The organism is Paenibacillus sp. R-74696, from assembly GCF_055814915.1.
The window spans coordinates 173,015-230,685 of sequence record NZ_JBPULM010000026.1; the positions used below are offsets into that span (position 1 = coordinate 173,015).

The 57,671-nt window shown below is 46.8% G+C and carries 49 protein-coding genes and 2 pseudogenes (2 of these 51 running past the window's edge); 27 read left to right on the forward strand and 24 right to left on the reverse strand.

Going from position 1 to position 57,671, the window contains the following annotated elements:
* The 4 genes from ACSR9A_RS09640 to ACSR9A_RS09655 all read left to right on the forward strand — a co-directional run.
* Positions 1-609: the 3' end of an MFS transporter gene (locus ACSR9A_RS09640; RefSeq protein ID WP_473756952.1), read on the forward strand. It extends 780 nt beyond the left edge of the window; only the last 609 of its 1,389 coding nucleotides appear in the window; its start codon lies off the left edge, out of view; the stop codon is at positions 607-609.
* Positions 610-993: 384 nt separating this feature from the next.
* Positions 994-1,218, forward strand: coding sequence for a spore coat associated protein CotJA (locus ACSR9A_RS09645; RefSeq protein WP_341280595.1), 225 nt, complete (start codon positions 994-996; stop codon positions 1,216-1,218).
* A 2-nt stretch (positions 1,219-1,220) separates the two neighbouring features.
* Positions 1,221-1,493 carry a spore coat protein CotJB gene (locus ACSR9A_RS09650; RefSeq protein WP_473756953.1) on the forward strand — a complete coding sequence of 91 codons (273 nt, stop codon included), beginning with the start codon at positions 1,221-1,223 and terminating at the stop codon, positions 1,491-1,493.
* Positions 1,494-1,596: 103 nt separating this feature from the next.
* The gene (locus tag ACSR9A_RS09655; RefSeq protein ID WP_473756954.1) at positions 1,597-2,166 is read left to right on the forward strand and encodes a manganese catalase family protein; all 570 of its coding nucleotides are present in this window, start codon (positions 1,597-1,599) and stop codon (positions 2,164-2,166) included.
* A gap of 132 nt (positions 2,167-2,298) precedes the next feature.
* Here the strand turns inward: ACSR9A_RS09655 and ACSR9A_RS09660 are convergent, their stop codons facing one another.
* The 3 genes from ACSR9A_RS09660 to ACSR9A_RS09670 form a co-directional block, all read right to left on the reverse strand.
* A complete protein-coding gene (locus tag ACSR9A_RS09660) occupies positions 2,299-2,745 on the reverse strand; it encodes a MarR family transcriptional regulator (RefSeq protein WP_473756955.1) in 447 nt (148 codons plus the stop codon).
* 215 nt (positions 2,746-2,960) lie between these two features.
* Positions 2,961-3,662, reverse strand: coding sequence for an SDR family NAD(P)-dependent oxidoreductase (locus tag ACSR9A_RS09665; RefSeq protein WP_473756956.1), 702 nt, complete (start codon positions 3,660-3,662; stop codon positions 2,961-2,963).
* A gap of 314 nt (positions 3,663-3,976) precedes the next feature.
* The gene (locus ACSR9A_RS09670) at positions 3,977-4,912 is read right to left on the reverse strand and encodes a stalk domain-containing protein (protein WP_473756957.1); all 936 of its coding nucleotides are present in this window, start codon (positions 4,910-4,912) and stop codon (positions 3,977-3,979) included.
* Positions 4,913-5,204: 292 nt separating this feature from the next.
* Between ACSR9A_RS09670 and ACSR9A_RS09675 the strand changes: the two genes are divergently transcribed.
* Positions 5,205-5,963 (forward strand): spr1630 family ClpXP-sensitive toxin, encoded by a 759-nt coding sequence (locus ACSR9A_RS09675; RefSeq protein ID WP_473756959.1) that lies wholly within the window; start codon positions 5,205-5,207, stop codon positions 5,961-5,963.
* Between the two features lie 37 nt (positions 5,964-6,000).
* Positions 6,001-7,194 carry a spr1629 family repressor/antitoxin gene (locus ACSR9A_RS09680; RefSeq protein ID WP_473756960.1) on the forward strand — a complete coding sequence of 398 codons (1,194 nt, stop codon included), beginning with the start codon at positions 6,001-6,003 and terminating at the stop codon, positions 7,192-7,194.
* Between the two features lie 137 nt (positions 7,195-7,331).
* Here the strand turns inward: ACSR9A_RS09680 and ACSR9A_RS09685 are convergent, their stop codons facing one another.
* From ACSR9A_RS09685 to ACSR9A_RS09700, 4 genes and pseudogenes are all read right to left on the reverse strand, one after another.
* A complete protein-coding gene (locus ACSR9A_RS09685) occupies positions 7,332-8,405 on the reverse strand; it encodes a phosphotransferase enzyme family protein (RefSeq protein WP_473756961.1) in 1,074 nt (357 codons plus the stop codon).
* 92 nt (positions 8,406-8,497) lie between these two features.
* Positions 8,498-9,385: a helix-turn-helix domain-containing protein gene (locus ACSR9A_RS09690; RefSeq protein ID WP_473756962.1), complete on the reverse strand. Its 888-nt coding sequence runs from the start codon at positions 9,383-9,385 to the stop codon at positions 8,498-8,500.
* A gap of 67 nt (positions 9,386-9,452) precedes the next feature.
* On the reverse strand, positions 9,453-10,208 hold the full coding sequence (locus ACSR9A_RS09695; RefSeq protein WP_473756963.1) for a class I SAM-dependent methyltransferase: 756 nt from the start codon (positions 10,206-10,208) through the stop codon (positions 9,453-9,455).
* A 58-nt stretch (positions 10,209-10,266) separates the two neighbouring features.
* Positions 10,267-11,530 (reverse strand): annotated as a pseudogene (locus ACSR9A_RS09700) (IS4 family transposase).
* 378 nt (positions 11,531-11,908) lie between these two features.
* Between ACSR9A_RS09700 and ACSR9A_RS09705 the strand changes: the two are divergent.
* Entirely contained in the window at positions 11,909-12,328 is a 420-nt protein-coding gene (locus tag ACSR9A_RS09705) for a hypothetical protein (RefSeq protein ID WP_473756964.1), read from the forward strand.
* A gap of 50 nt (positions 12,329-12,378) precedes the next feature.
* On the opposite strand, the gene ACSR9A_RS09710 is transcribed toward ACSR9A_RS09705, so the two are convergent.
* The 4 genes from ACSR9A_RS09710 to ACSR9A_RS09725 form a co-directional block, all read right to left on the reverse strand.
* Complete coding sequence (locus ACSR9A_RS09710; RefSeq protein ID WP_473757078.1) at positions 12,379-13,818, reverse strand: S1 family peptidase; 1,440 nt, start codon at positions 13,816-13,818, stop codon at positions 12,379-12,381.
* A gap of 890 nt (positions 13,819-14,708) precedes the next feature.
* A complete protein-coding gene (gene araA, locus ACSR9A_RS09715) occupies positions 14,709-16,133 on the reverse strand; it encodes an L-arabinose isomerase (RefSeq protein WP_473756965.1) in 1,425 nt (474 codons plus the stop codon).
* A gap of 42 nt (positions 16,134-16,175) precedes the next feature.
* Complete coding sequence (locus tag ACSR9A_RS09720) at positions 16,176-16,871, reverse strand: L-ribulose-5-phosphate 4-epimerase (protein ID WP_430155079.1); 696 nt, start codon at positions 16,869-16,871, stop codon at positions 16,176-16,178.
* Positions 16,872-16,873: 2 nt separating this feature from the next.
* Positions 16,874-18,490 (reverse strand): xylulokinase, encoded by a 1,617-nt coding sequence (locus tag ACSR9A_RS09725; RefSeq protein WP_473756966.1) that lies wholly within the window; start codon positions 18,488-18,490, stop codon positions 16,874-16,876.
* A gap of 403 nt (positions 18,491-18,893) precedes the next feature.
* On the opposite strand from ACSR9A_RS09725, the gene ACSR9A_RS09730 reads away from it, so the two are divergent.
* Positions 18,894-19,985: a GntR family transcriptional regulator gene (locus ACSR9A_RS09730; protein WP_473756967.1), complete on the forward strand. Its 1,092-nt coding sequence runs from the start codon at positions 18,894-18,896 to the stop codon at positions 19,983-19,985.
* Between the two features lie 198 nt (positions 19,986-20,183).
* Here the strand turns inward: ACSR9A_RS09730 and ACSR9A_RS09735 are convergent, their stop codons facing one another.
* The gene (locus ACSR9A_RS09735) at positions 20,184-21,221 is read right to left on the reverse strand and encodes a ketopantoate reductase family protein (protein ID WP_473756968.1); all 1,038 of its coding nucleotides are present in this window, start codon (positions 21,219-21,221) and stop codon (positions 20,184-20,186) included.
* 194 nt (positions 21,222-21,415) lie between these two features.
* Between ACSR9A_RS09735 and ACSR9A_RS09740 the strand changes: the two genes are divergently transcribed.
* The 7 genes from ACSR9A_RS09740 to motB all read left to right on the forward strand — a co-directional run bounded on the left by ACSR9A_RS09740 (position 21,416) and on the right by motB (position 28,541).
* Entirely contained in the window at positions 21,416-21,964 is a 549-nt protein-coding gene (locus ACSR9A_RS09740) for a TetR/AcrR family transcriptional regulator (RefSeq protein WP_473756969.1), read from the forward strand.
* A 115-nt stretch (positions 21,965-22,079) separates the two neighbouring features.
* A complete protein-coding gene (locus ACSR9A_RS09745) occupies positions 22,080-22,655 on the forward strand; it encodes a LysE family translocator (protein WP_473756970.1) in 576 nt (191 codons plus the stop codon).
* A 25-nt stretch (positions 22,656-22,680) separates the two neighbouring features.
* A complete protein-coding gene (locus ACSR9A_RS09750; protein ID WP_473756971.1) occupies positions 22,681-23,481 on the forward strand; it encodes an AraC family ligand binding domain-containing protein in 801 nt (266 codons plus the stop codon).
* Positions 23,482-23,641: 160 nt separating this feature from the next.
* Entirely contained in the window at positions 23,642-24,580 is a 939-nt protein-coding gene (locus ACSR9A_RS09755) for an alpha/beta fold hydrolase (protein WP_473756972.1), read from the forward strand.
* Positions 24,581-24,784: 204 nt separating this feature from the next.
* Complete coding sequence (locus ACSR9A_RS09760) at positions 24,785-26,866, forward strand: serine hydrolase domain-containing protein (protein WP_473756973.1); 2,082 nt, start codon at positions 24,785-24,787, stop codon at positions 26,864-26,866.
* A 163-nt stretch (positions 26,867-27,029) separates the two neighbouring features.
* Positions 27,030-27,671 carry a TetR/AcrR family transcriptional regulator gene (locus ACSR9A_RS09765; RefSeq protein WP_473756974.1) on the forward strand — a complete coding sequence of 214 codons (642 nt, stop codon included), beginning with the start codon at positions 27,030-27,032 and terminating at the stop codon, positions 27,669-27,671.
* A gap of 117 nt (positions 27,672-27,788) precedes the next feature.
* A complete protein-coding gene (gene motB / locus ACSR9A_RS09770) occupies positions 27,789-28,541 on the forward strand; it encodes a flagellar motor protein MotB (RefSeq protein WP_473756975.1) in 753 nt (250 codons plus the stop codon).
* 43 nt (positions 28,542-28,584) lie between these two features.
* Here the strand turns inward: motB and ACSR9A_RS09775 are convergent, their stop codons facing one another.
* Complete coding sequence (locus tag ACSR9A_RS09775; RefSeq protein ID WP_473756976.1) at positions 28,585-29,961, reverse strand: aminotransferase-like domain-containing protein; 1,377 nt, start codon at positions 29,959-29,961, stop codon at positions 28,585-28,587.
* 195 nt (positions 29,962-30,156) lie between these two features.
* On the opposite strand from ACSR9A_RS09775, the pseudogene ACSR9A_RS09780 reads away from it, so the two are divergent.
* The 4 genes and pseudogenes from ACSR9A_RS09780 to ACSR9A_RS09795 all read left to right on the forward strand — a co-directional run bounded on the left by ACSR9A_RS09780 (position 30,157) and on the right by ACSR9A_RS09795 (position 33,969).
* Positions 30,157-31,017: pseudogene (locus ACSR9A_RS09780) on the forward strand (DMT family transporter).
* Positions 31,018-31,112: 95 nt separating this feature from the next.
* Positions 31,113-31,283 (forward strand): hypothetical protein, encoded by a 171-nt coding sequence (locus ACSR9A_RS09785; protein ID WP_473756977.1) that lies wholly within the window; start codon positions 31,113-31,115, stop codon positions 31,281-31,283.
* A 400-nt stretch (positions 31,284-31,683) separates the two neighbouring features.
* On the forward strand, positions 31,684-32,901 hold the full coding sequence (locus tag ACSR9A_RS09790) for an MFS transporter (protein ID WP_473756978.1): 1,218 nt from the start codon (positions 31,684-31,686) through the stop codon (positions 32,899-32,901).
* 27 nt (positions 32,902-32,928) lie between these two features.
* The gene (locus ACSR9A_RS09795) at positions 32,929-33,969 is read left to right on the forward strand and encodes an ROK family protein (RefSeq protein WP_473756979.1); all 1,041 of its coding nucleotides are present in this window, start codon (positions 32,929-32,931) and stop codon (positions 33,967-33,969) included.
* Positions 33,970-34,032: 63 nt separating this feature from the next.
* Here ACSR9A_RS09795 and ACSR9A_RS09800 read toward each other — a convergent pair whose 3' ends face one another.
* The 7 genes from ACSR9A_RS09800 to ACSR9A_RS09830 all read right to left on the reverse strand — a co-directional run bounded on the left by ACSR9A_RS09800 (position 34,033) and on the right by ACSR9A_RS09830 (position 44,338).
* A complete protein-coding gene (locus ACSR9A_RS09800) occupies positions 34,033-36,975 on the reverse strand; it encodes a family 78 glycoside hydrolase catalytic domain (protein ID WP_473756980.1) in 2,943 nt (980 codons plus the stop codon).
* 40 nt (positions 36,976-37,015) lie between these two features.
* On the reverse strand, positions 37,016-37,843 hold the full coding sequence (locus tag ACSR9A_RS09805) for a carbohydrate ABC transporter permease (protein WP_341280576.1): 828 nt from the start codon (positions 37,841-37,843) through the stop codon (positions 37,016-37,018).
* Positions 37,840-38,706: a carbohydrate ABC transporter permease gene (locus ACSR9A_RS09810; protein WP_056032240.1), complete on the reverse strand. Its 867-nt coding sequence runs from the start codon at positions 38,704-38,706 to the stop codon at positions 37,840-37,842. Before ACSR9A_RS09810 ends, ACSR9A_RS09805 begins: the two co-directional genes overlap by 4 nt.
* A gap of 103 nt (positions 38,707-38,809) precedes the next feature.
* Entirely contained in the window at positions 38,810-40,159 is a 1,350-nt protein-coding gene (locus ACSR9A_RS09815; RefSeq protein ID WP_473756981.1) for an ABC transporter substrate-binding protein, read from the reverse strand.
* A gap of 301 nt (positions 40,160-40,460) precedes the next feature.
* Positions 40,461-42,230 carry a cache domain-containing sensor histidine kinase gene (locus ACSR9A_RS09820; protein WP_473756982.1) on the reverse strand — a complete coding sequence of 590 codons (1,770 nt, stop codon included), beginning with the start codon at positions 42,228-42,230 and terminating at the stop codon, positions 40,461-40,463.
* A complete protein-coding gene (locus ACSR9A_RS09825; RefSeq protein WP_473756983.1) occupies positions 42,223-43,728 on the reverse strand; it encodes a response regulator transcription factor in 1,506 nt (501 codons plus the stop codon). Before ACSR9A_RS09825 ends, ACSR9A_RS09820 begins: the two co-directional genes overlap by 8 nt.
* Positions 43,729-44,020: 292 nt before the next feature.
* Positions 44,021-44,338 carry a thioredoxin family protein gene (locus ACSR9A_RS09830; protein ID WP_056032253.1) on the reverse strand — a complete coding sequence of 106 codons (318 nt, stop codon included), beginning with the start codon at positions 44,336-44,338 and terminating at the stop codon, positions 44,021-44,023.
* A gap of 153 nt (positions 44,339-44,491) precedes the next feature.
* On the opposite strand from ACSR9A_RS09830, the gene ACSR9A_RS09835 reads away from it, so the two are divergent.
* On the forward strand, positions 44,492-45,130 hold the full coding sequence (locus tag ACSR9A_RS09835) for a transmembrane-type terpene cyclase (RefSeq protein ID WP_473757080.1): 639 nt from the start codon (positions 44,492-44,494) through the stop codon (positions 45,128-45,130).
* Positions 45,131-45,145: 15 nt separating this feature from the next.
* Here the strand turns inward: ACSR9A_RS09835 and ACSR9A_RS09840 are convergent, their stop codons facing one another.
* Together ACSR9A_RS09840 and ACSR9A_RS09845 are read right to left on the reverse strand one after the other, a co-directional pair.
* Positions 45,146-46,138, reverse strand: coding sequence for an alpha/beta fold hydrolase (locus ACSR9A_RS09840; protein ID WP_473757082.1), 993 nt, complete (start codon positions 46,136-46,138; stop codon positions 45,146-45,148).
* A gap of 239 nt (positions 46,139-46,377) precedes the next feature.
* Positions 46,378-47,745 (reverse strand): sensor histidine kinase, encoded by a 1,368-nt coding sequence (locus tag ACSR9A_RS09845; RefSeq protein ID WP_473756984.1) that lies wholly within the window; start codon positions 47,743-47,745, stop codon positions 46,378-46,380.
* A gap of 177 nt (positions 47,746-47,922) precedes the next feature.
* Between ACSR9A_RS09845 and ACSR9A_RS09850 the strand changes: the two genes are divergently transcribed.
* The 5 genes from ACSR9A_RS09850 (at position 47,923) to ACSR9A_RS09870 (ending at position 54,330) form a co-directional block, all read left to right on the forward strand.
* On the forward strand, positions 47,923-48,207 hold the full coding sequence (locus ACSR9A_RS09850) for an AbrB/MazE/SpoVT family DNA-binding domain-containing protein (protein WP_473756985.1): 285 nt from the start codon (positions 47,923-47,925) through the stop codon (positions 48,205-48,207).
* A gap of 2 nt (positions 48,208-48,209) precedes the next feature.
* Positions 48,210-48,560, forward strand: coding sequence for a type II toxin-antitoxin system PemK/MazF family toxin (locus ACSR9A_RS09855; RefSeq protein WP_473757084.1), 351 nt, complete (start codon positions 48,210-48,212; stop codon positions 48,558-48,560).
* A gap of 505 nt (positions 48,561-49,065) precedes the next feature.
* On the forward strand, positions 49,066-50,298 hold the full coding sequence (locus ACSR9A_RS09860; RefSeq protein WP_473756986.1) for an SWIM zinc finger family protein: 1,233 nt from the start codon (positions 49,066-49,068) through the stop codon (positions 50,296-50,298).
* Positions 50,295-53,321: a DEAD/DEAH box helicase gene (locus ACSR9A_RS09865; protein WP_473756987.1), complete on the forward strand. Its 3,027-nt coding sequence runs from the start codon at positions 50,295-50,297 to the stop codon at positions 53,319-53,321. The genes ACSR9A_RS09860 and ACSR9A_RS09865 overlap by 4 nt, the downstream gene beginning before the upstream one ends.
* Positions 53,322-53,442: 121 nt before the next feature.
* Entirely contained in the window at positions 53,443-54,330 is an 888-nt protein-coding gene (locus ACSR9A_RS09870; protein WP_473757086.1) for a hypothetical protein, read from the forward strand.
* Positions 54,331-54,426: 96 nt separating this feature from the next.
* Here the strand turns inward: ACSR9A_RS09870 and ACSR9A_RS09875 are convergent, their stop codons facing one another.
* Positions 54,427-54,639, reverse strand: coding sequence for a TM2 domain-containing protein (locus ACSR9A_RS09875; protein ID WP_473756988.1), 213 nt, complete (start codon positions 54,637-54,639; stop codon positions 54,427-54,429).
* A gap of 208 nt (positions 54,640-54,847) precedes the next feature.
* On the opposite strand from ACSR9A_RS09875, the gene ACSR9A_RS09880 reads away from it, so the two are divergent.
* Together ACSR9A_RS09880 and ACSR9A_RS09885 are read left to right on the forward strand one after the other, a co-directional pair.
* Positions 54,848-55,459 carry a TetR/AcrR family transcriptional regulator gene (locus ACSR9A_RS09880; protein WP_473756990.1) on the forward strand — a complete coding sequence of 204 codons (612 nt, stop codon included), beginning with the start codon at positions 54,848-54,850 and terminating at the stop codon, positions 55,457-55,459.
* Between the two features lie 40 nt (positions 55,460-55,499).
* Positions 55,500-56,717, forward strand: a complete 1,218-nt coding sequence (locus ACSR9A_RS09885; protein WP_341280564.1) for an MFS transporter — start codon at positions 55,500-55,502, stop codon at positions 56,715-56,717.
* A 233-nt stretch (positions 56,718-56,950) separates the two neighbouring features.
* Here the strand turns inward: ACSR9A_RS09885 and ACSR9A_RS09890 are convergent, their stop codons facing one another.
* Positions 56,951-57,671, reverse strand: the 3' portion of a protein-coding gene (locus ACSR9A_RS09890) for an AraC family transcriptional regulator (RefSeq protein ID WP_473756992.1). Its footprint extends 134 nt past the window's final position; only the last 721 of its 855 coding nucleotides appear in the window; the start codon falls outside the window, past its right edge; the stop codon is at positions 56,951-56,953.

The window sequence follows — 57,671 nt, forward strand, 5'->3', positions numbered from 1 at the left end:
AAGGAGCCGTTCATTTCTTTAGCTTTATTTACAAAGGGGCCGTTCCGCTATGCCATTTTGGCTATGTTTCTGTCGTCCGTTGCTGGCTTCAGCATGATGCTTGTTATTCCTCTTATGCTGAAAGCGTCATTTGAGCTTGGAGCAGACAAAATTGGTCTAGTCTTGTTCCCGGCGGCAATCGCCGCGGCACTTATGGGACGAATCGGCGGGCGCTGGGCCGATCGTTTCGGCAGCATACCCATGCTCCTGATGGCCGCGCTCCTTATGATCTTAGGCTTCCTGCTGCTAGCTGGACTGTCATGGGCTGGAGCATGGGTAGTGGCGCTTGGTTTGATTTTGCCCAATATCGGCGTTGTATTTATTCAGTCTTCCATGTCTAAGCTTGTATCTATGCTGCTACCTACTGCGCAGCTCGGTGCAGGTATGGGCGTGTTCAGCATGACCAACTTTTTGTCTGGAGCAATCGGTGGAGCCCTAGCGACGACTGCGTTAGATTGGGGTGTTACCTTCTCGACGGTGCTGTTGGCGATGGCGTGCTCACTACTGTTACAGATGGTTATCGTTCAATTCATTTTGCGCGGCAAGCTAGTCACGGGAGCTGCTGCATAAATTTTAAGGACGCTGATAAGCAACCTGAATTAAGGCCTTTCCCCAAGTGTATGATGCGGGAGGCAAAGCTATTAAATAGTTGATTGCGCAAGAAACTTTTTACCAACACAAAAACTTCTAGAATGTGAACGGGCGCTGGTACTCTACTGGCGTCCGTTTATTTCATTTGCGTCTTAGTCAAATTTGACACGAATCGCCTCTTGTTCATCCCCGCTTCTTGCAGTTAATTCGTATAACAATCTCAATCGCAAGCTCAACATTATAAATTTTGAAGCAGACAGGCAATATAGCTGGGCGGTGCTCATACATATGAATATTGCTCCAGCCTGGATGCAGGACAGCGCGGGAAATTCTGCGGTTCTGGCTGGATGAAGGAGGCCGTTCATGAACAGCAATCCGCAAATTCGAAGATGGTACCCTTTCGTCGGGCCGCACGATCCGTGTGAGCCGATGATTGTGCGGACGTATGTCGTTCCGCCGAACCAATACATTCCTTTTCAGCCGACGAACCTTCCGCAGTTTTCGCTAGAGGAGGCGCTGCGGCTTGGAACATTGTGGCCGGCGCTATACAGCCCTTACGAATCGAAATGCGGAGGGGGGAGCTATTAGCCATGAGTGAGCAGCCTATCGTGTGCGATAAAGCCTACTATGCCAAGCTATTGGAGCTGCAGCAGCTGGATTTTGGCCTGCTCGAGCTGAACCTCTATCTCGATACCCATCCACATGACCATCAAGCCTTGCAGCAGTTCAATTATTTGGCCCAGCAGCGCCGGCTATGCGCCCAGCAGTTCGAGATGAAGTACGGGCCGCTGATGAACTACGGACACAGCTTCTCTGGTTTTCCTTTTCAGTGGCCGGATACGCCTTGGCCTTGGCAGGTGTAATAAGCCTGCCACACAGTCAATATGAAGCACAGCGGGCTGCCGCTCAATCGGGGCAGTGTAGGCTCGAAAAGCGGCGGCTTAGCATGTTGGAGGTGACAACGGCATGTGGGTTTATGAGAAAAAGCTCCAGTACCCTGTTCGGGTTAGCAAATGCGATCCCCGAATGGCGCGTTATCTCGCCGAGCAATATGGCGGCGCCGATGGTGAGCTGGCGGCAGCGCTGCGTTATTTGAATCAGAGGTATACGATTCCAAGCAAGGTCATTGGTCTGCTGACGGATATTGGAACAGAGGAATTCGCGCACCTTGAAATGATCGCCACGATGATTTACAAGCTTACCAAGGATGCAACGCCCGAGCAGCTTGAAGAGGCTGGGCTTGGTCCGCATTATGTGAGCCATGACAGCGCGCTATTTTACAACAATGCCTCAGGTGTTCCTTTCACCGCCGCCTACATACAAGCGAAAGGAGATCCACTTGCGGATTTATACGAGGATATTGCGGCTGAGGAGAAGGCGCGGGCGACCTACCAATGGCTCATCGATATGACCGACGATGTCGATTTGCAGGACAGCCTGAAGTTTCTGCGCGAGCGGGAGATCGTGCATGCGCTGCGCTTCAAGGAAGCGGTCGAAATTATTAAGGAGGATCGGGATCAGAAGAAGGTTTATTGAGGAAGCGACAAAAAAGGAGTAAAGCAGCCATCTTCCATTGGCTGCTTTACTCCTTTTTAATTCGGATTTGGAGAGATGCTCTAAAAGTGACTACTTCAAGAAATAAGCCGCTGAAATAAAGACCTGTTCTTACTAAGCATTTCCCTTCATTTTTTCAATATTTGTATTTAACTGAACTAATATTTTTCTTAGCATGGTAAGTTCTGTATCACTAATATCAGTTAATAGTTCCTTCGCAAAATGCTCTTTCTCCCTTTGTGAAGTTTCGATTAATCCTCTTCCGTAATCAGTCAATTTAACCAAAATCATACGGTTGTCCCCATCTTTTTTTCTTCTTGATACGATCTCGTTGTCTTCAAGCTGTTTGAGATGCCTAGCGACAGCTGCCTTATCAAGGGTTACTTTTTTTTGCAAGTCACTTTGACTGATTTCGATCTCTTGATATATCAATGCGAGTATTTCAAAGCGAGATTGGCTGATGCTGATGTAAGCATCGAATGTAGTATTTATGGCGTTGTTTACACGGTACATTTGGTATAACAACGTGGCCTCCTGTGACCAATCTTTACTCAAAACCATCCCAACTTTCTTGATAGTATATGATTGCTAAAGGCTTGCAATGTATTAGACAATATACAACTTAATGATTCTTTTTACAAGCAAGTCTGCCCATAGCCATAGCTTTTATAAGTAGAAGGCTTATCATCCAAACTTAAAAGCCCTCTCTCCAGTGGAGAAAGGGCTTTTATCGAAGAGGAAATAGATCAGAAGTTATAATTGAATCTTTTATTCAATTAGTATACTGCTAGAGTGCCATCGTAATTAATGACCTGTCCATTGTGATTTTCATCATCCAAAACAAAGGTAAGGATAAATTCCGCAGCTTGAGCAGTTGTTTTCACAAAATCTCCTGTCATATTACCATTCAGATCTGTTGAAACCGCCCCCGGCATCACTGCAAAAATCTGTACAGGTATATTGTTCTTCTCAAAGCTCATTCCCCAAGACTTTGTCATGACATTCAAAGGAGCCTTGGATGTTGCATAGGCAAATGCATTGAAGTAAGGCAACGGCTCAAGAGGGATACTGATATTTTGAATCATGCCTTTATTGGCAGTCAATAGGGGCAGCAAGCCTTTTGAAAGTGCATAAGGACCGATAAAGTTGACTTGATGAGTTGCCTGCAGCTCCTCAACTGCAAATTCCCATCCTGGTTTATGCATATCGCCTGGAATACCAGCATTGTTCACCAAAAGCGCCAACTCAGGGTAATTCTGCTTAATACTTGTCACTGCTTGATCAATACTTTGCAGGTCAGCAACGTCCAGCAATACCAAATGTGCATCACCAAATGCTCGGAGGGCAGTTACTGCCGTTTCTCCTCGCTCCTGATCGCGTGCCCCTACTAAAACACGATACCCCGCTTCTAACAACTGCTTTGCAATTTCAAATCCAATACCTTTATTCGCACCAGTTACTAATGCTGTCTTTGTCATGTTTTATTCTCCTTTTTCTACAGGCAATCTATATATTTCAAAAAAATAACCGTTGATATATCAACGGTTGATGTATCAACAGTTTATGACAAATTTTCTTTTAAGGCAAGCTATTTTTTTACACTGCTTATTCATCAGCATCTAATCGGTAATCGGACTATATTCTACTTATACCGATAAAACAAAAAAAGCCGCTAAAATAGCGACTTTCAATAAGACTATGTCTAGTAATTCGACATTTTAGGACGTATTAACTCATTTAGTTTGGGAGCCATTCAACCCGTTTGTCATATTCCGTAGTTCAATTAGAAAGGCTACCACAGTGCTATCTTTTGTTCAAAAGCGTGCTCGACCAACCAGACCGGCACCATAAGGTGCATGAAGTCGCCAATATGAGCGCCTATTGGGTCAGCAACGGACTCTCCGTTCAGAAACGCCTCATTTCCCCAGCTGCGAACGACCAAAGTCGTATCATCCCGGGTGAAGATCGCCTCGCTCTTCTGCTCGTTCCACTCAAGAGAGGCTCCGATTCGCTCTGCCATTTCCTGTGCGGGTATCCTCGTTGCATTGTAGGCTTCCACATCCGCTGCGGATGTGACAGCATTTAAGACGTCACCTGGAATCTCAAATACAGCGAAGCCACCTGTCTCCGAAAGCGGAAAACGGAAAACAAGGCTCCCCAGCACAAGTGACACGGATTCCCGAAGAGCCGCCACAGCGTGATACATATGATCCATATCGTTTGCTTCCATCGCCCTTTCCAAAGTAACTGCTAAATCGAAGGGCAGTTTTGTTGTCCCGTAATGCGGTACTTCCCCGCGAATCGACGCAAAATCATATTCACTGACCTTACAGCAGGAAAAATCGATACTCGCGTGGCGGGCGTACTCCGGCTGTATGGGACGCAGTAGTGTCTCCGCTTCTTTCATCGCCTGTATTTTCCAAAGAGTGGTCGCATAATCGTCCGTTAATCCGAGCTCTCGTTCCTCACTATGGTAGATATAAAACCGGAGCGATGGATCGGATTTGGGGTGTACAGTCGCTACTAGTGGTTCTATGTTATCCCATAAATAACGAACGCTCACAATCTTCATGTCTTCGGCATAGGTCTCCGCCAAATAATGCTCTGCCCGCTGCTCGAATCGAAACTTTTGGTAAAAACCGTAATTAAACTCTGTGAACAGCAGAATAGGTATGAGTATCGCAGCAACGATTCCCAGCACCACGATTTTTCCGGTATATGGTTTCATGGAAACGCTCCTTTTGCTTTGCTTATTCGAAATTAGTTATTAGAAAGTACAATAAATAGACGTGTGCATTCCATTCTTTGTTGCCATAAGTGGGTATGATCTAAGCAATCTACGAATAGCTTCAGGCAAGACAGTCAATAATTTAAACTGACCGTTCAAAAAACCAACCACTATAAAGAAAAAGCAAGATACAGCTTGAAACTTTAAGAAAAAAAGAAAAAATCATTTCAATACATCCCAACTTCGATTACAATATTAACTGTCTTCATATTATCGAACTGGGGTGTTTGATGTGGATAAATACAAGTTCAGTCCTGCACATAATAATATGATTGTTGATGCTATTGTTGAAGGTTATCGTGACTATGTTGATCATCGCAAAGACAGAAAATTAAAAATGAAAATCAGCTCTGCTTTTTCTTGGACTAAGGGTAACTTTATTGAGAGCAAACTCGCTGAAGAGTGCATCGCTCATGGATTTACATACAAGAAAGCAAAGGCTGGATTAACATGGGACTACCTCCAATTCGTTAATGGAGATTCCAACATTCTTTTTCTTATTAAAAATGCCGCTTATTTCAATGAAGATTGCTTTTCACAAGCTACACTTCCAGATGAGAGCGAAAGTAACGGGTCTCTTCGTACCTATCTTCATGAGCTTTCAAAAATAAATAAAAATTTGGTATTTTCCGCCTCAGAAAAATCGCCAAAAAGAGGGGCACGAACCGAGAGAGTCGAACAACTCTCCTTATTTATGTTAGAAAGTGCAGTCAAACCTGATCTGGATTATTTCAAATCTTCTTACAATGAGTTTCACATACTCACATATGCTATTGATGAAGCGTATCAAATTTCCGAGATCTTACACTATTTACCCAATCCAAATGATAACATTGCATACTTTGTCGAGGATCTGTCCGATTTCATCTCAGGAGCTACATTATCTGATGAGGACCGAGAAGTAGTCGCACCTGAATCAAATGATGAACGTATAGACCCAGCAGCATTTGATATCGGTATAATTGAAAAAGATAAAAAACAAGATATATAAAATGGCATGATGTTAATTTAACTAGGAGGCAGCAAGCATGTTTATTGGTAAGAACCTAACCAATTTACGAATCATGCACGGATATTCGCGTAAAGAGCTCTCCGAAAAGTTAGGCGTAACAGAACAAGCAGTCTGGCAATACGAGAATGCTTATACATCACCTAAAATGCAAATCGTAAATGAGTTAAAACGGATTTTCCAAGTAAAAAGTAAATATTTTTATACAGAAGACATGCTTGAAAAGAACATCACTTCATCTAATATCGACTTAACGAATATTGCCTATCGCTCAAAAGTGCTGAATGTCATTTCAAAAACACAAGCGGAGGCTAAGCATGTTGAATTTTTGAATGTATTTGTCAGCTATCTTACAACTAAAATTAGTTATCCTACCCTTAAAATGATTAAATTACGTGATGAAGTTATAGCGTATTTAAATCATACAGAGGACGATAGATCTGCTCAAATCAACCATGTTGCTCTTTTAGCACGACAAAGACTTGAGCTAGCAAAAACGAATAATGATGATCTTATGTTCCTAATTGAAAAGAGCGGTGTTTTCGTGTTTGAAAAGGCTATTGGTGAAGAAATTGATGCCTATAGCCTTTGGACTCTGGATGATCGGCCATATATTATTTTAGGCAATATGAAGCGTTCGGCTGTTCGTAGGAACTTTGATATCGCTCATGAATTAGGTCATTTATTACTTCATTATCGTATGGAGTTTACGAGCTTAGAACGAAAAGAACACAAACTTATTGAGAATGAAGCAAATATGTTTGCTGGCGCTTTATTATTACCCGAAGACGAATTCACCACCGATATGCAGGACGTGTCCCATCTTACCAATCCAGATGATTATTTAGATTTAAAAAAGAAATGGAAAACGTCGTTGCAGGTATTGGGGTATAGAGCAGCTAATCTTGGAATCATTCAGTCAAAGGATCATCGTAACTTCTATGCGGCCATGCATCGGAAAGGTTATCTGGAGTTCGAGCCCCTTGATAACGTAATTCCAATTCAGAAACCAATGAAAATTAAAACCATCATTGATTTCGTTTCAAAAAAAGGAGTTATCGACATTGGTCAAATGATTGAGAATGATTGGAAAGCAGAAATTTCTTTCTTCCATCAGCTCACAGGAATTGACTCAAGTTTTTTCAATAAATATATGACTCGAAGCCTCGACTTTGAACTCCGTGATATTTCTGAAATATCTATGCATAAGTGATATGATTAATGTTTCGTTGCATGCACAGAAGGCCGTCGAAGTACTCGCGGCCTAGTGTTGGCAATTCAACTATCGTTCCCCGATAACGTTAGTAAGTCATCGAGACTTTACTCTCGGACGTCTTCACGGAGCGCAAACTAAATATTTCGTTCCTCATATTCAAAAGGTTCTTTACAAGAGTAAATCTCATGGAAAAATCCCTTATGCGGGATATCATCTTCCAAACATTTTATGAGATACGACAGCTCCTCATCACATTTCGGCTCCTCACCGTTGTTTCGCATCACCTCGAATGCATCAACAATATTTTCCATGAGCGTTACTTTAATAAATAAGGGTAAATTATCCAGCATCGAATTTTCGATCTTGGTCTCGGTTCTGTATCCAGCGAGGACTGTTTCAAAATAATCATTCATAAACTTTTTACGTTTATCGGCGTCTGGTTCAAATTTTATCCAGCCCACTCCGTTTGTCCAGAGATCTGCCAGGTCATACATATACCAACAATAGCAAGAATTATCGAAATCATATACGGTTATTTGCCCGTTATCAAAATCTATTGAATAATTCCCATCGTTGTAATCAAAATGGATCATACCGAAAGTATCCTGGTTACTATCCAATTCTTTTAATGTCATAAGGAGCTCAACTAGTCTTTCCTTTAGCAGAGATAGGGAGCCGGGTATCAGTTTTTCAATATATTCAACCTTGTATTTGTCAAAAAAACTATACCGTTGATGGGTGGGCACATACCCTTTCGATATTTGGTGCAGTTTCCCCAAGACCTTACCGCAATTATAATAATATTCGGTAATTGGAGCCCCTTCCCGGTACCGATAATTATTTTCTACAAACATTTTCCCCTTAGCCTTTTCAAACAGGCAAACAAAAAAGGTATGGTTATTGTGGCTGATCTCCTCCAGTAAATTCCCCTTCCGGGAGCTGTTTACATTCGAGACACTGCCTCCATGCTCAAATAAATACCGAATATATTCCGTTTCCCCTAGGAAATCTTCCCGGCTCCTGTCGGGTAAGAATGCGATTCTGAGTATTTTTGAAGGGCTCCCTCCTTTCTCACAGTTATATACGACATTCCGCCCTCCGTCATGTGCCGGAATCCGCCTAATTTCATAGCCTTCTAATCCGAACAATTCCGTTACAGCTGAAATCAAATAGGTATTTCCGATTGAAACAGCCTCGTTATAATTCATTTTATCTCCTTTCACACAAACATCTATTTTTTGTTGCTATACAATAAAATCTACCATAATAGTTGCAAGCTCAATGGACTTTTTTGATCATTTTAAGTGTACCTCACTCTGATGGGCGTAAACCATTCCATTTGACAAAATTGCCCATCGTAGGCACTCGTGTCAATTTTCTCTAAGAAAAATTCGCTGTCCAGAAGCTCATATTTCCCGTTGTGCTCCTGTGCAAGCCTATCAATGGCTTTATATAGCGCCTCTGCGCGTAGTTCATTAATCTCCTCATAATGATGGTTCCCGATATATCGAAAGCCGACGCACAAGGAAGCAGGTACGGTGTCGCCTGTAAAGCCTTCCGGAATATCGCTCAGATTCTTTACGCGCATAGACGGTATGTAATATGTCCAACTAAGTGATGGGTCAGGTGTCCTCGTTAGACCGTAATAAATATCGGGTTCAACGGGATTAGGCACTTTATGCCGCTTGTTCCACCAAAACTGCTTGGCAGCTTCGGGTGCCTTTGTCGGTGCTTCGGCGATCTCGATTCGATACATTTGCCCGATTAAATGGAAGGCTGGAATCATGACCATTTCCGGCCCGTACACCACATTTCCGCCAACATTGTTTTTTGGAAACAAATGAAGAGGAGGTGTTACGTGGATGTTCTTGCTGGAATGCCTGCATTCGCCGGGCGTAAGCCCATACTCTCGTTTAAACGCTCGTATGAAGGTTTGCTCATGTTCATAACCGCATTCAATTGCAATGTCGAGAATCCGTTTCTCGGTTAGCATCAAATTCTCCAAGCTGATGGCCAGCTTTCGAGAACGGATATAGCTTTGCAGCGGCACGCCGAAAGCGAACTTGAAGAGCCGACGCAAATGAACAACGGAGATCGGGAGATCAGCCAAATAGTCTGTCTCCCTAGTACCAGAAACATCTTTTTCTATTCGTGCTAAAAGTTCAGATAGAACCTTGTATGGCTCCATAATTCATGCCACACTCCTAGAATATTTTTGTTCCTTACAATAAGCATGATGGCTCCCTAAGTGAATATTAAATCTCTCCCCAATATAACTCTGTCTCATATATAAAAGTTACTTTCCCGTTTTTCTCATATCGATTAAATAGCTTTTTTAATTCTTCCTTCATACGTCCATAGTTAGGATGTTCAGGCATAGGAGTATAGGAGGAAGACATTACTCTCCCACTTAGACCCTCAAAATCAAATAATTGTTGCATTTTAAAAACGGACTTCTCCATCGTATTTTCTTTAAAAAATAATTGCAATTCATCTTCCGAAATGTTTTTGTGATTCACTTCAGAGTAATCAATCCCATAGTTAAGCAATAAATGTTCTATCCCTTCTAAAAAAGGGGTTCCTTTTGTTTGACGTGTATTCCAAACTAAAATAACCTTACCACGGTCTTTTAGAATTCGTGTAAATTCCTTTTTTGTAACCGTACGATCGAACCAGTGGAACGCTTGTGCACAAACGATAAAGTCTACGGAATTGTCATGCAAACATGTGGATTCCGCTGAACCTGCCACAGCACGAAATTTGGATTCATGTCCAAGTATTTGTATACAAGCTTTTCGCATTTCCTGATTTGGTTCTACTGCGATAACATGAGTACCTCTTTCAACTAGTAATTCAGATAATTTCCCTGTTCCTGCCCCAATGTCAGCCACGGTCGAGTTCACATCAAGTTTTACAATATTATATAAATAATCTATTGCGTCACTAGGATAGGTTGGACGATATTTAACATAATCTTTCACTCGATTCGAAAATGATTGCTTTATGTCCATCACTATACTCCTCCAACCAGCTCTTCTTGTTACAAAGTTCGCCCTGTAGTTAAATAACTCAAACTTCGCAGCTTGAAATAGGCAGGTAAGCCTTAAGGTAACTAGGCAAACCGGAAATCCATTGCTGTAGTTGACTTTTAATTAATTTTGAAAGTTTTTTGCTTGCTGCTGCCGTTACTTCGTTGATCAAATCAAGCAGTTGCTGTAAAGCAACCACCCAATCCATGGTACCGACTTCATCGCAAAGCAAATAAAACAAACCACCCAGTGTTCGCTGGTCCGTGCTCTGACGATGTTGCCAAGCAAGTAGAATGTAACGAGAAAACACAATGGTCGTATGGCTAATGAGCAAGTCATAGGAGAGACCTTGAAACTCCTTTTGCAAGCGTAACATAGATTTTGCGCACTTAAAGAAGACCTCAATGTCCCAGCATACGGATGACTTCCGGGGCCATTAAGGCCAACTCTGTTCGAATGGCACGAAGAATATCTGACCGCTTTCCTTCAACTTTTGGAGCCGCTAGATACAATTCCTTTAGATCTAATCGATCACCATTTACCAGGTAGCGCTTGTTGTCATTTTTAATCATACCGATGACATGAAGCCCTCGATCAAGAACCTCTTTAATGAGCGGTGCATGGGTAAACCAACTGTCCATTAAGGTATAAGATGCAGAGGCACCAGCAGCTATAGCACAATCAATCATAGAGGCAATCACCTTTGGTGCTGGGAGTAGCGCTTCTTCTCGACGTTTATAGCCAATGGTACGCTTATCGATGCCATCTGAGGTGCCATTGATTTGAGACTTTGTTGAGCTAAGCAAAGCGAAATCCATGGGAATAAACGTATGGCTGTCGGACCAGCCCATCGTCAGCATACGGAAGCCTTTGTAGTAGGCACCGGTAGCGTGATCTTTGAATCTTGCGAGTAATTCTACCGCTTTGCTGCGGTTACGATCAAACATCGAATCGTCGAAAATGAATGCCGTCACACGTTTGTCGGAGGTAAGCGTCTCGACTTTCTGAATGGTCGCAGCACTGAGCGATAGGAGGAACTGCCGCCAAGCAAATTTCGTATGATTCAAAAACCGGTAAACGGTATCCTTGCCTGGAAACGACTCTGCTTTCTCACTTTCCAGCAGGCGAAACCCATTCCTCTGATGAAATAAAAGCACGAAAACAAGCTAAAAAAGATAGGCTGCGGGATACCCGAATTTCTTGTTGATTTTCGCATCTTTTAAATGCTTAATCACTTGGAGTTCTTTAAATGCGGGTTTCATTTCTTTTGGTAGTTGAATGCATGGCTCTTTTTGCTCTATCATATAGAGGACACCTCTTCTGTGTGATAGTGTATTGCTAGACACAATCACTATACCAAACAGAAGCGGTGTTTTCTATTTGCAAGAGATTAATTATAATACCGTTTCAGCTATATTCAACAAGGGTTTAAGACCAATTTTGCACTGCGAAGTTTGAGTTAAATAACATTAACTAAATCTGAGTCTATACTTATAAGACGATAAAAGTTCACCTGTTGTTTCACACTCCTGCTTAAACAAAATTTCCAGTTAGTTTAATGCATATTGCACCAAAATCACAGCTGTCATATCATTTCGAACCTTACTCATAGTACGTAGATCTGTTTGCAACCTTTTCTACAATCTAATCGTCTTATAGATATTATTAGGAGAGGTTAGGTGGTGAAGACATTGAAATATATATTGCTGTTCATGATTTCCATTATTGTAGTCACTGGTTGCAGCAGTAACGAAGAAGAAGCTGACCATTCAAAAAAACCTAAAGACTCACTCCGTACATCTGAAGCTTTCGTTCTTGCAAAACTGGATTTAGAAGGGCGAAAGAAAATTCTGCTTGCATTAGACATAGAGAATCCTGAGTTACAGTCAAAAATAGAAACGATAATTGGTCAAACAGCCGAGGACATTCTACGGGCTAATAAATATGATTTACAATGGCTGGATGTAAAGAACATTTCCTTAGAAGAATTTGATTTTGATGCTTTAAAAATCGGATCAAAAATTCGTTTTGTTACCGAAAATGAACATCTGGATACCCAACCCCCAACTTCAATTGCCAAAGAAGTAAATATAATTAACTAGAGCAAAAGAAAAAGCGATCCAATTAGATCGCTTTTTCTTTTGCTCTTTTATTACGATGCAGTATTCGATGTATATGGAGTCCAGTCTCCACCGTAAGCTTTTGCATTTGATATATGAGAGAATCTTGCATAAGAAGCGCTATCACCTGATCTGTGAATTCCAATCAATACTCCATTGTACCACCAAGTTCCTCCGCTATCGCCACCTAGGGAAACAACGTCAGCTTCCATATATCCACTATTCCCAAGTGAAGTAATATTTTTAGCTGTAACCGATCCACAGCTGAACCCGCTTGTTGCACCAGACAAACATACATTGTCTCCTACAGAGAGAGAACTTGTGCTAGTTTGATAAGATGTTATACTGCTGTCCGTCCAAGAATATTTATATACATAGTTGGAAATTTTTTTAGTAGAAGGTACTTTAATAACACCCACATCCGCATAGTTGCCATTATAAGAATAATGCTCCGCTCCCACCAATTCTCCACCTTGGTAGACGTTATTACTTGTCCAGGCTTCCAGACAGTGTGCAGCCGTGATAATAAACCGGTCACTATTTTTTGTTGCCAAAGTTCCAATTGTACAGTAGCCTTGTGATGATGTAGAATTTGTTGCGGTATCAGCGATAAGCAAGCCACCAGCCATCGTATTTAGTGTAGTAGTTCTTGCATCCAGTTTTTCATTCGACTTACCCGTCACTACTTTGAAAATATTAGGACTTTGCGTTTCTAACGTTTTTAAAGAGTTCACTCCCAGTAATTGGATTGCTTTTGCGCCATCTGCAAGTTGTACTTCAACCACATTTTCTTTAATTCTTACAGCCACCGTTTCAAAAGGGATTCCCAGTTGCTTACTTTCATTTATCACTGACTCATACGCGCTCACTAATTCAGCCTCTGAGAAATCCACCTTCTTGATCTCTAAATATTCTTCCGGGACAAGGGCTTCGATAGCTTTTCTAATTTGATTAGCTTTTTCATTCTCTACTGAGAAACCTACAACAAATTTCAATCCGCTATCCTTTTCTTGGTGAAAGGTTCCTACGTCGCTATATTTCTCAATGATGTCATTATTGGGGCCTTTGGTAAATATAACACCATTTTCTGAAAGCATATTGGAAATTTGTTTTCCATACTTGTCCATTAGCGCATCTCTCTCTTGAATGTAGCCTTCTTCTTCTTCAGTTAGAGCAATACTGTATTTAGGAATACTTTCCCTAGCATTGGGGGAGTTAAGAGCATTTAGGATAGCCTGATTTGAAAAATTAAGATTATTTGCCCTACGGTATCGCTGATTTTTTTGAATTACTTCCTCACTGTATTCGAGCTGTCGAGCCATTTCATCTTCCGGAAATGCAACCACCTCGTTATAAGATGGAGGCAAAAGCTGATTGTTGCTATTATTCTCAGCAGCAACAGAAGCGGAAAGAAGAGTAATTGAAATAGCGGTAGCAATGGACGTAAAAAATAATTTCCAGTTATTATTCATCAATGTATATCCTTCCTCCTTTTGTTTGGTAAAGTACGATTGTGATTATCGAATTTGAGTTCTAAACCCCGTCCTTCCATGTTTGTTATATTCGGTTTCAATTATCAAATTTTCAATTCCCACCCTATCCCCCTTTCATAAGACAAGATTATGCAGAGCTAAATGAGAATCCATATCGATATCTCATTCAAATAGACTCACAAAATCAGGATATGTTTCACTTTTTTTTGATAAAATCCCAAAAAAAAGATTCGAGTTTATAGATTGAAAATGTGAACAACGTTACTGAAAAAGCAGGAGTCCCATCTTATCGACTCCCGCTTTTTCTCCATTACCTATAATTATGGTTCATCTCTACGATAGAATCTCATAGAGCCTTAACAGCAATTCATCAGCAGTATAGCTTATCAATTAGTTCGAATCCTGAGCGCTTCAATATATGCCTGAATCCATCAGGGTTAAACATCGTCGGTAGAATCAATGTCTTTTGGCTTAATTCCCAATAAAATCAACTGCTTAGGGAAATTTATAATTCCATCATATACCTAGGCCATGATCTAATCCTCACCACTAGTGATCCTGTTTTCAGGGATATTATTTATGACCGACGACGTCAATTTGCAAGACAACCAGAAGTTTTTGCTTGAGCGAGAAATTGTCCATGCCCTGCGCTTAAAAAGAAGCAGTCGAGATCAGCAGGAGGTTTATTGAAGAAGCAGAATACTACGGAGTAAACAGAGTAAAGCCGCCGGTCTATCTTGGCGGCTTATTTAAAGTCAGACAAAAGCTATTTTTGGTACATTCTACAACATCCATAACGAGATGAAAAAAGCCGGAGGATCACCCCCGGCCTTAAGGAAAACGCTTATTTGCTTGAATGAATAGCGATGTTACTTGATAATAACGTACTCCAGGTTCACCAATTTAGCATAAGTCACGATTTGGTCTGTCGTCAGGTTCAAGGAAACGACCGTATGATGGCCACCGCCATTCTCAATCCAAGCTTTGACGCCATCCTGGAAGTTCGGCTTCACCTTCCACAGCACACGAGCTACAGGGAGCTTAGGAGCTGGAACTGTTGGCTCGAATGCGGAAACCTCGTTAATCAACAGTTTGTAATGTGTGCCGAAATCAGCCATGGAAACAACGACACCTTCACCAGCTTTGCCATCAAAAATGAGACGCGCTGGATCTTCGCGATCGCCAATACCCAATGGGGAAACGATGATGGTTGGTTTGTTGCTGGCCAAAGTCGGGTCTACCTCAAGCATATGAGATTGCAGGATAGCTTCTTGCCCAGCTGCCATCTCGTATGTGTAATCCTCCATAAAGCCTGTATTTTGGTTGTGGCTCATCACTTTCAGCAAGCGATCAAGCGCGGCCGTCTTCCAGTCGCCCTCGCCGGCAAAGCCGTAGCCTTGTGCCATCAGACGTTGGACAGCCAGACCCGGAAGCTGCTTCATGCCATGCAAATCCTCGAAGTTCGTAGTGAAGGCATTGTAGCCCTTCTCTTCAAAGAAGCGTTTCATGGCGATTTCATAGCTCGCTTGCACTCTTACGCTAGCTTCCCAAGACTCTTTGCTGCTCGTGCCATAATCAAATGTATATAGCTCCGCATACAGTCCCATCAGATCGTCGATTTCTTGCTCCGTAACGGCATTCACGTATTGTACGAGGTCGCCGATGCCGTAATAATCTACTGTCCAGCCGAACTGAATTTGGGCTTCGACTTTATCTCCATCCGTTACGGCTACGTTGCGCATATTGTCGCCAAAACGAGCCACCTTGATGTTAAAGCTTTCGTTATAGGCAACCGCTACATCCATCCAGTCGGCAATTTGCTGATGCACCTCAGGACGTTCCCAGTAGCCTACGACGATTTTATTTTGCTTCTTCAGACGGGCATTGATAAAGCCGTATTCGCGGTCACCATGAGCAGCCTGATTGAGGTTCATGAAGTCCATATCGATTGTGGACCAAGGAATGCTTTCGTTGTATTGCGTTGCCAGGTGAAGCAGCGGCTTTTGCAGCAATTTCGTTCCGCGAATCCACATTTTTGCAGGCGAGAACGTATGCATCCACGTAATGACGCCCGCCACTTCATCACGATAGTTAACCTCTTTCATCATGCTTGTGATTTTATCTGCGCTGATAGCCAGGTCCTGCAATACAAGCGGGTAAGGCAGCACACCACTTGCATTCAACGCATCCGTCATTCTCTGTGCGTCTGCTTTTACTTCGGCCAATGCTTCTGCCCCATACAGGTTTTGAGAACCTACGACAAACCAAAACTGTTTAGCTAATGTTACTGTCATTACAATCATCCTCTTTTCTAAATTTAATAGTGGATAAAATGATTACTTCTGCCCGTAGTAGGCGTCTTTCCCATGCTTGCGCAAATAGTGTTTGTCCAAAATGCCTTGCGGCAGCTCTTTGGCAAAATGATTCAATTGCCGCGCATACAAATTCATTTTGCAAACTTCCTCCAGCACAACGCTGTTCACAACTGCCGATTTCGCATCCTTGCCCCAAGTAAACGGTGCATGACCATGAAGCAGGACGGCCGGAATAGCCATCACATCCAGCCCACGCTGCTCAAACGTTTCAATGATGACTCGTCCCGTTTCAGCCTCGTAGCCCCGGTCAATCTCGCCTTGATTCAGGAAACGTGCACAAGGAACAGCTCCGTAAAAGGTGTCCGCATGCGTCGTTCCCATTACCGGTACATCAAGTCCTGCTTGTGCCCAGATTGTAGCCCAAGTGGAGTGAGTGTGCACGATGCCTCCGATCTCTGGGTAATGCTTATACAAGACGGCATGAGTCGCGGTATCGGAGGAAGGTCTTAGCTCTCCCTCAACTACATTGCCATCGAGATCGACAACGACCATATCGCTCGCTTTCATCTTGTCATAACTGACTCCGCTTGGTTTGATGACGAACAGACCGCTTTCCCGATCCATTGCGCTCACATTGCCCCATGTAAATTTTACGAGTCCATGCTTCGGCAATTCCAGATTCGCCTCATATACCTCTTCTTTCAGCTGTTCTAACATCGTTAGTCCCTCCCGTTCTCCAGCAGATGGTCTACAGCAGCCTGCTCAATGGCCAGCCCACTGTTGTAGCGCTCCATAAATACTTCAAAACCCAACACATCAGATGGGTCCGGAGCAATTTCCTGCCCTTCAACATCTTTAAAGACCTTCTGCTCGAGGAAGTCATCCAGGCTCTCCTGCTGATCCTTGTTGATCAAATAAGAAGCTAGCAGCGCCATTCCCCATGCTCCGCCTTCGCCGGCTGTAGACATGACCGAAATCGGAACGTTAAGTGCCGCGGCTACCATTTTTTGCCCGACGACAGGGGTTTTAAATAGACCGCCATGAGCCAAAATGCTATCAATAGCAACACGCTCGTTTTCGGTCAAAATATCCATGCCCAGCCTAAGTGCTCCGAAAGCAGTGAACAAATGGGTACGCATGAAATTTGCCAAAGTGAAGTTGCTCTCCGGCGAGCGAACGAATAGCGGACGACCTTTTTCAATTCCGGTAATATTTTCACCTGAGTAATACCCGTAGCTGAGCAAACCGCCGCCATCCGGGTCGGCCTCCAAAGCCTTATTAAACATCACGCTGAACAATTTTTCGTTATCCGCTTCGTAGCCCATGGCCACAGAGAACTCACGGAACAATCCCATCCATGCGTTGATATCGCTGGAGCAGTTGTTGGCATGCACCATGCCGACCGGACTTCCGTCTGGCGTCGTAACCATATCGATTTCCGGATACACCTTGGACAATTCCTTCTCGAGTACAATCATCGCAAATACGGAGGTTCCCACGGAGATATTCCCCGTACGTTTTCTCACGCTATTGGTGGCAACCATGCCTGTCCCGGCATCACCTTCTGGAGGACAAAGCGCAATGCCTGGCTGCAGATCCTGCGAGGGGTCCAAAATGCGGGCTCCCGCCTCGGTTAATTCACCGGCTTGCTCGCCTGAGCGGTGGACTTTAGGAAGAAGCTCCTCCAGTTTCCACGGATAGCCGCCAGCTGCGATCAGTTCATCGAATTGCTTAACCATCAAGGGATGGTAAGCATGGGTCGATTCGTCAATGGGGAAAATACCGGAAGCATCCCCGATGCCAATCGCTTTATTGCCAGTTAGCAGCCAGTGAATGTAACCGGCCAAAGTTGTCACATAATCAATGCGAGGCACATGTTCCTCTTTGTTTAATATCGCTTGATACAAGTGAGCGATGCTCCAGCGCTCAGGGATATTGAATTGGAATTTGTCCGTCAGCTCCCTTGCTGCCTCACCGGTTGTTGCATTGCGCCAAGTCCGAAACGGCACAAGCAGTTCACCCGTGCTGTCGAACGCCATATATCCATGCATCATTGCGGAAAAACCGATCGAACCCACGGTCTTGAGGGTAACTTCGTATTTGCGCTGCACTTCTTGCTTCATTTCGCGATAGGCCGTTTGGAGGCCGGTAATGATATCCTCTTGGCTGTATGTCCAATATCCGTCTTTTAATTGATTTTCCCATTCATAGCTTCCTGACGCGATGGTCTCAAAACGATGATCGATCAATACCGCTTTGATCCGCGTAGATCCAAATTCGATACCTAGCGAAGTTTCTCCCTTAGCTATCGCTTCTTTCAACTCTACATGACTCATGTTCACGCAAGTCCCCTCTCTGTTCAGTGAGTGTGACCTCTCAAATATCGGGTCTATGTTGATTTGTATAATAGCTGCTTCAGATTAAACGATTCACTCCATGAGAGAAGCGTAATCATTCAATCAAAAGAAGGCGCTTTCCATTGCTGACAGCCTTAGTATATTTTTTGTACGTACATTTGTCAACACCAACTAATAGTTATACTTACAACGGCATCCTTTCCCCATAATCCTTGCAGTTAACGTCCTCTTAATAGACATTTTCCCCTGACAAAAATCCCAGTATAAGCATAGAAAAACACCATATATTTCAAGAAAAAGGGTACTGCATTTTCATTCCCTGCAAATCATGTTAGAATGTGTACGTACAACTTTCTGAACAACGATGAAAGAAGTGGATTGTGTGAAGCCAAAATATCAGATCATCATTGATGATATAAAAAGCAATATCCTGTCGGGTACGTATAAAGCAGGAGAACAAATTTCTACAGAGTCTGCTTTGCAGAGCAGCTATAACGTTAGCCGCCAGACCGTGCGGAAGGCCATTTTAGAGCTATCCAACGAAGGGTTCCTAAGAAGCGAGAAGGGTTCTGGGACATATGTCAGCAGCCAATACCGCTCCAGATCGGGCGGGAATACCGCAAAAAAAACGATTGGCGTCATCACGACCTATATCTCGGATTACATCTTCCCATCTATTATCCGTGGCATAGAAGGCCGATTAAATGAAGATAACTATTCGTTGCTGTTAGCCAGTACAAATAATGATATTATGCAGGAAAAAAAGGCGCTCGAAATGATGCTGTCCTATGGCGTGGACGGTCTTATTATTGAGCCAACCAAAAGCAATTTATACAACCCCAATATCGCTTACTATCTGTCCTTCAAGGAGCAAGAGGTTCCGTTCACCATGATTAACGCCTACTATGAAGAGCTGGAGGTCCCTTTCTTCTGTTTGGATGACGTGCAGTCCAGCTATCTTGCAACCCGGGAGCTGATTGCTAAAGGACATTCCCAAATTGGCATTATTGCGAAAATGGATGATCTACAAGGGAAATATCGTATGAAGGGGTATATCAAGGCGCTTGGGGAAGCCAAATTACGGTTTCACCCCGAGCAGGTGCTTTCCTTCGATACGGCGACGAAGCCGGACCTCTCCACCAACTTGGAGGAGTTCCTAAGCGACAATAGGGATGTTCTGACAGCGCTTGTTTGTTACAACGACGAGGTAGGGCTGGAAGTCGTACATGCCTGTAGAAAACTGGGGATATCCATTCCAGATGAACTATCCATCATTGGCCAGGACAATTCGTATATGGCCAAAAATGCAAATATCAAGCTAACGACTCTGACGCACCCCCAAGAACAAATGGGAAGAGATGCAGCGGACTGGGTCATTAAAAATATACAAGGAAAAAAAGACTTGCCTGTGAGCACCTACTACCAACCCGTATTAGTTGAAGGCGAAACCGTAAAAGAGATCGAAGTGGAGTAAATTCTTATGATTAGGTTCAGCTTAACGAATTCGGGTTCTATTAGCGAAAAAAGACAAAAGGAGCCGCCGCGGCAAGCTCCTTTGTTATGTTTATATCTAAACCGAGAACCTGATCCCGTCATCAAAGCGTATAAAGGCTCCATCCTCGAAGATCGACAACTCCAATATATCCTCAGCTTCTGTTTCCTTCTCCACGGCTTAACTTGCCGCTTCGTGCTCTGCCAGTCTTTTCAGTAATTCCTGCAGCGCCGGCATCTTATGACCGCGACGCTGCCCTTCGGCAAGGGAGCTCTTCATCGATTCAACGTCCTGAGCACGTACCTTGCCGCCATGATGGAAGCGGTTGAATGCCTGATAATCTAGCGGCAGCATGTCCCGCTCCATTTTAATATGCACATTTGCCGTTAAGCGCGCCCCCATAACCAAGGCCATTATTTTGCCCAACAAGCCATGCTGCGGGAGTGCCGCTATTTCCCCTTGTGCACAGATGGCAAGCCGCCAAAGCTCCTTGTTCGCCGAAACCGTGGAAAAATTAGACCACCCCGCAATATCACACGCTGCATATACAGGAAAGCCAATGCTTGCGTAAATGTTAAACATAGCTGGGCTTACTTGGCCACAGCGCGATACCTTACTGCGATTGTATAGCTCGATGAATGACTTCGCTGCCTCTTTATGGTTGGTCTCGACTTGGAATCCGACCTTGTTTGCCGGATGCTTGTAACAGACAATAGCCTTTGCTATCTTCGCCGGATCTGTTGGTGCATGTACGGGTAGGCCAGCGCTTCCTTGGTGGCTTAGCATGCCGAGAATCCCTCTTAGCAAGCGATCCTCCGAAATTTGCATGACCTTAATATAGTGCTCGCGAAGGCCAAACCCAAAACCGTTCATAATGACAGTCGCTTTAGATGCGCGTACCACGTCGCCAAGCTCGCTCAATACGGCCATGCCTTCTTTCGTTCGGCTGGCATTTCCGTCGAGTGTAATGAAGATAAACTGAAATGATTTATCTGCCAGCTCAGCGACATTCTCAATGACGCCAAATCCGGTAAAATTTTTCAGTGCAGCGTCGTCATAGCAATAAAGCTGTTGAGGAGCTTGGAATGCGGCTTTCCGTCCTTCTCGCACTAGAAAGGTAATGTTGGCGCCGGACAAACTAAGATGGTAGCCGATAGAAAATCCTACTGCCCCCGCTCCTACAATTAGGATGTCGGGTTTATTCGTATTAGTTGTCATTTTTATTCACTCTCCAAATAACGGAATGACCGTTTGGATCACTCTCATAAAATAAACACTTGTTCATTTAATATCATGGTGATAGTATAATCTCAAAATATCTATGATCTCAATAATCAATGTGCGAGTTAATGTTATCTATTCAACAGATCCACTAGCATTTGTTTGAATTGATACAGAAAGGGACGGATCATATGGTCGGAGTAAAAAACAATAGAAGAGCCCAATATACGACAGAGCTTATTAAAAAATGTTTCCTTGCTCTATTGGAGACGAAGAAATTGCCTCAAATAACGGTCACCGAAATATGCAAGCAAGCCGACATTAACCGCGGCACCTTCTATTTGCACTACAAAGATCCTTACGAGTTATTTGAAGTGATGCAGAAGGAAATGAATCAAGAAATAGGGGAGACGCTGCACAAGGATCAAAGTCCATGCGGGGAAGGTGGTTCCTTAATCAAGCTATTGAACATCATCCAAGAGAAGAAAACCATTTATCGAATCATGATTTTGGATAGAGGAGAAAGCAGCTTTTTATCCGAAGTGCTGCTTGAGTTTCATCAAGATTATTTGCAGAGAAAGGGAGATGATCCAAACCAAAAGGACTCGCCTGCCATGGACTATGCTTTTACGTATATGGTTCACGGCTCAATGGGCGTCATTAATCAATGGCTGGAATCGGATGGGGAGGAAAGCCCAGAGGCTATTGCACGTATCATTTCTTCTTTCAAACCACAATAAACGGACCCTTCCACATAGATCCCATGGCGGACGAAGCTTTATATCTGCAATAATGTACTATAGGCCAAACCCTTTAAGATGTAGGATATGAGAATAGCTCGAAAGGGGTATTTTCATGGATGCTGCATCTTTTGTGATTTATTGTATGATTGCTACTTTTACACCAGGTCCTACTAATATCGTTATATTATCCACCGTGCAAAATTCGGGCGCAAAAAAGGCCATGAAATACACGTATGGAGCAACGATTGGCTTTGGATTATTACTCATGATTTCGGCTATGTTGAATACGGTGCTCTTAACGCTATTACCGAAAATCATCATTGTAATGCAGATAATCGGAAGCTGTTACATGGTCTATCTTGCTTATCAAGTCTACAAAATGGATACATCCAACCCAACTGCAAACCAAACGGCTACCTTTACATCAGGCTTTCTTATGCAGTTTCTAAACCCAAAAGTAGTTCTATTCGCCATGACGGTCATTCCAAATTTTATTATGCCCTACTATAGCGTAATTCATGAGTTGACGATTAGCATTGCAGCTATAACGTTCATTGGCTTTTCAGCATTAATGACGTGGGTGCTTTTCGGCAAAATCTTCAGGGCGTTTTTACAGAAGCATCATAAGACTGTTAATGTAATCATGGCCATATCTCTAGTTTATGCTGCTATCATGATCTGGATGTAGCTGACCTTATTTTGAGGTGGATGTAATGGACAAATTTATTTATAAAAAATCAGCCGGTATTACCGCGCTGTCAGCAAGTATGACTGATTTTAAATATAAAAAGCACGCCCACCAGGAGTATGCAATTGGCGTAACCTTGCGTGGCATTCAGCATTATAACATGGATGGCGGTTTACAATTATCCTACCAAAATGGTGTTATGCTATTTAATCCCGAACAGGCCCATGACGGTATGGCACATGATAGGACAGGGCTTGAGTATGTCATGCTGTATATTGAACCTCAATTGCTTTTAGACGTTATGGAGAAAAAGGATATCGTCCGTTTTTCAACTCCTATTGTGTATAATCAGAGGCTTGAACGGCGCATATTAAGTCTGGCTCATGCCATATTAAGCGAAAAAGATGAGGCTTTGTGCAGCGAATTATTTTTGTCCCTCACGGATGGCCTTATTCAAACTCATTCTTCCATAGATGACAAAAAAGATAACGCGCTAATTAGAAAAGCAAAGGATATGATTCATGCCAACTTGGAGCATGTACTTAAGCTTGACGATATCTGTAAAGAGCTTCAACTATCGAAGTTTCAGTTTATCCGATTTTTCAAGGCTCATACGGGGATTTCGCCTTATCAATACTTTCTTAACTGCAAAATCGAATTCGCAAAGCAATTAATCGAAAAAAATAGCGATGTTTATTCAGCCGTAGCTGATTGCGGTTTTGTGGATTTAACCCATTTAAATAAACATTTCAAAAGCGTGTATGGAACAACGGCATTTGAATATATGTCTCAAATCAATGGCGGAGGCAAATGGCATTCGATTTAATTTCATTTGAATACTCTTTGTACTGCCGCAGCATTTATTTCACTCGTTCATCTTCCGTTCACATTGTCGTCATCGCTAGGACATCTTCGTCGTATAAGCTTACTTTAGCAGCCCATTAAGGCAGCCGACTAACAAGATAACGACAGGAGAAGATACGATTATGAAAAAATGGCTTAGGGTTTTACTTAAAATATTAGCAGCAATTGTTATAGCAATCGTCGTTTTTATCGCCATTGTGTTTATAGTGAACAAGGTCAGCAGCAAATCTGAGCTAGGAAAAATACAAGCCTATGGTCAGCTCGTACCCGTAGACGGGAAAAAGATGAATGTGCTGATTCAAGGGGACGGTAAAGAAACCATCGTGCTCTTGCCGGGTTATGGAACAGCAGCACCAGCGCTCGATTTCAAACCGCTAATTGATGAGCTTTCGCCTTACTACAAAGTAGTCGCGGTTGAACCTTTTGGTTATGGATTAAGTGATGGTACGGATAAAGAGCGTACGACAGAAAATATAGTAAATGAACTCCATGAAGCGCTGCAAGCCCTTAACATCGACCGCTACATTCTTATGGGCCACTCCATTGCAGGCATTTACGGAATCGAATATGCCAACAAATATACAAGTGAAGTGAGCGCATTTGCCGGCATTGATAGCAGTGTTCCAACACAACCCGGCATGGACGTTGCACTCCCTGTAACAACGTTTAAGCTTCTCAAACAATCTGGCTTTCTTCGATTGGTCATGAAAGTAAGCCCCGACCCCTATGAAGGACTGCCCTATGATGAGGCAACAAAAGAACAGCTAACCCTACTTTCTCTCAAGAACAGCAATAGTCCTACAATGCTAAGTGAAATGAAAAATATTTCTTCTAACTTTAAAGCAGCTGAGCACTTAACCTTCCCTAAAGAGCTTCCTATTATTTTCTTTATCCAAGCTCACAATGAAGGCATTGCAACTTGGGTACCGCTGCATGAAGAGCAAGTCAAAGATTCTGTGCATGGAAAAGTGATGACCTTTGAAGGCGGACATTATTTGCACCATACCAAATCCAAAGAGATTGCTGAAAACTTTAAGGCTTTTATGGAAGAAACAAGGTAAAACGGCCGAAAGCCGTCCCCTGACGGCTTAATCTCCATGCCATGGCAATATGTGCAAGCTTTCTTGCATATGACGCCATGGCATTTTTTTGCCACTTATTCATACTCCGTTCATATTGACGTCACGGGGAGGACATCCCCGTCATATAAGCTTTCCTTAGCGGCCCTTTAAGGCGGCTAAATATACCGAATAGGATAGGAGAAGATGCGAGTGAAACGAACTTCTATTGTCGCTGTCACCCTCGCGCTGACGATGCTGTCTCCAATGGCTGCAACGGCTGCTGCGAATAGCAATAATCATGCTTTTGAGGCGACTAAGAAAATAGCTGCTGAGAAGGCGAAGCTGCTGACCGAAACTTACGGCATTACAAGCGTGCAATATGCACTCATTGATGCTGGAGAAATTACGATTTCCGGGCATGCAGGCAAAAATGATAGCGAGGATGCGATTCCACTTTCCTCAAATACGATATACGGCATCGGTTCTACGAGCAAAATGTTTCTCACGGCGGCTGTTATGAAGCTTGTAGACGAGGGCAAGTTAGATTTGGATTTGCCTGTTGTGAACTATATCCCTGACTTTAAAATGGCGGACAGCCGCTACACGCAGATTACTCCGCGCATGCTGCTGAATCATTCCTCCGGCTTTCTCGGAACTACGGGCAGCAATGCAACCTTATATGGGGATAATGATACTTATGCACATGATACTTTCCTTGAGCAATTGGCGACGCAAAGCTTAAAGGCAGATCCGGGAGCCTTTTCGGTCTATTGCAACGATGGTTTTACATTAGCTGAGATTCTAGTAGAGAGAGTTAGCGGCATAAGCTTTACAGCATTTATTCACAAATATATGACAGAGCCTTTAGACATGAACCATACGAAAACACCGCAGGATCTCATTGATCAAGCGGCGCTGGCTGGAATCTATTCCCCTATATATGAGGGACAGCTTCCACAGGAGAATTATAATATGATTGCAACGGGAGGCATTTACTCCACAGCCGAAGACCTCGCTGCCTTTTCACAAATTTTCACGGGACAGGTCGAGGGCATTCTTTCTGCTAAATCGGTAGAGGCTATGGCACAAGAGGAGTATAGAAGCGGCATGTGGCCGGAGGAAGCCGATCCCTCCTACCTCGCATACGGGTTAGGCTGGGATAGTGTCCGCTTGTTCCCCTTCAACGAGTACGGTATTAAGGCACTCTCGAAAGGTGGAGACACGATTTCGTATCATTCATCCTTAGTGGTGCTGCCTGAATACAATATGTCTGCCGCCGTTATTTCTTCAGGTGGCTCAAGCGCATTAGACCAATTAATCGCGAATGAACTGCTGCTTAGCGTCCTTCAGGAGAAGGGCGTGATTAAAGAGCGGAAATCGGAGAAATCTTATGGCGTGCCTATTAAGGCAGATATGCCGCAGGAAGTATCCCAGTATGCGGGTATTTATGGTGGCGGTTCGGGTAAGATTATGAAGGTAGAAATAAATCCTGGGGGCGAATTGTCTGTAGCCTCGGTTACGGCTCCGAACAATCCTGCCCAAACCTATACGTATACGGCTGATGGTTCGTTTGTAAACGATAAAGGTACAGAAAAGCTGAAATTCGTTGTTGAGAAAAATGGGCGTACCTATTTGTGGTCCCGCTTATATCTATCAGTGCCAGGGCTTGGTCAAACGGCAATCTCCGAGTATAACGCTGAAAAGCTCGAAGAAAATCCATTATCCAAAGACGTAGCTGACGCATGGGCACAGCGTGAAGGCCAAAAATATTATTTGGTGAGCGGGAAATATACATCCACGGTTTACCTCAATTCGACGCCTATCATACCTTTTCAGACTATTAAAGAGGTTCCAGGGTATGTGTTGGATAATAGAATTATTGGAGCAAACAAAGCCGTTAACCAGCTGCAACTCCCTGTCATGGATGGCCGTGACACGATGGAAATTAATTTCTTTCAGAAGAACGGAGTCGAATATTTTACGGCAGCAGGCAACGTCTACGTGAATGAGGAGCTTGTAAAACCACTCTATTCGGGTAAACAATCCCGGGCAACGATCCACGCGGACGGCGAAGCCAAATGGTATTCCGTTTCAGATAAGGACAAAGGAAAGGTTATGACGGTTAAATTGCCTTCAAATGGCTCCTTTGCTGTATATAATCAAGCAGGTATTTGCATTAATCATACCGTGATCAGCGATAATAATCAGGTCATACTGCCGGAGAACGGCAGCATCGTATTTGCAGGCGAGGCAGGCTCTACGTTTGATATTTCATTGAAAAAGTAAAGTACGGGCTTGTCCAAGCAGCTGTCTCTAAGGTCATAATCGGCCTTATGGGGCAGCTTTTTCCACGTACATACCTAAGAGCATAATTGTAGACACTTAACACGACCGCATGCTAAAATCATCATGTGATGAATTAATATTTTGAAGGGAGGGGGACAACATATTGAAAGAAACGAAGCGCCGCCCGGGGCGTCCAGCCAAGCAGGATCAATTCCAAAAAGAGCTTTTATTGTCTCCTGCACTAATTGAATTTGCAAAGCATGGTTATGAAGGCACAAGTCTTAGGAAAATTGCGCGCCTATCCAATGTAGATGTTGCTCTGTTATCCTACCATTTCGGATCAAAGCTCGGTTTGTGGACTTCAGTGGTCGATTATCTAACTGATCGCATCCTGCTTCAAACCTTACCCTTTAAAAATAATTATAATCATATGAAGCTAGAGACAGCATGCATTTCTCTTGTAGATACCATTGTCGATTTTTGTGTTGAGCTTCCTTTTCATATGCTGTTTGTGACGAACGAGTTGTCCCACCAGAGTGAACGATCCACCTATCTAATTGAAAAAATGTTTCTGCCGACATTCCAGCATCTAGAGCCCTTTATTAAGGAATGTATGGAGGCTGGCGTTATCAAAAAACAAGAGCCTACTCTCTATTATTTATCGCTTGTACACTCCGTTTCCTGGCTTGGAGCGATTCCTAATTTAGTAAATAAGCTAAATGAAGATTTCACGGTAAACCGTGATATTAAAAGCGAGATAAAGCAATCCGTTTTGGTTAATTTTTTTCAAATAGCTGCCGAATAACAGGGCAATAGGGAAGAGAAAACACTTTTACATGAAAAGGTGTCCTCTTCTTATAACTATAATTCATCAGTTGTTGAATTTATTCAATGCAAATTAGACATGAGGGGTGTGGAGCAAATGAAAAGAAACAAGCATGAACATGAAGAAGAGCACGTGGATGAGTCGTGGCTGCTGCCCTACTCGGACTTAATGACATTATTAGTCGCTCTATTTATTGTGCTTTATGCGATGAGCAGCGCTGATGCTGCAAAGTTCGAACAGCTGTCACAAGCTTTTAGAATGGCCTTTACCAGCGGTACTGGCGTTCTCGAGGGGCAGCCGACGCTGGAGAACCCTGCCATTTCAAAATCTGATAAAGGAAATGTACAGGAAACACTGGAGACCGTGCAAACAGAGGAAAGAAACGAATTAGAGCATATACAATCTCAGGTAAACCAATACATTTCCGAGCACCAGCTCACCACAAAGCTGGAAACCCAAATGACGGATGACGGCCTGCTCATTACAATCAAGGATGATGTTTTATTTGCTTCCGGCAGTGCCAAGGTTCAAAGCTCCAATATCAGCACTGTAAAGGATATATCACAGCTTCTGGTCATGGACCCGATACATAACGTCATCATAAGCGGGCATACCGACAATGTACCCATTGGCACGACTGAATTTGATTCCAATTGGCATCTTAGCGCTATGCGAGCACTCAATTTTCTTCATTTATTGCTGCAAAACAAGCAGCTTGATCCCCAGTACTTTAGCTCCAAAGGCTTTGGTGAATTTAAGCCAATTGATAGTAATGCAACAGAAGCAGGTAAACAACGCAACAGACGTGTTGAGATTTTAGTGCAATCTAATACGCTCCGGAATCCATAATTACAGCTTACTCAATTGAATCGCAAAGAACCGGCGTTTCTCTTTATAACCGAAAAAAAGGCTTTGGGGATCTGCTTGTACGTGGGGCACGCTCCAGTTCTTCGGCAATCATGCGGATTCCCTCTTCAATAGCTTGCTCATCGGTTCGAATGATGCTAAGGCGCAGCAGGTTAAGCTTAGGAAAAGATGAAAGAAACTGTCTATCTGTCGCCAGTATATCCACGCCTCGATTCTCCAATCGGTTGATCAAATCCTCTGTATGAATAGAGTCCGGAAGGCGTATCGAAGCGAAGAGCCCCCCGCAAGATTGGATGCTATATAAGCACTCCTTAGGCAATAATCGCTGTGAAATTTCCTTTAGATGCTTCATGCGATGATCGTACAAGGCTTTCATTTGCTTCGCATGATGAGCATACATCCCTGACTTCATAAAAATTTCAAGCACACCTTGAGAAAGCACCGAACTGCTCAGATCTGCTGTTTGTTTATGCCATTGGAGTATTGGAACACACGAATCCGGAACTGCAGCCGCAGCAAGCCTTAAACCAGGCAGCATGACTTTTGAGAAGCTTCTGAGATAAATGACATGACTGGCTCCATTATAAGCATGAATAGGATCTGCTTTACTGTTAGTTTCCAAATCAGCTAAATAATCATCCTCAACAATATATACGTCATGTGCTTTCGCCAGTTCTGCCAGCCGCTGCTTGTCTTCTGCTGTATAAGAAGTGCCCAGAGGATTATGAAAGCGCGGGACAGTATAAAAAAACTTGATCATATTACTTTGAAAATGACGCTCCAAAGCTGCCCAATCAATCCCGTCAGCCGTTCTTTCGATGCCGATTACGGTTTGTCCTTGTGCCTTAAGCGCAGCCAGCATGCCCCAGTAGGTTGGCTGCTCGACCAAGATGTTGGTTTTTCCATTTGGAAAAGGCATCCCGGCTAGAAGATGAAGAGCTTGCTGGGCGCCGGAAAATATAAAAACCTGCTGAGCCGAAGGGAAAACCTGCTGCTGCTGAAAAAGCTTTACGATCTCCTGACGAAGAGAAAGCAAGCCCTGTGGGTCCGGATAAGTGAATATGGATGTCTCAAATAATTCCATCGCTTTGTTCAAGCATTGGCGGAAGTCGGTTTGCGGTATCGTCTCTGGATCGGGAGCCGCTGATGCAAAATCGATTCGTTTTGTTTGCAGCAGCGGCAGCAGCGCTTCTTTGGCTACGACAAAATAACCGCTTTTCGGACGCGAATAAATGAGATATTGGTTTTCGAGTTCCTGATAAACACGAATAATGGTATTGAGACTGCAATCGAATCTTTGGCTCTGCTTACGGATAGAAGGCAGCTTCTGTCCCGGTTTAACGAGACCGCTCGCTATGTCCGAACGAATGATTTCTTGAATGGATTCTTTTTTACTTGTCATAAATAAGCCTCCAGATAGATGAATTTGCCCCACTAATCTGTATCCTTACAGATGCATAAACAGTCAATATACACGATATTTTGTATCTATTATAATACAAATAATCTTACAGAAATGTAATTCATAAATATTTCTCATCTATCTGTCTTAAGATATCGAGTACCTTTCAGTATAAAATCTTCCGAGGTGGTCCTAATGAACAAAGCAACGAGCGGCTGGATTAATGGTTTTCTGGGCGTGCTCATCTTCAGCGGCTCACTGCCCGCTACAAGGCTCGCTGTAATGGATTTCGATCCAATATTTCTCACCGTATGCCGTGCCGCAATTGCAGGGGTATTAGCGGGAGCACTTCTCCTCGTCTTCCGGCAGCAGCGGCCTGTCCGAAGCGACGTCATTCCGCTACTATTAGTATCACTCTGCGTGGTAGTCGGTTTTCCATTGCTGACAGCCTTGGCACTTCAGTATGTCACATCGGCCCATGCCATTATCTACATTGGACTTCTGCCGCTTTCGACGGCGATTTTCGGTGTACTGCGGGGCGGCGAACGCCCGCGGCCAGCATTCTAGGTCTTGTCAGCTCTGGGAAGCCTCCTTGTAGTAGGATTCGCCCTCACTCAAGGAGCTGCATCTTCGCCTGTTGGTGATGCGTTAATGCTAGCCTCCATCATCGTCTGCGGTTACGGTTATGCGGAAGGAGGGCGGCTCTCCCGAAGGCTAGGAGGCTGGCAGGTGATCTCTTGGGCGCTCGTTCTGTCGCTTCCCGTTATGCTGCTGCTCTCGTTTAATTACATGCCGACCTCGTGGACAGGTATCAGTGGCGCCGCACTCTTGAGCCTTGCTTATGTCTCCCTGTTCAGCATGCTTATCGGCTTTGTGTTCTGGTATCGTGGCCTTGCTCTGGGCGGCATCGCAGCGGTTGGACAGCTGCAGCTCCTACAGCCTTTCTTCGGCCTGCTGCTTGCGGCTCTCATTCTGCACGAGTCAATCGGTTGGCCTATCTTTATAGTGAATATCGCTGTCGTTCTATGCGTGACGATCGCACGTCGATTCGCATAAAAATAATTTTCAAGGCTGTAAGAAAACAAGAGACGCTAGGATAAAATTCAATCCAGCTTCTCATACTATACTTTGAAAAAATGGAGGTGAATATCATGCCCAAAAATAGCGCCGATCCCAAATTGGACCGCTCCAATAATCATGCAGATAAGAAAAACAATCAACAAAATAACGATCATTTAACAGAAGAAGCACAGACGCTGACAAGCAATAAAGCTGCTGATTATGCCCCAAGCTTAAATGGCATTGCCAAAGATGAAATTTAACTAGCAACTGAGCTGCTTAAATGTCCGATGCCACATCGGGAAAGAGCAGCGAGACTATCCATCATCCAGGATTAGCTGAAAATAACAAAAGGAGTGAAGCGGCCCTAATGAGGCTGCTTCACTCCTTTTATTTTCGAGGAAAATCGGCTAATCCTGCTTTCTTAGAATAGCTATTTTTTGATACCATCATAAGCAGCTTCACAAAGGTCGACCTTAAGCAAGGCGGAACAAGGCTACTTTAATAACAGCACCAACTAAACGTAACATTAAGCAAAACCCATAATCCCATATGATTTTCGCAAAAAGACAGCTTTTTAATGCGGATAAGATACGTTATGATTAGCTTGCCTAGTTATTAAACGCCTTTAAAAAGTATTTTAGCGAGTAAGGAGAGCGTCTTATGTACGAACAATTAAACGCAAGACAGATTGGATTATGGCGTAATGCCATCTATGTGATTTTTACTTTATGCGGCTTTGCCACAGCATCCTGGATTTCCCGTACGCCAGCCATTCGTGATACACTCGGCGCTTCGACCGGCCAGATGGGCTGGATTATTTTCGGGCTGTCTGTTGGCTCAATCCTCGGCCTGCTTGGTGCAGGACATTTTATTGCCAGCAAGGGCGGACGTTTTGTCATGATGAACGGGATGCTCATTGCTGCAGGAGGCCTCGCCATCATTGCTATTGGCAGCTCCTTTTTCACCTATGCTTCTGTTATGTTCGTCGGGTTAGCAATCTTCGGATTTGGCTTCGGCATTTGTGATGTGGCAATGAATGTTGAAGGCACCATGCTGGAGCGCGCAACGAAAAAATCGCTGCTGACCGGCTTTCATGCTGCCTTCAGCTTAGGAACCTTTATCGGCGCTGTCGTGGGCTGGTTAGCAACGAAGTCTCAGGTGTCCGTCATCATGCACTTGGGTATTGTTCTCATTTTATTAGTTGTGCTCATCGTCTATTTGTCCCGATTCGTGCCTAGAGGAACGGGCCAAGAAAGCAAAACAAACGCAAGCGCGCCAACTCTAACGACTAAAGAACGCCTCGCGATCTGGAAAGAGCCGCGCACTCTGCTGCTCGGCATTATTATTTTGGGTATGGCCTTCGCCGAAGGCTCAGCCAATGACTGGCTTCCTTTAATTATGGTCGATGGCTATGATACTTCTGCTTCAACAGGTTCGTTCGTCTATGGCATATTTGTAGCTGCAATGACGATCGTTCGGGCAACTGGCGGCATGCTGCTCGATAAATTCGGCCGAGTAGCTGTGCTGCGAGCGTCGGCTGTATCCGCTATTGCTGGCCTGCTCATCGTAATCCTGGGTCACAATTACATCATCGCTTCTATCGGCGTTGTATTATGGGGCTTTGGCGCAGCCTTCGGCTTCCCTGTCGCTTTGTCCGCCGCTGGCGACAATCCGCATGGTGTAGCTGTAAGGGTCGGAGCTGTAGCAACAGCCGGCTATTTGGCTTTCCTCGTTGGACCGCCGCTGCTTGGCATGATTGGCGATTCAATAGGCTTGCGAATGGCCTTAATCGTCGTGCTTGTCGGCATTGTATTCGCAGGGCTGACGTCTCATGCCGCAAGGCCAATTGGCGAGAAGGACTCGCCATTAACCAAGTAGGTCTCACATTTTATAACCGTCAGGAGGGTGAAAAAAATAAAGCTTCCATTTGTGAATCCTAAACTAATGGGTGAAATGATCCGGCAGCAAATCCGCACCGCACTCTACTATGAGCAGGAGTCGACCAAGGTTGAAATCGCTCAAATCACAGGGCTGACTTTCCCGACCGTAAGCAAAGCGATAGAGGAAATGAAGGCGGATGGCGAGGTTCTGCTGTCGGGGCTGCGGGAATCCAGCGGAGGCCGAAGGCCGCAAATCTATATGCTTAATGCAGCGCATATGTCAGGCTTAGCCGTATACCTGGAAAAGGACTATACCATTTACACCTTGCTGAACTACGTCGGAGAGGTCATGCTGCAGGACAAGCTGCCCGGCGTTTTGGATGAAGGACCCGAAGCGCTGGATCAGCAAATGAGGGTTTATTTGGAGCAATACCCGCTCATCCGCTCTTTGACCTTCGGCGTTCCTGCAAGTGTGACAAACGGAGAGGTATTTCATATTCCCAGCTATGAGAAATTTAACGGCTTTGATTTGAAGGCCGCATATGAGAGCCGGTATCCGCTTCAGGTACAAATTGAAAATGATATGAATGCAACTGTGCTCGGCTATCACGACCAGCTGGACAACAATCAGGAGCTGTCGCTGGTCTATTTATATTTTGGCATGAACGGTCCTGGGGCAGGAATTATGGTTAATGGGGAGCTTGTAAGGGGGCATACGTATTTTGCGGGCGAGATTTTTTATTTGCCCCTGTTTGAGCAGCAAAGCTTTGGCGAGGTCATTCAAGAGCTTACGGATGGTCCCAATGAACAGCGTAATGATGCCAAGCTGATTGATGCGATGAGCCGCTTGGTTGCGATTTTTACAGCGACGCTGAATCCGAATCTTTTTATTTTTTGCAGCATCAACCTGTCTGAGCAAGAGCTGGACGAAGTAAAAAGCCGAAGCGCTGTTTATGTGCCGGAGACTCATCTTCCGAAGCTCATACTTAGGGATTGGCAGCAGGACTATATTCATGGATTAAAGCAACTGACAATCCGGTCGATGCTAGGTACGGGAATAGAATAACAAGCATTGCATAGAAGAAAACCGCACGGCATCAGCCGTGCGGTTTTCTTCTATTTTTACGCCCTACAGCGCAGCAAGCTCCTCAAGCACCTGATCAATCGTCTCTTTGGAAATTCGGAACATGCCATTTTCGCTGACTTGCTGAAGAGAGAACGGCTTAGCAATGTTTGCCTGTGCGCCGCTGAACAGATTTGGCATATGCCGGCTTACAATAGCAATCGCCCGCTCATCCATCCATATTTCGCTCATCTTCGTCTTGGCGCTGTACTGTGAGCGGAACAAGCCTTCACTTTCATAGGCAAACTGGTACGTACCCGAGCCGGCACGGATGATCAAGCCAGCTGCGGTTTCCTCCGCCGATGCGATGCCCGCTATATTTTCAAGCGAGGTCCCCCCTTCTGTCGTGCCAGCGAGCGTCGCTCCCCGCAAAATAATATCTGCGGTCGTATTCGCCGGAATGACAACCTGAAGTTCAATACGGCTGCCAGCCACACGCCACCCCGACTCGATCCGTCCGTAAACAGAGTCGTAAGAGGCTTTCGCATAGGTCAGCATGGTCGATCCAAACAACGGCTCAATTCGAATATGCTTGAAGGCAGGCTGCGAAGGGTCCATGTCCAGCCCCGCCACCTTGCGGTACATCCAATCGCCGATGGCGCCATAGGAATAATGGTTGAACGAGTTCATGTCGTCGCTCCAGAACGAGCCGTCCGGCTTAATGCTGTCCCAGTGCTCCCAAATCGTCGTCGCGCCTTTCGATACCGAATACAGCCAGCCCGGATAGCTCTCTTGCAGCAGCAAGCGAACCGCCGTCGTATGATAGCCGCTGTTCGACAGGGCAAAGCATAAATACGGCGTGCCCACAAAGCCGGTCGTCAGGTGATAGTCATTTTCGACGATTAGGTTGTTTAAGTCCTCCGCTACCCGATCCTTCACGCTCTCATCCACCAAGTCGAACATAAGCGCCAAAATATGCGCGGTTTGCGTCGGTGAAGCGATACGCCCCCTCTTGGTCATAAACTCGTCGCGGAAAGCAGCGATTACGTGGCTGTGCAGCTCGCCATAGCGCTGAGCGTCCTCGTCATGGCCAAGCACCTTCGCTGCATCACGAACAATGCGCGTGGAGTAGGCATAGTAGGCCGTAGCAACCAATGCCGTTGGAGTCGCGCCAATATAGCTGTTCTCCTTCGCATCGAGCGCAAGCCAATCCCCGAAATGAAAGCCGGTATTCCATAAATATTCCTCGCTGCCCTGTGCCCGAATGTACTCGACCCATCGCTTCATGCTTTCATACTGCTCGGAGAGCAGCCGCTCATCACCATAATATTGGTAAACCGTCCATGGGCAAATGACCGCAGCGTCTCCCCAGGCCGCCGAATTGGCTCCGCCAACAATGTCAGGAATAACGAAAGGAATGCCGCCATCCTCATGCTGCTCCGCCTTCAGGTCATGCAGCCATTTTGCAAAAAACGGCGCCCCTTGGAAGTTGAACAACGCCGTGCTAATAAATACTTGCGCGTCTCCCGTCCAGCCCAACCGCTCATCGCGCTGCGGACAATCCGTCGGCACGTCGAGGAAGTTGCCGCGCTGTCCCCAGCGGATATTTTGCTGGAGCTTGTTGATTCGCTCGTCGGAGCATTCGAATTCACCCGATGAAGGCATGTCGGAGTGAATAACCTCGCCTTGGAAAGCATCTGCCGGCAGCGGAACACCTGCCTCCTGACCTGGAAAGCCCTGAACAAGCACATAGCGGAAGCCCATAAAGGTAAAATGCGGCGCATAGCTTTCCATGCCGTCGCCTTTCGCGATATAGGTCAGCGTCTGCTTCGCAGGGCGCAGATTGCCGAAATAAATGTTGCCGTCCTTATCCAGCACCTCTGCATGGCGCAGAACGATTTGCGTTCCTTCCGGCGCCTCGACGGTAAATCTCATGCGCCCGACGATATTTTGACCCAGATCCAGCACATGATCGCCTGCCGGTGTAATAAACGAGGAGATCGGCTTGATGACTTCGGTAACGTTAGTCGGCCAGTTTTCTTGTGCTACAAGCTGACTGTATGGCAGATCCAGCACTTGCACGCCAGACCAGCTGCCAGCTGCCAGCTTCGCATCACTTTGAGCTTCCGCTCTATCTGCTCCTCCCGCTCCATCGGCTTCGCTCCAGCCCTGAATTTCCAGACGCGCATCATACGTCTCACCATGATAAATATTTGCATATTGAATCGCGCCAAGCACCGCTTGCCATGAGCTGTCCGTCGCTATGATCTCTTCCGTGCCGTCTACATAACGAATATGGAGCTCCAGCAGCGCGGCACGGTTGTCGCCGTACATAAAATTTTTTTCTTCAAAGCCTAATCCGCCGCGATACCAGCCATCGCCCAGCATAAAGCCAATACCGTTCGCGCCCTCCTTAAGCCCCGCTGTCACATCATACGTCTGATATTGCAGACGGGTGTGATAGCTGGTCCAGCCTGGAGCGAGCAAATCATCCGACACTTTACCGCCATTCAGGTACAGCTCATACACGCCAAGCGCAGTCGCATACACCCGGGCGGACAGGATGCCCACTGGTTTCACATCGAAGGTCTGGCGCAGCAAGTAGGCTGGGGCCGCATCTGCCGCAATAGAAGACGTATCCGGCGTAATCCATTTTGCCTGCCAGTCCGCCCCGCCAGCAAGGGCAAGCTCGAAGGTGCCCTCCTCGCTCCAAGGCGACTCTTCTCCTGCTGTATCCCATACTCTAACCCGGAAGCGATAAGCAGTGCGGGCTGCAAGCGCAGGGCCGTCATAACGAATATGAAGCGATTGCTCGCTTTCGACCCGGCCCGTATCCCAAAGGCTTGTCTCGAAGCCGCCCAATGCCTCCGCCACTTGCAGCTGATAAGCTGCTTGGCGAACACTTCTGCGCTCGGCCGCCTCCAGCATCCAGCTAAAGCGCGGCTTCGTGATGTCCGTGCCGAGCAAGGCACCTCTATATTCACAGCTTGCGGAATGAACATTTAACATGTAGCTATCCCCTTTTCACTATAGTTTAAATAATTTTACGTTAGCCTTTAACCGAACCAGCCGTCATGCCGGATACAATACGCTTGTTAAAAATAATAAAGAGCAGCAGCGGCGGAATCGTAATCAGCAAAATGTTCGTGAACAGCAAATTGTATTGCGTCACATACTGGCTCTGGAAGTTATAGAGCGTCAGCTGCACCGTCACATTGTCCGAGCCCGGCAGAAAATACAGTGGGTTCGTGAAATCATTGAAGATGGTAACCGAGGACAATACGACTACCGTTGCCGTCACAGGCTGGAGCAGCGGCAAAACAATGCCGAAGAACAGTCGAAGGCCACCTGCGCCGTCAATAACGGCCGCCTCATCCACTTCACGCGGAATGCCACTCATGAAGCCTTTATAAAGCAGAACCGCGAACGGAAAGCCCAGCGCGACTTCGATTAAAATAAGGCCGATCAGCGTTTTGAACAGGCCAAGCCCATCCATGACCCAGATCGTCGGGACAATTGCTGGTGGAATGATAAGCCCGGCAAGAATCAGGAAGTTGAACAAGGGAGACAGCTTTCCTGTCCGGCGCTGCAGCACATAGCCCGCCATGGCGCAAAGTACGATCAAAATAGCGATAGAGGCCACCGTCAGCACCGTACTATTGATGAAGGCGCGAACCAGCATAAAATCCCGGGCCATAACGACGGTTTTGATATTTTCCCAATACTGACTATTCGAAGCCCACGACATCGTGAGCAGCGAAGACTCCTTCGCATCCTTGCCCGAATTGACCAATATGAAGTAGAACGGAATCCAGAACACGACAATCGTAAACAAGACGGCACCGATTTCAAAGCCCCATTGTCTGATCTTTCTCACAGGTCTACCTCCTTGCGGTTCAAATACGTATAGAGCGGGAAGGCAAGCGCTGTCACAACGAGGAACAAAATCACATTGCCCGCAGTAGCGAGGCCATAGAAGCCGCCTTGATACTGCTTGTAAATGATCGACGCGATCAAGTCGGTCGTGAAGCCTGGGCCGCCCTTAGTCATCGCCCACACTAGATCGAAGGAGCGCAGGCCGCCGATGAAGGCTAAAATAATAACCGAGTTCGTAGCTGGACGGCTCAGCGGCACAATAATGTTCCAAAACTTATGCCAGTTGTTGCCGCCGTCGATTTGCAAGGCTTCATAATATTCCGCGGGAATAGACAAAATCCCGGCAATGTAAATGACAGTGGCAAAGCCTAAGCCTTTCCACACATCGACCATAGCGACCGACAGCAGCGCGATTCTCGTATCGCCGAGCCAGTCCGGCCCTTCAATGCCAATCGCGGCAAGCGCTGTATTAATAACGCCTTGTGTCGGGTGCATCATCATGCTGAAGGCAATACCAACAGCAATCGTACTCACCAAGGTTGGGAAAAATATGACAGACCGCAAATAGCTTTTGGTCCGAATTTTCGAGGTTAGCAATACGCCTAGCAGCAGTCCCAGCGCAACCTTGAGCGTACAGGTAACGACCGCGTAGATCAGTGTATTTTTAAAGCCAATGCTTAAGGACTGCTCCTGAAAAAACGTAATAAAATTTTCAAAACCGATAAACTCCCAATCCGACAGCGTCCATCTCGTCATACTAAAGAAGAAGGACATAATCGTCGGCAGGATGAAAATAATAAAATAAATGATGGCTGCAGGCAGCAGGAACCAATAGGAGTAGGTTCGTTTAAAAATACTGTTCATCGTTATCACTCCTACACTGTCAAGCGTATATTTTGAAGTAAAGCGGCCCTGCAAGCAGGGCCGAACTTCTCTAGCTATTTTTCACTACTATTCAAGCTATAGATTACCAGCCCGACAGACCAAGCTGCTTCGCTTGCTTCTCAACATCTTTATCGTAAGCAGCCGCGCCTTCCGCTGCCTTCTTAATGCCTGCGCCAACCTCAACGGTAATTTGCTCCAGGCTTGGTCCTTTAACTGGGGAAACGAACTCAAGCGCAGGTGCTGTTTTGCCTGATTCGAAGTATGGCAGCATGTCTTTTACCAGCGTTGGCACATCGTCTGGAATCTTCGCATCCTTGATCAGATAAGGACCGGTTGGCTTCGAGACCGAAGCCGCAACCTCTGTCCCTTCTACAGAAGCCATGAATGCCACAAACTGCTTGGCCGCCTCCACATTTTTGGTTTCCTTATAAATGTAGCCTGCTCCCGGCATCCAGACGCTCAAGCCGTTTTTCGAGGCATCGTCGCCAGGCTGGGCAAAAAATCCGATATTTTCAATCTCATCCGGGAAGTTCTGAACAAGCGATGGCGATGCGAACGACAGCATTGGATATTGCGCTCCCTTGCCATCAGCAAGCATTTTGAGGCCAGCATCATAAGTTGTCGCCAGCATATCCTTGTTCATAAATCCTTTATCATAAAGCTCCTGCAGCTTCTCGAAGCTTCTCAGCGCAGCGGGTGTGCCTGCAAAAGTCGCCTTATGGGCGGTAAAATCCTCTGCGAACGTTGGTACCTGTGCCTGTACATTGTAATAATCAGCCAGCACAACGAGCTGCGAGGTCCATGAGTCCTTGTAGGAACCAATGACAGGGGAAATACCTGCCGCTTTAATTTTCTCGCTATTCGCGATCAGCTCAGCCCAAGTCGTTGGCACCTTCAGCCCAAGGTCGGCATAGATCTTCTTGTTATAGAACCAACCGCCAGCAATCGTGGAAGAGGTCGGCACCCCGTACACTTTTCCATCCACAGCAACCGTCTGCTTGAAGGAATCCACGACGTCCGACATGAACGCTTCATTCGTCAGGTCCAGTATATTTTTCTCTGGAGACAATGCCTGCATTAAGGAGCCCGAGTTATAAAAGAAAACGTCCGTCATATCGCCTGTCGCCAGGCGGGTCTTCACAATATTATCGCCTTCGCCGCCGCCCGGCCTTGTTTCCATCTCCACTGTAATGTTCGGATATTTCTTCTGGAAAGCATCGACGTAAGCATTCGCCAAGTTAACCGAATCCTGCGTATTATCAACCAGCAGCGAGAGCGTTACCTTCTTCTCTGTATTGCCGCCTTCGCCGCCAGCCGCCGCATTCGTACCCGAATTGCTTCCGGAATTGCTTCCCCCGCATGCCGCAAGCGTTCCGGTAAGCACAAGTGCAGTTGCCGTCATTGCGAGCGATTTAAGCTTCATATTCTTCATGTTTCGTTCCCCCTCGTTCGTTGTCGCTGATGCTGTATAAGTTGAACCACTGAATCGGCTAAAAGCGCTGGTCGTCACTACTAGAAAGTTTGGACTTCCGGCCGCTGTTGTTTTCTGATTTCTTAGATTACTCCTCTTTGAGGATGAAATCCGAAACCAAATGCGGACGCTATCGCTCCTCCAGTTCCAATCTTTCTCTCCGTTCCTCCCTTGCTTCTTTCCTTTCGTTTGTTCAAAATTATTTAACATCTTCTTTTCTATACCCTTATTGTAGGGAGGAAACGCCCTTTATGAAAGCGCTTCATTTTTCAGGTGAGTGTCGGTTTTTTTTAGGTAGGTTCGATGGGTTGAAGCGCAATGTCACACGGGTGCCCTCTCCTTCGCGGCTCCAAACGGACAGCGAGCTGCCTTGCCCATAAGACAGCAGCAGCCGCTCCTTGACGTTGCGCATGCCGTAGCCCTGCTCTGTCTGGGCGATATCCGCCATTCCCACACCATCATCCTCGACCGTGAAAATCAAATACGGCCCGTCGGTTCCACCCGTCAAGCGAATGGTTCCTTCTCCGACCTTCGGCTCCAGACCATGGTAAATGGCGTTTTCGACCAGCGGCTGCAGCAGCAGCTTCATCATTTCCAGCCCCTTGATCGACTCCTCCACCTCCTCGATATAGTGGAAGCGGTTGTTGAACCGAATGTTCTGGATGTTCAAATAATGCTCGATATGCTTCAATTCGTTGTATACGAGAATGGTCTCCTTGCCCTTGTTCAAGCTCAGCTTGAAGCTTTCAGAAAGCGACACTGCCATTTGGGCGACCTCTTTATTATTTTGCAAAATCGCCATCCAATAAATCGAATCCAGCGTGTTGTACAAAAAATGCGGCTTAATCTGCGATTGCAGCGCCCTAAGCTCGGCCTCCCGCTCCTTCAGCTCCGAGTTGATGAGACGCGCATTCAGCTCCTCATTTTCGTGGGCAATACGCTTGAACGTTTCACCGATGACACCTACCTCATCCTGGGCAAATTCCGCGGGAAAATCGCGTTTGCCAAGCGTCCAGTCGTTCATCATTTTTTTCAGCCGCAGCAGCGGTCTTGTGATGGTCCCCGATATAAAATAGGAAATGATCAGCGCTGTCACCGCGAAAGCCGCAGCAATAAGCGTCGTCGCCAGGCCAATGTATTGGGTGTGCTTCAGCAGCTCCTTCGATTCAACGAGATGGACAAGCGTCCAGCTTGTCGTCTGATTATAATAAGGATTGACCAGAAAGCCTTCATCCTTCAAATGGCCCAGCGTCTCCGCAATTGTCCCGCCAGCAAGCGGAACGGTGTCATTATGGCTGTATACCGCTTTTGTCGGGCCAGCCCCCTCGCTGAGCACCATGAACGAGCCATTCTCCTTGCTGCCACCGAACACTTTATCAAAAATCGTCTTGGAAACGTTGACCACGAGAATGCCGATTGGCTCGCCGCCCGGGTCCTCCGCATCGCGAAACAGCTTCACGCTGGAAAAGGACTTATTCGATTCGTCAAAAATATCAGTCGGATAATACACAACCCTTCCCTTGCTCTCATACGCCCCCCTGTACCAATCTGAGCCTGTAATCTTGGCTATTTTATCGCTTCCTTCATACACGCCCGCATCGTCGGAGCGGCCAAAGCAGTAGGTGTGAAACTTCAGATCAAGCAGACAGACCGAGGTCACATAACGCGTATCCGCAAAGCTGCTGCTGATTAAGCGTTGGAGCCGCGAGGAGGTTCTGCCGTTCACCGTATCGGGCTGTATGCCCGGATTTTCTCCGCTGCTGCGCAGACTTTGCCTAATGGCATCGTTTACAACAATAGACAGATGAAAATTATTAATATTCCGAAATAATAGGTCGGCAACCTCGCTGGACGTCCGCAAATGATCCAAATTCGTTTTTTCATTCATATCCGTCAGCGTGTCCTTCGTAATATTGAAGGAAATATAGCCAAGCAGCATAATCGAAGGCACAATGAGCAAAATCATCGCCGCCAGAAACCGGCTTCGGATTTTTTTGAACCGCAGCCATTCCACTAGTCGTTTTTTAGGCATGGGTGTCATCCTTACGCTCGGTAGCATGGGCTTCCCGGTAATGCTTAGGCGTCATGCCTACGAGCTTCTTAAACGTTTCCGTAAAATGCCTGTAGTTGAGATAGCCGACCTTCTCGCTGACTTCACTGACCAGCAGCCCTTCTCGCAGCATCACCTTCGCATGCTCCATCCGTTCATGGGTCAAATGCTTAATGTAGGAGATGCCCATCTCTTCTTTGAAAAGCAGGCTGAAATACGTCGCATTGAGGCCAACATGCTCCGCCAGCTCCTGCAAGGAAATGTCCTGCCCAAAGCGAGCTTCCATATAGGCAAGCGCCTTTTCGACCGCCGTATGCTTCGTAGAACGCCTTGCTTCCGTAATCGCCGTCAGCATCGCCTCTACCTTGCCCCGCAGCCAGCGGAACATTTCCTCGCGCGTATGCATGACGCCAAGCTCCTGATGCGCGACCTTGCCGAGGGAGCGAGTATCGCGCCCCGTTTCCTTCAGCACCTCATGGCCTACATAAACGAGCTGCAAAATTTCGCGCTCCGCCTGCTCCGGGTCCAGCTTCTGCTGACCAACCGACGCCTCGAATTCGTCCAAGGCAGCCAGCAGCCCCTTTTTATCCCCCGTACGCAAGGAGAAAATGACGGACTCCTCATGCTTCGTCAAGTTGCCAGCCAGCTCATCGCTGCCTTCCATTTGCTCAATGCGAACCAAGCCGCTTTCCTCCAAAAATCGACCGTAGCGGAGCGCTCGCAGTGCTTCCTTGCAGCTTTTTGGCGCTTCGGCAAGCGTTGCATAGGTTCCTCCAGCTGCGAACAGCTCGCAAGCTTCACCCTGCAGCATAAGCTGCTCCCATAGCTCATCTGCAGGCAGCTTGAAATGAAGCACCGCTGACAGCCGATCCGCTCCATTCGTCACCTCAACGATGCGATAGGACGAGCTTTCCACCAGCTCCACACATTCCGAGGAAAAAGCCAGCACCGTAATACCCACAATAGCCTCCCAATCTGGGCCATAGCTTTGCTTCCATTTGCCTAGCGCACTATCGCCTGCTAACAGCAAATTCAACGTCGCTTTCTCCAGCAGCTCCTGCTGAGACGCTTCCCATTTGGATTGCATGGAGCTGAACGCTTGCTGTTTGTCGATCCGCTCTATCGCTTTGCGCATCACTTCATCTATTTTCTCTACCGTAACCGGCTTCTCCAAATAATCGACAACCCCAAGCCCAATTGCGCGCATCACATATTCAAATTCATTAAAGCCGCTGAACACGATAAACATCGTGTCCCCCGCTTCGCCAGCCACCGTCTCAATGAGCCGCAGTCCGTCCATCCCCGGCATCCGAATATCCGTCAGCACAATGTCTGGGCGCAGCTCGCGGAACATCTCCAGTGCCGATAAGCCATCCCCCGCCGTTCCTACCAGCTCGACGCCATAACGCTGCCAGTCGATCATCTGGCTCAGCCCTTGACGGACAATATATTCGTCATCAAATACAACCGCTTTCAGCATCTTCCCCATCCTCCCTGCAAAGCACCTTCTAAATCATTCTAGTATACCCGCTTGATTCTCCTTCATCGTAATGGAGAGCCGCTTATTTTCCTACCGTTGTTTATTTCAGGTGATGTCTGTTTTTTTCAGGTTAAAGACAAGGTGAAACGGCCGAAAGCCGTCCTTTGGCGGCGCAGCGCGTTTCATTCCGAGAAATATAGAGAAAAGATGGGAAAATCACATCCTTTCCTATATTTTAAAAAAGGGTACATCGCAGCATGCTCCGATGTACCCTTTTCATAAATGTAAATAGCTACTCATCCTCTTTCAGCAGCTTGTAAAGATAATCGACAGAGCGCATCGCGTATTCGAACCGCTGCGGCTCGCCGTCCTTCACCAGCACCAGACAGGGGACGCTCGTAATTTTCCAAGCCTCGCGCAGCTTGGGCGCGTAGTTGATGTTGATTTTATACATCGTCGTCGGCACTTCCGCTGCCTGAACGATGTCCAGCATCCGCTCGGCTACCTTGCACGTTCCGCAAAAAGGGCTGGAGAACAGCAACGCATCCTTCCCATTGCCGATTCGTGCCAGACGCAGCCACTCATCCTCTTCGATTTCATAGATTGCCATACGTTCGTCCTTCTTTCCTTGCTCTGGCTGCATATGTGCCTAACAGCACCCGGCCAGCTTCGTTGCCTTCTATTTTAACATAAGACATAGACGAGCAGCCGCCAACATACGTTTTTATAACAACCGTTTTTGGAAAGGATGCGATGAGGCTTGATGGACCTGCTGCTGCTGCTCGGAATGGCGTTTTTTTGGACAATCACCTATCTGCTTATTATTTATCAAGGCTTTAAGGACCGCACCTGCGGCATGCCTTTGGCTGCACTCTGCGCCAACCTGACGTGGGAGCTGCTGTTTGGCTTTCTCATGCCATTCAATCCGCTTCAGCAAATCATTACAATCGTCTGGTTCGCGCTCGACATCATCATTTTGCTGCAATTTTTGTATTACACCCGCAATGACTATTCGCCGAAAAAAATAACGGTCATCGTCAGCGCTCTGCTCGTTACCGCGTTTCTGCTGCATTACGGCGTCTCGGTCGAATTCCATGACCCGGAGGGCAAATATACCGCCTTTGGCATCAATCTGATGATGTCGATCCTGTTTATTCAAATGCTGTTCCAGAAGGACCTGCTAGGGCAGTCCCGTTTTATTGCTTGGGCGAAAATGCTCGGCACCCTATGCGCCTCCGTGCTCAGCTACAAGCTCTATCCGGATTCGCTGCTGCTGATGATCATGTACGTCCTTATTTTCCTTTTTGATGTTGGATATATTTTACTCGTACAAAGCCGTTCGGTGAAAATCGTACAGCGCCCCGGCGCAAAACAGGGCAATACGCAGCAGCTTGTTACCTAGCACAATAGAAATCATCTACTTGTCTTGTTTTATTTGTTCCTTGAACATCCTGAGGTTTTCAACGATTTCTGCCGAATGAGTACGATATAAATAGTGATCCGCTTCAAATAACACTATTTTTCCATGAACAGAATTCTTAATTTGCTTCTCATGCTCCGGTATCCATCTATCCGTTACGGGATGATTCGCTTGGATAAAGAAAATAACGGGAAGAGCTTTTGGGAAGGTTAAATGCTCTGCTGCTTCAAAATTAGCATACATATTTCCGGCCTCATTTAATTGATTGGCATTATAAATGTTTTTGCGAATGAGTATTTTTAGTTGCTCTTTTGTTTGATCATCATATGGCAATTCAGCATAAGGATCATCGCCTAACTTCAATTGCAATCTGGCGAAGCCTGATTCTCTAAGCAGGCTAAGCGTCTTTAATATGGAGGACCCTATCTTCTGCTCTTTTAGCGTCGGGACACTGCTGTCGAGCCCGACAAATGCGCTCACTTCACTTGGATATTTGTTCACATAATCTAAGCTGTATAATCCTGAAATGGAGTGGCCCATTAAAATATAACGATTGATTTGAAGGCTCTGCAGCACTTCATGAATTTCACTTACAATATTGTCTGTGCTTCGTTCCTTGTCGGTTAGATCACTTAATCCATAACCAAATGGCTCAACTACGACGACTTTGTAATAGGGTGACAGTTGTTCAATTAGCGGCTTAAAATCAAGTGCTGGCGCAGCCGTCCCATAACCCGGAAGGAGCACAATGGTTTCTTCTCCTTCTCCATAAGTCGATACATTCATATATTTCCCATCTACAGTTACAGACTGGCCATAAGGTAATAATTTCGCTTGCTCTGATTTGCTGCTGAACAGATCAATGAAAAAAACGACGGCTATAAAAACAACAATGGCTATAACTACGATTGCTAATCCTTGAAGTAAATTGCGAAGCCATTTTTTCATTCTGCTGGCTGGCTTTTTATCTGCTGCTGTATCCTGCTCCATGTTGCTTACCTCTCGTCTTTCCACTTGCATCTTCTCCTATCTTCATCTCTTGATTGGGCTGCCTTTAAGATTCGTTAAGGAGAGCTTACACGACGAAGATGTACTCTACATGCCGGCAGGATGAACGGAGTATGAACGAGCACAAAAAAAGCCTGCGTCATCATAGGCAAGAAGCTTGCACCAGATGACGCAGGCATAGGAGAAGTGAGGTGACCACTTTAGGATAAAGGATAAGCCCCTTATTCAGTCAGCCTTGTGATGGGCAAGGTGATGATGAAGGTGGTTCCCAAACCCGGTTCGCTTTCCACTCGGATATCGCCTTGATGAAGCGATATGATCTGTTTAACGATGGCCAGCCCCATACCACTGCCTTCATATTTTCGACTGTGGGAACGATCCGCCTTAAAGAAACGCTCGAATATTTGCTTCTGATCCTCTAGCGAAATACCAATACCGTTGTCTGATATTCGGACGGTAAATTGTTTGCTGTCTTGTTTGATGCTGACTTTAATTATGCCGCCCTCCTTGGAAAATTTGATGCTATTGCCAATAATATTGGTCCATACCTGATTTAGCTGATCATGATCAGCCGTTAGCATAGCTGGCTTCAAATTAAGCTCAAAATGGATGCTGCGCGCTGACCATTGCGGCTGGATCGCGACGATAACTCGCCTTATCTGTTCATCAAGACTGAGCGTTGCCAGCTGCAGCTGCTGTGACTGTGATTCGAGCAAGCTTAGCTTGAGCAGATTATCGCTCATCTTGGACATTCGCTTCGCTTCATTGATAATAATATCGAGATAACGGCTGCGCTCATTAGCTTCAATGCCTTCTTGCTTGAGCGCTATAGCATACCCGGATATCGAGGTGAGCGGCGATTGCACCTCATGCGACACGTTCGTTACGAATTCCCTGCGCATCTGCTCCAGCCGCTGCAGATCATGCATCATTTCTTCGAAGCTGCGAGCCAACGCACCTAATTCACCCGTCTGCTTAATATTCAGCTTGACGTTGAAGTCTCCAGCTGCTATCCGCTTGGTCGCTTTTGTCAGCTTGTTAATCGGCCTTACGATGAAAAAGGAGGCAATTAGAACAAATAAGCTTCCTGTAATTAACGAATACGCTGCAATATTTAGTCCCCATTTTATGACAAATGCGGTGGACGGAGGGGAGAGCGACTCCACGAACATCGCTTTCATTCCCATATCTGTGTTCAAAGGAAATCCAATGTAGGCAACCGTAACACCTTCCTTAATGCCTTGAGCCGGTTCTCCATCTAGTACTTTTTTTACATGTTCCGCCGTTATAGCAGCAGGCTTGTGTCCGCCCAGCGCTCCGAAAGACTGGAATCGATCCGTTGCTTCATAAATTCGAATATGATAGGAATTGAGCTGCTTCATTTTACTTACTAATTCGTCCGCTTCACGTGACGGAATGGTCTCGTAGATCGAGGTGATGTCCTGTCCAAAATTACGCAAAAGAATTTGCGAGTTTTCGTTTAATTGATCTTCAAATAACCAAGTTGCTGCCAAAAAAGCAATGATCGTGCTCCCAATCACGGACACTAAAAATATCAGGACTACACGTGTATATAATGATTTAATCATTTTTGCACCTCAAGTCGATAGCCAAGCCCACGAACCGTTTCAAGTTGAAAAATAGTAAGCATCCGATCCCTCTTTCCCTGTTTTGCATCCTACTTCAGTAGTAATCATTATACTACTACAGCAAGGAGATTTAATAATTGGATTTAGGCGCCTTTCTTTCGGTCATCGAGTATCCGATTGTCGGAAGATGTATATCCTGAGTATATACATGATAAATGGGGAAACAGCAGTGCTGTCCGCATTCCGAATCAGCTTCTTAAACGTCTGAATTTGGAGGAGGGCGCTGAAATCGAATTGGTCATTACTCCTGATAATGAATTGCTGCTGCGTCCTATGAAACAGCAGCAAGAAACGAATGAAGAGCTGCGCACTCATTTAAAGCAACTCCTTGCTAAAATCCAGCCCGCTTCCCCACGGCATGAGGAATTCGATGTTGGCATTGAAGGAGACGAGCTCATTTGACGATACCTATCCCCCAGCGCGGCGATTTAATATGGCTGGATTTTGATCCCCAAGCAGGGCATGAGAAAGCCGAGTATGAGAAGGCTGGGAGAAGACCCGCTCTTGTATTGTCTGAAGCTGATTTTAACGAAAGGACAGGCTTTGCCGTCGTGTGTCCCATTACAAGCCAAATCAAAGAATATCCGTTTGAGGTCGCGCTGCCTGGCGGTCTTGCTTTCTCTGGGGTTGTCCTGACCGAACAAATGAAAAGTCTGGACCTGCAAAAACGGAAAATCAAGATTATGGGCAGCGTCCCTGTAGATTCTCCTTTCATGAAGGCTGTTCTGCGCAACACGCGCTCTATACTGGCCTAAAACATATATAACCGTCAATCGCCGCGCCCCTAAGCATTAGGAGCACGGCGATTTCGTTTGAACGAGCGATTTGCCAACTCTATTTTTATTCGCGTATAGTTAGGGTTAGAAACATGGTGAACGAACAAGAGCAGCTTACTCGTGCACTCGGTCAGCTCAGCTCAACTCAGCTCAATGATTCTCCATTTTGAAGGACTGACATTCCGCTATTCCAGCGATTTTCATGTTTTCAACTGCTGCGCGGACAGAGAAGCCGTTATGCCGCCTCCTATCGCTTCAAAAAGGAGGAATAGGGACGATTAGCGAATTCTGTGTCCGCCAACACGGCCAAAAACCGTTTTTGCAGGGAATAACGGCTTCTGTGTCCGCCAAAATTCCTACTCATCCAAATACATAAAAATGGTTAACCATAATTGCCTATACCTCGCACTTTTTGAAGAATGGAAGCGGAATGAAGCTAGCCAACAAGCCCGCCTTCAAGAAATGACTCAGGAGATTGATTCGAATGATGCCTATAGATAAAAAGAACGAGCGAAAAAAAAACGACGCACTCCAGCAGCTTCCTACGCTGCCGATTTCGGAGTGGCGAAAATGGCTGCTGCAATGCTTGGAGCCGCTGGCCGCACAAACGAGAAACAGCGACTATGCCAGCCGCGCAGCTGAGCTTATTCAGCAATCGCGGCCAGCTTTTTCCCCTGCGATGAAATGCCTGTTCGAGCTGCACAGCTTCCTGTTTATTATGGAGCAGCTGCATACGGGCACGTTCGTCGGCTACCATACGCGAGTCGCGATGGAGGATGTGCAGGGCAGCATCAGCAAGCTGTTCGAGCAGTCGCCGGCGCTCGCTGATGCCGAGCCGGCGTTTTGGGACCGCCTGGCAGAAACCGCGGCGGATTTGCGTGGAAGACTGCTCGCGGAGGAGCGGTATGCGGATTATTTTTCACCTGTGTATTATGCGCTTTGGAGAAAATGGCTCTATCCGCGCCTGCCGGGCAGCCCGCTGCTTGCAGAGGAGCTTGCACATTTAGAGGCGCTGAAGCCCCAGCAGAAAATCGCCCAGACCCGCTATCAATGGATGTTCGCCAAATGCTGGCTGTGCTTTCTGCTAGGCCGCGACGAGGAGGCGCAAGCGCTGTTAACCGCGCTGGGCCGCAAATCCAAGCTGCGCATTCATGATTATTATGCCCTGCTGGATGAGCTGGAGCAGCGCAAGGAGTGGCATCGCCTGCTCCACTGGCTGAAGCAAACGGCGAGCTTGCTGGCGGAGCATCATGGCGTGCATTTGAACGCTTTTTTCGCCTATTGGGATGCGGTGCTGGCGGAAATGCCTCAGGAGGAGGAAGCGATGTGGGAGCAGTTACTGCTCCTGCTGCCCGCCTCGCGCTCCATCTATGCAGACAAGCTTCATCATTATGAAAAATGGCAGGAGTGGATCGACTACCAGCTCAGCGAGAGCATCGACCCACTGTATTATCGCGTCGCCATGTTCGCCCCGATCGAGAAGCACGCGCCTGAGCTGCTGCTTCCCTTCTATCATCAAGCCGCCGAGCGTTATGTCCTGCTGAAAAACAGGGACGGCTATAAATCGGCGGTCAAGCTGCTGAAGCGATTAGCGAAGCTGTATAAAAAACGCAAGGACGAGGCGGGCTGGGAAACGTTCATCACCGCTTTCGCTGGGCGCTACAGCCGCTTGCGGGCTTTACAGGAAGAGCTGCGAAAGGGGAAATTGCTGTCATGAGCACAGAGCTGACGAAGAGCCCTTTATGGACGACGATAACGGTACATTTGGCTTTAACCGATTTTGGCGATGCGCTGCTGTATGCGGTGGACGACCGCCAGGATCTGCTTTCCGGCGTTCGCCTTAAGCAAAGCTTATTCGCTTGGCATGCAGCCACCACCTATGGGACAGACCTTGAAATTCGGCAAATGGAGCAGGTAGAGCTGGTCGTGCTTCCTGCTGAGCATGTGCTCCCCTTCTTTGCCGAGCAGCGCCTGCTGGCGCATATTCATTGGGAATGGGACGAGCAGTCGACTGCGCTCATCCGGCTCGCGCCATTGCTCCGCGAGCACACGGAGGCTAAGCGCTACTTGCCGAGCCACTCCGCATGGCGGGCCGGACAGCTGCAATGGGTGTGGGACGGCTCTGCTTCGGCGGAGCTGGCAAGCGAGCTTGCACTTGCTGAGGAGAAAGTGAAGGACGGCCGCCTGTCGAATGGCTTTCTGGGCATGCTGGAGGCTGCTTTCTCGGCGGCGGTGTTCCAGCGCTATTATAACAGTGAAGCAGCTTCCGCCGATTTGCGCGCGGAATATCCGCTGCTGTTCGTAAAGGAGAAGGCGATCTTCGCTGGCCTTGATCCGTCCGGCTGGCTGATGGCCGTCGGCTGGAAGGCCGACCATGCGCCGTTCCGCCCCATGCTGCAGCTGCTTGAGCCGGGCGAGGAAACCGATGAGGCGTGGCAGCTGCGGCTCGTGCTGCAGGACAAGCTGGACCCGTCGGTGCTGCGGCCCGTGAGGCTGTCGCAGCATGGCGATGTCGCCGGAGAGGTTCCGGCGGCTTGGGTTCATGCTGTGCAGGGTCGATCCACCGGATGGCTGGATCATCTGCGCGCCAGTCTGCCTGACGAGCATTTGGCAGGCGAGAAATACGATGTGCTGAGAGTGCCGCTCAGCAGCGATACGGTTTGGCGTTTCCTGACGGTGGGCAGCAACCGTCTGCTCGAGGCGGGCTGGCAGGTGCTGCTCCCTGCCTGGTGGGAAAGCGCCCGCCGCAAAAAGCCTAAGCTGCGCGCCAAGGTCAAGGAAGAGGAAAACCCGGCGAAGGGTCGCTCCTTCTTCGGGCTCGACGCCATTATCGAATTCGATTGGCGCGTATCCGTCGGCGATCTCACCCTTACGGAAGCGGAGTTCGCGGAGCTGCTCGCCCGTCAGGAGCGGCTGCTGCAATTCCGCGGGCAGTGGGTGACGCTCGATCCCGGCCTGCTGGAGCAAATCAGCAAAATGATGAAGGGCATGAACAGCGCCCAAGGACTCTCCTTTCAGGATGTGCTTCAGCTCCATCTGCTTTCGCGGAAGGACTACTTCGCCCGCAAGGAAGAAGACGCAGAGGCATCGGCGGATGAGGCCGAGGATGAGAACGAGCAGCTGCGGCTGGAAGTCGAGCTGAATAGCTATATGCAGGAGATGATGGATCAGCTCGTGCAGCAAAAAGAGGCGCCACCTCTCCCCGTTCCTGCGGGCTTGCAAGCGACGCTGCGCGCTTATCAGCAGGAGGGCTACTCGTGGCTTGCTTTTATGCGCCAGCTTGGGCTTGGCGCTTGTCTCGCCGATGATATGGGCCTCGGCAAGACGGTGCAGCTCATCGCCTACCTGATGCAGATGAAGGAAACGGGCGGCGCTGGCCGTGCAGCCGCACTCATCATTTGCCCGACCTCGGTGCTCGGCAACTGGCAGAAGGAAATTAGCCGCTTCGCGCCATCACTGAACGTCATGCTGCATTACAGCAGCAAGCGGCTGACGGGCGACGCTTTCTACGAAGCCGCCAGCGCGGCGGATGTTATACTCACATCGTTCGCGACCTCCATGCTTGATCAGGAGCTGCTGCAAGGCCGCACATGGGAAGCGATTTGCCTCGATGAGGCGCAAAATATTAAAAATGCGCAGACGAAGCAGGCCGCCGCCATTCGCAGTCTGCCCGCCAAGCATCGCATTGCGCTGACCGGAACGCCGATTGAAAATCGGCTGAGCGAGCTGTGGTCGATCTACGATTTTATGAATCCCGGCTTTCTCGGCAGTGCGCAGGGCTTTCAGAAGCGCTTCGCTACACCAATCGAGCAGGAGCAGGACCCGGAGCGCATTGTCGATTTGCAGCGGCTGGTCAAGCCGTTTATGCTGCGCCGCAAAAAGAAAGATCCGGCGATTCAGCTTGACCTGCCAGATAAGAACGAGATGAAAACGTATGTTCATCTCACCGCCGAGCAAGGCGCACTTTATACGCAAACCGTCAACGAGCTGATGGCTAAGGTGCAGCGGGTGGAGGGCAACAAGCGCCGAGGCGCGATTTTGTCCGTGCTGACGCAGCTCAAGCAGATTTGCAATCATCCCGCTCTGCTGGAGGATGGAATGCCGCTAGAGGTAATGGAAGCGGAAATCGCCAGCGGCACGACCGGCGCCGAGGCTGCAATGGAGTCGCTAATCAGCCGATCGTCCAAGCTGGAGCGGCTGATGGCGATGGTGAAGGAGCTGCGAGCCGAAGGCGAGCGCTGCCTTATTTTTACGCAATATATCGGCATGGGCCAACTGCTGCAGGGCGTACTGGAGCGGGAGCTTCAAGAACGGGTTCTTTACTTGAACGGCAGCACAACCAAACTAACTCGCGACCGAATGATCGAGCGTTTTCAGTCCAGCACGCTGCCTGCGGCTGAGCAGCCGAACGTCTTTATTTTGTCGATTAAAGCTGGCGGGGTCGGGCTTAACCTGACGGCGGCGAATCATGTGTTCCATTTCGATCGCTGGTGGAATCCCGCCGTGGAAAATCAGGCGACCGACCGTGCCTACCGCATGGGGCAAACCCGCGACGTTCAGGTGCACAAGTTCATTGCGCTCGGCACGCTGGAGGAACGTATCGACGAAATGCTGGAATCAAAGCAGAAGCTGAGCGAAAATGTCATATCCAGCAGCTCCGAGACGTGGATTACAGAGCTCGACAACGCTGCGCTCCAACAGCTCGTTACGCTGAAGCAGGACTGGGCAGGAGAAGCTTAGGCGGCTTCGCGCCGCCAGCACCATGGACGCACAGTAGCCAAGATGCTGGACGGCCCGCTTTTATGCTAAACTGGTTGTACCTAAAACAATTTAGCCGGAATGACGGAAAGGCGGGAATATGATGGAGTATGCGTTTGTAATTGAACCGCAAAATTACCAGCCCTTTGAGAATGATGAGGAACAGGTAGAGAAATGCCAGGAGTGGGGCTTGCTCTCAGGGAAAGCCAGCAAAACAAAAACCTTTTATTATAAAGGCCACGGTCTGAATATCGTTTGCAGCATCATCGGTTTCGTCGATAAAATGACCGCCGTCATACAGCTGGGCAACGATCAGCTGCACTGTATCCACCCTTCGTATTTGAAAGAAATGCAAGCGGCAAGTTATGGCGCGAAGCATGCGGCTGGTGTTGAGGCTGACGAGACTAATGAGGAAACAACAAATAATGAAACAGAAGCTGTTGAAGCCCAAAATGTAGAAAACGGCACTAACGTTAGCAGCGACTCCGCAGCCACTGGGGAGAGCGATACAGGCGCTGCCAAGACGGTCGAGGAAATGCTGGCGGAAGCAGGCTTTGCTATCGATTCGGTCGAAAGTGCAGCAGCGATTCCAGAGGCAGTAGAGGAAACGGACAATTCCAGCGATAGTGACAAGGCTGAGCAAACGGAAGAAAAGCCGAAAAGCAAAGCCAAAAAGGAAAAAGCGCCGAAGCTTGAGCTGCCGGAGGATAAGGTGAAAATGATCGCGACCGTTAAGGAGTTTACGACGGTGCCGAACCATTTTTCCGATAATGATGATGAGGTTGTCATTTATGAGGCTTTGTCTATCACGGAACAAGGGACACTTGTGGGCGAGGCCTGGTCCAGCCACAGCGCCACGCTCAAAAAGCAGGAGCTGGAAATTGGCGATGTCATCACCTTCGAGGCTAAAATCGTCGCCAAAAAGCTGACCAAGCATCCCGTCGCTTACAAAATCAACAACCCGGCGAAAATTAAAAAAGAAGAGGCTTGATTCTAATTTTCGCTTCAACACAGCCTACTTAAATACGCGGACGCAAAAACAGAGCTCATAGGAGCTCTGTTTCCCTTTTTACCTATAAAGTGATTATTATGCTTTAATTTGACGGCCTTCCGAATCTTTAAATGCGCCGCAAACAATCATAATAAAATCAATGAGCGTCCAAAGTCCAAAACCACCTACTGTTAAAATCATCAAAATGCCGGTACCCACTTTTCCCACATAAAAACGGTGAATCCCGAAAGATCCCAAAAAGAAACATAATAACAATGCTGCTACAAAAGATTTATCACTCTTTACCACTTGTAAATCCCTCCATTATATATTCTACTCTTCCATTATCGGCATTTGGTCAGAAATTCTTTACATATAAAATGAAAATGTTAATAAAATATTTGGTATTTCCTCAACTATAAAGCCTTCTTCATCTCTCATTTGCATTTTCCCTTTATATTTTGGTATTATTATAGAACGAACGTTCAGTATAATTAAGAGAAAGGGGCAGCGCCTCATGAATAAGAAACAGCTGCAAAGCGAGCAAACGAAGAAGAAAGTCGCAAGCGCCGCACGGGCGCTTTTTGCCCAGAAGGGCTATAAAGGAACTTCGATTGAAGATATTGTAGAGGCGACCGAAAGCAGCAAGGGCAATATTTATTACCATTTTAAAAGCAAGGAGGGCTTGTTTCTCTATCTATTAGAGGAATGGGATTTGGAATGGGAGCAAAAATGGAACGAGCAGCAGGCGCGCTACGAGACGTCCACCGAAAAGCTGTACGCCATCGTCGAGCAAGGTGTGATGGATGATTTCAGCCACCCGCTTACGAAAGCGGCTGATGAATTTTTCAATCATGAGGAGAAAACCACTGAGGTGGAGAAGCGAATGACGGTCATGATCGACCGGCATTTGGAATTCAACAAACGCCTTATTCAGGAAGGCATTGACCGAGGCGAATTAGAGCCGATGCAGGTTGAGCATTTGGCGATCATATTGGAAAGCTTGTTTTTCGGCTTGAATCAATTGTCCAGACGCTCCTATGCGATGGATGAGGTTTTGACCATTTACAGAACCGCTGTAAAGGTCGTCCTTCACGGCATCTCAAGCTCCAAGCGCCAGCAAACTTAAATATTAATACAACCTAGATCAGGGTGAAAGGATTTTAACCATGTCATTATTACTACGGAATAGAGGAGCTATACTCCTTCTGATGGGCAATATTTTGCTCGTATTTACAGGCATCGGGCTCGTGATTCCCGTTATGCCTGCCTATATGCGAGAGCTGGATTTGAACGGAAGCATACTAGGCTTCATGGTAGCGGCCTTTTCCTTAGCCCAATTATTATTTTCACCGCTTGCAGGCAGACTCTCCGATTCTATCGGCCGAAAAAAAATGATCGTGGCTGGCGTAACGCTGTTCGCCCTCTCGGAATGGATGTTTGGCGCGGTCAGCGAGCCATGGCTGCTGTTTGTTTCTCGCATACTTGGCGGAATCGGGGCCGCATTCAGCATGCCTTCGATTATGGCCTACGTCGCTGACGTTACTAGCAACGAAGAACGCGCCAAAGGTATGGGCTACATCAATGCCGCGATTACGACCGGGTTTATTATTGGCCCCGGCATTGGAGGTTATTTGGCCGAATTTGGCGTACGCGTACCGTTTTATGTAGCGGGCATCGCCGGCGGTGTGGCCGCCATTGTTACAATGCTGGTTCTGCCAGAATCCAAGCCGAATTCCGCTCCAACGCCTGCCGCTTCAGCACTCTCTAAGACCTCGGCTTCGGCTGGTGAACCCAGCTTTATGTCCCAGCTGCTGACGTCTTACAAACAGCCCTACTTTTTCAGCTTAATCATCGTGCTTGTCGCCTCGTTCGGGCTTGCGAACTATGAGACGGTATTCGGCTTGTACGTTGACCATCGCTTCGGGTTTACAGCAACCGACATCGCGTTTATTATTACGTTCGGCTCCATCGCGGGCGCGGTTGTACAGGTAACGATTTTCGGCTGGATTTTGAATCGGTTTGGCGAGCAGAACGTCATTACGTGGTCTTTGTTTATAGCGGGTCTATTCGTTCTGCTGATGCTGTTGACCAACAACTACTGGATGGTATTCGCGGTCACCTTCTTCCTGTTCCTGTCTGTCGATATTTTGCGCCCGGCCATTGGCACCCAAATTTCAAAAATGGCCAATGACCAGCAAGGCTACCTCGCTGGCTTGAACTCCGCTTTTACGAGCTTAGGCAACATTCTCGGACCGATCACTGCGGGCGTACTGTTTGATATGAATATCAATTTCCCATACGCCTCCGCTGGTATCGTGCTTCTTCTGTGCTTCCTTCTGTCCATGCGAGCAGGGAAAAAGAAACGGGCACCGCTTCGCGGCTAACGCCGCTCATCGCATGTATGCAGCAGCGGTTCCGCTCAGCATCGACCTTGTCATCAAAGCAAAGCAAAAGCAAGCTGCCGCTTGCTGTGAAGCATGGCGCTTGCTCTCTCGCACACTATGGGCGGGTTTTGGCTTAATTGCCAAAGCCCGCCCTTTTTCATTAAGGAATATGTGCATTTAATGGACAGGCATCGTCGTATACATAAACGAATATTGCTCAATTTAACCCTCGCTTACAGCTTGCCCTGCTCCTCCAGCAGCTCTCGCGTTCGGCGCGGCGATTGGCCGATGACCTTTTTGAACATTTTGGAGAAAAGGAAGGGATCGGTGTAGCCCACCGAGCGTGAAATATCGCTCACTGACAGCTGCTTGCTGCTCAGCAGCTCTACCGCCCGATTCATTCGAAATTGCAGCAGAAAGGCTTGCAGAGACAGGTCAAACTGCTGTTTGAACAAGCTGGACAAATAAGTCCGGTCCAAGCCAACAGCTTGAGCAATTTGCTCAACCGTTGTTTTCTGGCTGTAGTTATTTTCGATATAGGTAATTGCTTCGTTGATGTAGGTTTCCTTGGAGTTGGCACGAAGCGGCTGCTCCTCTGCTAATGCAGGCTCTGCACATTCAATTAATTCTCCAATTAGACGGTACAAAATACTCTGGTACAAAATGTCCCGAATGCCCGTTTCATGGGCATCCATAAGCTCCTGATGGCTAGTGTCGAACCAGTTGGCGCCCTTGGCACGAAATATCGGCTGCGTCACACTGAGCCCCGCCCGCTGCACAAAAGCTCTGGCATGAAGCCCATCAAAACCTATCCACGTATACACCCAAGGGTCCGACTCATCCGCTGTATAATGGACAATCGCACCTGGCATTATGAGAAAGCCCTGTCCTTGTGACAGCTGGTAGGTTTCTCCTCCGGTACTAAATTCGCCTGAGCCGCTGATCACATAATGG

Excerpts from the sequence above, each read along its gene's own strand:
- ACSR9A_RS09645 (WP_341280595.1), top strand. The coding sequence starts at position 994 with ATGAACAGCAATCCGCAAATTCGAAGATGGTACCCTTTCGTCGGGCCG.
- ACSR9A_RS09650 (WP_473756953.1), top strand. The coding sequence starts at position 1,221 with ATGAGTGAGCAGCCTATCGTGTGCGATAAAGCCTACTATGCCAAGCTA.
- ACSR9A_RS09655 (WP_473756954.1), top strand. The coding sequence starts at position 1,597 with ATGTGGGTTTATGAGAAAAAGCTCCAGTACCCTGTTCGGGTTAGCAAA.
- ACSR9A_RS09660 (WP_473756955.1), bottom strand. The coding sequence starts at position 2,745 with ATGGTTTTGAGTAAAGATTGGTCACAGGAGGCCACGTTGTTATACCAA.
- ACSR9A_RS09665 (WP_473756956.1), bottom strand. The coding sequence starts at position 3,662 with ATGACAAAGACAGCATTAGTAACTGGTGCGAATAAAGGTATTGGATTT.
- ACSR9A_RS09670 (WP_473756957.1), bottom strand. The coding sequence starts at position 4,912 with ATGAAACCATATACCGGAAAAATCGTGGTGCTGGGAATCGTTGCTGCG.
- ACSR9A_RS09680 (WP_473756960.1), top strand. The coding sequence starts at position 6,001 with ATGTTTATTGGTAAGAACCTAACCAATTTACGAATCATGCACGGATAT.
- ACSR9A_RS09685 (WP_473756961.1), bottom strand. The coding sequence starts at position 8,405 with ATGAATTATAACGAGGCTGTTTCAATCGGAAATACCTATTTGATTTCA.
- ACSR9A_RS09690 (WP_473756962.1), bottom strand. The coding sequence starts at position 9,385 with ATGGAGCCATACAAGGTTCTATCTGAACTTTTAGCACGAATAGAAAAA.
- ACSR9A_RS09695 (WP_473756963.1), bottom strand. The coding sequence starts at position 10,208 with ATGGACATAAAGCAATCATTTTCGAATCGAGTGAAAGATTATGTTAAA.
- ACSR9A_RS09710 (WP_473757078.1), bottom strand. The coding sequence starts at position 13,818 with ATGAATAATAACTGGAAATTATTTTTTACGTCCATTGCTACCGCTATT.
- araA (WP_473756965.1), bottom strand. The coding sequence starts at position 16,133 with ATGACAGTAACATTAGCTAAACAGTTTTGGTTTGTCGTAGGTTCTCAA.
- ACSR9A_RS09720 (WP_430155079.1), bottom strand. The coding sequence starts at position 16,871 with ATGTTAGAACAGCTGAAAGAAGAGGTATATGAGGCGAATCTGGAATTG.
- ACSR9A_RS09725 (WP_473756966.1), bottom strand. The coding sequence starts at position 18,490 with ATGAGTCATGTAGAGTTGAAAGAAGCGATAGCTAAGGGAGAAACTTCG.
- ACSR9A_RS09735 (WP_473756968.1), bottom strand. The coding sequence starts at position 21,221 with ATGACAACTAATACGAATAAACCCGACATCCTAATTGTAGGAGCGGGG.
- ACSR9A_RS09740 (WP_473756969.1), top strand. The coding sequence starts at position 21,416 with ATGGTCGGAGTAAAAAACAATAGAAGAGCCCAATATACGACAGAGCTT.
- ACSR9A_RS09745 (WP_473756970.1), top strand. The coding sequence starts at position 22,080 with ATGGATGCTGCATCTTTTGTGATTTATTGTATGATTGCTACTTTTACA.
- ACSR9A_RS09750 (WP_473756971.1), top strand. The coding sequence starts at position 22,681 with ATGGACAAATTTATTTATAAAAAATCAGCCGGTATTACCGCGCTGTCA.
- ACSR9A_RS09755 (WP_473756972.1), top strand. The coding sequence starts at position 23,642 with ATGAAAAAATGGCTTAGGGTTTTACTTAAAATATTAGCAGCAATTGTT.
- ACSR9A_RS09760 (WP_473756973.1), top strand. The coding sequence starts at position 24,785 with ATGCGAGTGAAACGAACTTCTATTGTCGCTGTCACCCTCGCGCTGACG.
- motB (WP_473756975.1), top strand. The coding sequence starts at position 27,789 with ATGAAAAGAAACAAGCATGAACATGAAGAAGAGCACGTGGATGAGTCG.
- ACSR9A_RS09775 (WP_473756976.1), bottom strand. The coding sequence starts at position 29,961 with ATGACAAGTAAAAAAGAATCCATTCAAGAAATCATTCGTTCGGACATA.
- ACSR9A_RS09785 (WP_473756977.1), top strand. The coding sequence starts at position 31,113 with ATGCCCAAAAATAGCGCCGATCCCAAATTGGACCGCTCCAATAATCAT.
- ACSR9A_RS09790 (WP_473756978.1), top strand. The coding sequence starts at position 31,684 with ATGTACGAACAATTAAACGCAAGACAGATTGGATTATGGCGTAATGCC.
- ACSR9A_RS09800 (WP_473756980.1), bottom strand. The coding sequence starts at position 36,975 with ATGTTAAATGTTCATTCCGCAAGCTGTGAATATAGAGGTGCCTTGCTC.
- ACSR9A_RS09810 (WP_056032240.1), bottom strand. The coding sequence starts at position 38,706 with ATGAACAGTATTTTTAAACGAACCTACTCCTATTGGTTCCTGCTGCCT.
- ACSR9A_RS09815 (WP_473756981.1), bottom strand. The coding sequence starts at position 40,159 with ATGAAGAATATGAAGCTTAAATCGCTCGCAATGACGGCAACTGCACTT.
- ACSR9A_RS09820 (WP_473756982.1), bottom strand. The coding sequence starts at position 42,230 with ATGCCTAAAAAACGACTAGTGGAATGGCTGCGGTTCAAAAAAATCCGA.
- ACSR9A_RS09825 (WP_473756983.1), bottom strand. The coding sequence starts at position 43,728 with ATGCTGAAAGCGGTTGTATTTGATGACGAATATATTGTCCGTCAAGGG.
- ACSR9A_RS09830 (WP_056032253.1), bottom strand. The coding sequence starts at position 44,338 with ATGGCAATCTATGAAATCGAAGAGGATGAGTGGCTGCGTCTGGCACGA.
- ACSR9A_RS09835 (WP_473757080.1), top strand. The coding sequence starts at position 44,492 with ATGGACCTGCTGCTGCTGCTCGGAATGGCGTTTTTTTGGACAATCACC.
- ACSR9A_RS09840 (WP_473757082.1), bottom strand. The coding sequence starts at position 46,138 with ATGGAGCAGGATACAGCAGCAGATAAAAAGCCAGCCAGCAGAATGAAA.
- ACSR9A_RS09845 (WP_473756984.1), bottom strand. The coding sequence starts at position 47,745 with ATGATTAAATCATTATATACACGTGTAGTCCTGATATTTTTAGTGTCC.
- ACSR9A_RS09860 (WP_473756986.1), top strand. The coding sequence starts at position 49,066 with ATGATGCCTATAGATAAAAAGAACGAGCGAAAAAAAAACGACGCACTC.
- ACSR9A_RS09865 (WP_473756987.1), top strand. The coding sequence starts at position 50,295 with ATGAGCACAGAGCTGACGAAGAGCCCTTTATGGACGACGATAACGGTA.
- ACSR9A_RS09870 (WP_473757086.1), top strand. The coding sequence starts at position 53,443 with ATGGAGTATGCGTTTGTAATTGAACCGCAAAATTACCAGCCCTTTGAG.
- ACSR9A_RS09880 (WP_473756990.1), top strand. The coding sequence starts at position 54,848 with ATGAATAAGAAACAGCTGCAAAGCGAGCAAACGAAGAAGAAAGTCGCA.
- ACSR9A_RS09885 (WP_341280564.1), top strand. The coding sequence starts at position 55,500 with ATGTCATTATTACTACGGAATAGAGGAGCTATACTCCTTCTGATGGGC.